This window comes from Kitasatospora sp. NPDC096204 (genome assembly GCF_044763205.1).
Taxonomy (GTDB): Bacteria; Actinomycetota; Actinomycetes; order Streptomycetales; family Streptomycetaceae; genus Kitasatospora.
The window spans coordinates 1-56,926 of record NZ_JBIWFT010000013.1 but is presented as its reverse complement, the minus strand read 5'-3'; the positions used below and the strand labels follow the sequence as shown (position 1 = coordinate 56,926).

General features: G+C 72.6%; 52 protein-coding genes, 1 pseudogene and 1 riboswitch (1 of these 54 cut by a window edge). Of the genes and pseudogenes, 8 read left to right on the top strand and 45 right to left on the bottom strand.

Annotation, left to right across the window (positions count from 1 at the left end; all coding sequences use genetic code 11):
• The 3 genes from ACIQ87_RS16420 to def form a co-directional block, all read right to left on the bottom strand.
• Positions 1–35, bottom strand: the 5' end (the start) of a protein-coding gene (locus ACIQ87_RS16420; protein WP_402406614.1) for an RsmB/NOP family class I SAM-dependent RNA methyltransferase. Its footprint begins 1,399 nt before the window's first position; 35 of the gene's 1,434 nt are visible here — the first part of the coding sequence; it begins with the start codon at positions 33–35; its stop codon lies off the left edge, out of view.
• Positions 36–149: 114 nt separating this feature from the next.
• A complete protein-coding gene (gene fmt, locus ACIQ87_RS16415) occupies positions 150–1,088 on the bottom strand; it encodes a methionyl-tRNA formyltransferase (protein ID WP_402406612.1) in 939 nt (312 codons plus the stop codon).
• An 88-nt stretch (positions 1,089–1,176) separates the two neighbouring features.
• Positions 1,177–1,722, bottom strand: a complete 546-nt coding sequence (def, locus tag ACIQ87_RS16410; protein ID WP_402406609.1) for a peptide deformylase — start codon at positions 1,720–1,722, stop codon at positions 1,177–1,179.
• A 252-nt stretch (positions 1,723–1,974) separates the two neighbouring features.
• Here def and ACIQ87_RS16405 point away from each other — a divergent pair.
• Positions 1,975–2,326: pseudogene (locus ACIQ87_RS16405) on the top strand (hypothetical protein); the annotation flags it as partial.
• A gap of 647 nt (positions 2,327–2,973) precedes the next feature.
• Here the strand turns inward: ACIQ87_RS16405 and ACIQ87_RS16400 are convergent.
• The 14 genes from ACIQ87_RS16400 to pyrR all read right to left on the bottom strand — a co-directional run bounded on the left by ACIQ87_RS16400 (position 2,974) and on the right by pyrR (position 19,543).
• Positions 2,974–5,043, bottom strand: coding sequence for a primosomal protein N' (locus tag ACIQ87_RS16400; protein ID WP_402406606.1), 2,070 nt, complete (start codon positions 5,041–5,043; stop codon positions 2,974–2,976).
• A gap of 91 nt (positions 5,044–5,134) precedes the next feature.
• On the bottom strand, positions 5,135–6,358 hold the full coding sequence (gene metK, locus ACIQ87_RS16395) for a methionine adenosyltransferase (RefSeq protein ID WP_392874811.1): 1,224 nt from the start codon (positions 6,356–6,358) through the stop codon (positions 5,135–5,137).
• 152 nt (positions 6,359–6,510) lie between these two features.
• Positions 6,511–7,728 carry a bifunctional phosphopantothenoylcysteine decarboxylase/phosphopantothenate--cysteine ligase CoaBC gene (gene coaBC, locus ACIQ87_RS16390; protein WP_402406603.1) on the bottom strand — a complete coding sequence of 406 codons (1,218 nt, stop codon included), beginning with the start codon at positions 7,726–7,728 and terminating at the stop codon, positions 6,511–6,513.
• Positions 7,729–7,873: 145 nt separating this feature from the next.
• On the bottom strand, positions 7,874–8,140 hold the full coding sequence (gene rpoZ / locus ACIQ87_RS16385) for a DNA-directed RNA polymerase subunit omega (protein ID WP_030056185.1): 267 nt from the start codon (positions 8,138–8,140) through the stop codon (positions 7,874–7,876).
• A 37-nt stretch (positions 8,141–8,177) separates the two neighbouring features.
• Positions 8,178–8,735 carry a guanylate kinase gene (gene gmk, locus ACIQ87_RS16380; protein ID WP_402406600.1) on the bottom strand — a complete coding sequence of 186 codons (558 nt, stop codon included), beginning with the start codon at positions 8,733–8,735 and terminating at the stop codon, positions 8,178–8,180.
• A 49-nt stretch (positions 8,736–8,784) separates the two neighbouring features.
• Positions 8,785–9,111 (bottom strand): integration host factor, actinobacterial type, encoded by a 327-nt coding sequence (gene mihF, locus ACIQ87_RS16375; protein WP_030056187.1) that lies wholly within the window; start codon positions 9,109–9,111, stop codon positions 8,785–8,787.
• A 409-nt stretch (positions 9,112–9,520) separates the two neighbouring features.
• The gene (gene pyrF / locus ACIQ87_RS16370) at positions 9,521–10,354 is read right to left on the bottom strand and encodes an orotidine-5'-phosphate decarboxylase (RefSeq protein ID WP_402406597.1); all 834 of its coding nucleotides are present in this window, start codon (positions 10,352–10,354) and stop codon (positions 9,521–9,523) included.
• Positions 10,355–10,383: 29 nt separating this feature from the next.
• The gene (locus tag ACIQ87_RS16365) at positions 10,384–11,487 is read right to left on the bottom strand and encodes a quinone-dependent dihydroorotate dehydrogenase (protein WP_402406594.1); all 1,104 of its coding nucleotides are present in this window, start codon (positions 11,485–11,487) and stop codon (positions 10,384–10,386) included.
• 88 nt (positions 11,488–11,575) lie between these two features.
• Positions 11,576–14,884 carry a carbamoyl-phosphate synthase large subunit gene (carB, locus tag ACIQ87_RS16360; protein ID WP_402406592.1) on the bottom strand — a complete coding sequence of 1,103 codons (3,309 nt, stop codon included), beginning with the start codon at positions 14,882–14,884 and terminating at the stop codon, positions 11,576–11,578.
• Positions 14,877–16,034, bottom strand: coding sequence for a glutamine-hydrolyzing carbamoyl-phosphate synthase small subunit (gene carA, locus ACIQ87_RS16355; RefSeq protein ID WP_402406589.1), 1,158 nt, complete (start codon positions 16,032–16,034; stop codon positions 14,877–14,879). The genes carB and carA overlap by 8 nt, the downstream gene beginning before the upstream one ends.
• Positions 16,031–16,594 (bottom strand): hypothetical protein, encoded by a 564-nt coding sequence (locus tag ACIQ87_RS16350; protein ID WP_402406943.1) that lies wholly within the window; start codon positions 16,592–16,594, stop codon positions 16,031–16,033. Before ACIQ87_RS16350 ends, carA begins: the two co-directional genes overlap by 4 nt.
• On the bottom strand, positions 16,594–17,898 hold the full coding sequence (locus ACIQ87_RS16345; RefSeq protein WP_402406586.1) for a dihydroorotase: 1,305 nt from the start codon (positions 17,896–17,898) through the stop codon (positions 16,594–16,596). Before ACIQ87_RS16345 ends, ACIQ87_RS16350 begins: the two co-directional genes overlap by 1 nt.
• Positions 17,895–18,890, bottom strand: coding sequence for an aspartate carbamoyltransferase catalytic subunit (locus ACIQ87_RS16340; RefSeq protein ID WP_402406584.1), 996 nt, complete (start codon positions 18,888–18,890; stop codon positions 17,895–17,897). Before ACIQ87_RS16340 ends, ACIQ87_RS16345 begins: the two co-directional genes overlap by 4 nt.
• 5 nt (positions 18,891–18,895) lie before the next feature.
• Entirely contained in the window at positions 18,896–19,543 is a 648-nt protein-coding gene (gene pyrR / locus ACIQ87_RS16335; protein ID WP_402406581.1) for a bifunctional pyr operon transcriptional regulator/uracil phosphoribosyltransferase PyrR, read from the bottom strand.
• A gap of 329 nt (positions 19,544–19,872) precedes the next feature.
• Between pyrR and ACIQ87_RS16330 the strand changes: the two genes are divergently transcribed.
• Positions 19,873–20,376 (top strand): transcriptional regulator, encoded by a 504-nt coding sequence (locus tag ACIQ87_RS16330; RefSeq protein WP_030056198.1) that lies wholly within the window; start codon positions 19,873–19,875, stop codon positions 20,374–20,376.
• Positions 20,377–20,524: 148 nt separating this feature from the next.
• Here the strand turns inward: ACIQ87_RS16330 and ACIQ87_RS16325 are convergent, their stop codons facing one another.
• The 5 genes from ACIQ87_RS16325 to ACIQ87_RS16305 all read right to left on the bottom strand — a co-directional run bounded on the left by ACIQ87_RS16325 (position 20,525) and on the right by ACIQ87_RS16305 (position 24,750).
• Positions 20,525–21,442 (bottom strand): hypothetical protein, encoded by a 918-nt coding sequence (locus tag ACIQ87_RS16325; protein WP_402406578.1) that lies wholly within the window; start codon positions 21,440–21,442, stop codon positions 20,525–20,527.
• Positions 21,443–21,593: 151 nt separating this feature from the next.
• Complete coding sequence (locus tag ACIQ87_RS16320; protein WP_402406576.1) at positions 21,594–22,421, bottom strand: thioesterase family protein; 828 nt, start codon at positions 22,419–22,421, stop codon at positions 21,594–21,596.
• A 139-nt stretch (positions 22,422–22,560) separates the two neighbouring features.
• Complete coding sequence (gene nusB, locus ACIQ87_RS16315; RefSeq protein WP_402406573.1) at positions 22,561–22,998, bottom strand: transcription antitermination factor NusB; 438 nt, start codon at positions 22,996–22,998, stop codon at positions 22,561–22,563.
• 4 nt (positions 22,999–23,002) lie between these two features.
• Positions 23,003–23,566, bottom strand: a complete 564-nt coding sequence (efp, locus tag ACIQ87_RS16310) for an elongation factor P (RefSeq protein WP_402406571.1) — start codon at positions 23,564–23,566, stop codon at positions 23,003–23,005.
• Between the two features lie 77 nt (positions 23,567–23,643).
• Complete coding sequence (locus tag ACIQ87_RS16305) at positions 23,644–24,750, bottom strand: M24 family metallopeptidase (protein ID WP_402406568.1); 1,107 nt, start codon at positions 24,748–24,750, stop codon at positions 23,644–23,646.
• A gap of 264 nt (positions 24,751–25,014) precedes the next feature.
• Here ACIQ87_RS16305 and rpmG point away from each other — a divergent pair, with 264 nt between their 5' ends.
• Entirely contained in the window at positions 25,015–25,179 is a 165-nt protein-coding gene (gene rpmG, locus ACIQ87_RS16300) for a 50S ribosomal protein L33 (protein WP_030056206.1), read from the top strand.
• A 79-nt stretch (positions 25,180–25,258) separates the two neighbouring features.
• Here rpmG and ACIQ87_RS16295 read toward each other — a convergent pair whose 3' ends face one another.
• Positions 25,259–26,374, bottom strand: a complete 1,116-nt coding sequence (locus tag ACIQ87_RS16295) for a HoxN/HupN/NixA family nickel/cobalt transporter (RefSeq protein ID WP_402406565.1) — start codon at positions 26,372–26,374, stop codon at positions 25,259–25,261.
• Positions 26,375–26,402: 28 nt separating this feature from the next.
• Positions 26,403–26,617, bottom strand: a riboswitch (cobalamin riboswitch).
• Between the two features lie 81 nt (positions 26,618–26,698).
• Between ACIQ87_RS16295 and ACIQ87_RS16290 the strand changes: the two genes are divergently transcribed.
• Together ACIQ87_RS16290 and ACIQ87_RS16285 are read left to right on the top strand one after the other, a co-directional pair.
• Positions 26,699–27,082 carry an ArsR/SmtB family transcription factor gene (locus ACIQ87_RS16290; RefSeq protein WP_402406563.1) on the top strand — a complete coding sequence of 128 codons (384 nt, stop codon included), beginning with the start codon at positions 26,699–26,701 and terminating at the stop codon, positions 27,080–27,082.
• 50 nt (positions 27,083–27,132) lie between these two features.
• Positions 27,133–28,179 (top strand): hypothetical protein, encoded by a 1,047-nt coding sequence (locus ACIQ87_RS16285; protein ID WP_402406560.1) that lies wholly within the window; start codon positions 27,133–27,135, stop codon positions 28,177–28,179.
• A gap of 636 nt (positions 28,180–28,815) precedes the next feature.
• On the opposite strand, the gene ACIQ87_RS16280 is transcribed toward ACIQ87_RS16285, so the two are convergent.
• The 15 genes from ACIQ87_RS16280 to ACIQ87_RS16210 form a co-directional block, all read right to left on the bottom strand.
• Positions 28,816–30,825, bottom strand: a complete 2,010-nt coding sequence (locus ACIQ87_RS16280; protein ID WP_402406558.1) for an AAA family ATPase — start codon at positions 30,823–30,825, stop codon at positions 28,816–28,818.
• A 69-nt stretch (positions 30,826–30,894) separates the two neighbouring features.
• Entirely contained in the window at positions 30,895–31,221 is a 327-nt protein-coding gene (locus ACIQ87_RS16275; protein ID WP_392874757.1) for a putative quinol monooxygenase, read from the bottom strand.
• Positions 31,222–31,389: 168 nt separating this feature from the next.
• Positions 31,390–32,199, bottom strand: coding sequence for an Fpg/Nei family DNA glycosylase (locus ACIQ87_RS16270; RefSeq protein WP_402406555.1), 810 nt, complete (start codon positions 32,197–32,199; stop codon positions 31,390–31,392).
• An 80-nt stretch (positions 32,200–32,279) separates the two neighbouring features.
• Positions 32,280–33,149: an AAA family ATPase gene (locus ACIQ87_RS16265; RefSeq protein ID WP_402406552.1), complete on the bottom strand. Its 870-nt coding sequence runs from the start codon at positions 33,147–33,149 to the stop codon at positions 32,280–32,282.
• 85 nt (positions 33,150–33,234) lie between these two features.
• On the bottom strand, positions 33,235–33,663 hold the full coding sequence (gene aroQ, locus ACIQ87_RS16260) for a type II 3-dehydroquinate dehydratase (protein WP_402406940.1): 429 nt from the start codon (positions 33,661–33,663) through the stop codon (positions 33,235–33,237).
• Between the two features lie 8 nt (positions 33,664–33,671).
• The gene (gene aroB / locus ACIQ87_RS16255; RefSeq protein ID WP_402406550.1) at positions 33,672–34,763 is read right to left on the bottom strand and encodes a 3-dehydroquinate synthase; all 1,092 of its coding nucleotides are present in this window, start codon (positions 34,761–34,763) and stop codon (positions 33,672–33,674) included.
• Positions 34,756–35,277, bottom strand: coding sequence for a shikimate kinase (locus ACIQ87_RS16250; RefSeq protein ID WP_402406547.1), 522 nt, complete (start codon positions 35,275–35,277; stop codon positions 34,756–34,758). The genes aroB and ACIQ87_RS16250 overlap by 8 nt, the downstream gene beginning before the upstream one ends.
• Positions 35,274–36,458 (bottom strand): chorismate synthase, encoded by a 1,185-nt coding sequence (aroC, locus tag ACIQ87_RS16245; RefSeq protein ID WP_402406545.1) that lies wholly within the window; start codon positions 36,456–36,458, stop codon positions 35,274–35,276. Before aroC ends, ACIQ87_RS16250 begins: the two co-directional genes overlap by 4 nt.
• A gap of 200 nt (positions 36,459–36,658) precedes the next feature.
• Positions 36,659–37,489 (bottom strand): shikimate dehydrogenase, encoded by an 831-nt coding sequence (locus ACIQ87_RS16240; RefSeq protein ID WP_402406543.1) that lies wholly within the window; start codon positions 37,487–37,489, stop codon positions 36,659–36,661.
• A gap of 34 nt (positions 37,490–37,523) precedes the next feature.
• The gene (mltG, locus tag ACIQ87_RS16235) at positions 37,524–39,440 is read right to left on the bottom strand and encodes an endolytic transglycosylase MltG (protein ID WP_402406540.1); all 1,917 of its coding nucleotides are present in this window, start codon (positions 39,438–39,440) and stop codon (positions 37,524–37,526) included.
• Positions 39,441–39,628: 188 nt separating this feature from the next.
• Positions 39,629–40,909: an endolytic transglycosylase MltG gene (mltG, locus tag ACIQ87_RS16230; RefSeq protein WP_402406538.1), complete on the bottom strand. Its 1,281-nt coding sequence runs from the start codon at positions 40,907–40,909 to the stop codon at positions 39,629–39,631.
• Positions 40,910–41,047: 138 nt separating this feature from the next.
• The gene (ruvX, locus tag ACIQ87_RS16225; RefSeq protein ID WP_350521250.1) at positions 41,048–41,527 is read right to left on the bottom strand and encodes a Holliday junction resolvase RuvX; all 480 of its coding nucleotides are present in this window, start codon (positions 41,525–41,527) and stop codon (positions 41,048–41,050) included.
• The gene (alaS, locus tag ACIQ87_RS16220) at positions 41,527–44,196 is read right to left on the bottom strand and encodes an alanine--tRNA ligase (RefSeq protein ID WP_402406535.1); all 2,670 of its coding nucleotides are present in this window, start codon (positions 44,194–44,196) and stop codon (positions 41,527–41,529) included. The genes ruvX and alaS overlap by 1 nt, the downstream gene beginning before the upstream one ends.
• Entirely contained in the window at positions 44,196–44,636 is a 441-nt protein-coding gene (locus tag ACIQ87_RS16215; RefSeq protein WP_402406532.1) for a DUF6167 family protein, read from the bottom strand. Before ACIQ87_RS16215 ends, alaS begins: the two co-directional genes overlap by 1 nt.
• 4 nt (positions 44,637–44,640) lie before the next feature.
• Positions 44,641–45,120 (bottom strand): DUF948 domain-containing protein, encoded by a 480-nt coding sequence (locus ACIQ87_RS16210; protein ID WP_402406529.1) that lies wholly within the window; start codon positions 45,118–45,120, stop codon positions 44,641–44,643.
• 219 nt (positions 45,121–45,339) lie between these two features.
• Here ACIQ87_RS16210 and ACIQ87_RS16205 point away from each other — a divergent pair, with 219 nt between their 5' ends.
• Positions 45,340–47,568 carry an ATP-binding protein gene (locus ACIQ87_RS16205; protein ID WP_402406527.1) on the top strand — a complete coding sequence of 743 codons (2,229 nt, stop codon included), beginning with the start codon at positions 45,340–45,342 and terminating at the stop codon, positions 47,566–47,568.
• Positions 47,569–47,616: 48 nt separating this feature from the next.
• On the top strand, positions 47,617–47,943 hold the full coding sequence (locus ACIQ87_RS16200) for a tetratricopeptide repeat protein (RefSeq protein WP_402406524.1): 327 nt from the start codon (positions 47,617–47,619) through the stop codon (positions 47,941–47,943).
• Between the two features lie 81 nt (positions 47,944–48,024).
• Here ACIQ87_RS16200 and rpsD read toward each other — a convergent pair whose 3' ends face one another.
• The 7 genes from rpsD to ACIQ87_RS16165 all read right to left on the bottom strand — a co-directional run bounded on the left by rpsD (position 48,025) and on the right by ACIQ87_RS16165 (position 55,731).
• A complete protein-coding gene (rpsD, locus tag ACIQ87_RS16195; protein ID WP_030056230.1) occupies positions 48,025–48,639 on the bottom strand; it encodes a 30S ribosomal protein S4 in 615 nt (204 codons plus the stop codon).
• A gap of 312 nt (positions 48,640–48,951) precedes the next feature.
• Complete coding sequence (locus ACIQ87_RS16190; protein WP_402406522.1) at positions 48,952–50,361, bottom strand: replication-associated recombination protein A; 1,410 nt, start codon at positions 50,359–50,361, stop codon at positions 48,952–48,954.
• Positions 50,362–50,399: 38 nt separating this feature from the next.
• Positions 50,400–51,218 (bottom strand): polyphosphate kinase 2, encoded by an 819-nt coding sequence (gene ppk2 / locus ACIQ87_RS16185; RefSeq protein WP_402406519.1) that lies wholly within the window; start codon positions 51,216–51,218, stop codon positions 50,400–50,402.
• Between the two features lie 141 nt (positions 51,219–51,359).
• Positions 51,360–51,806: a GNAT family N-acetyltransferase gene (locus ACIQ87_RS16180; protein ID WP_402406516.1), complete on the bottom strand. Its 447-nt coding sequence runs from the start codon at positions 51,804–51,806 to the stop codon at positions 51,360–51,362.
• Positions 51,807–51,962: 156 nt separating this feature from the next.
• Positions 51,963–53,753, bottom strand: coding sequence for an aspartate--tRNA ligase (aspS, locus tag ACIQ87_RS16175; RefSeq protein ID WP_402406515.1), 1,791 nt, complete (start codon positions 53,751–53,753; stop codon positions 51,963–51,965).
• Positions 53,750–55,012: a histidine--tRNA ligase gene (hisS, locus tag ACIQ87_RS16170; protein WP_402406513.1), complete on the bottom strand. Its 1,263-nt coding sequence runs from the start codon at positions 55,010–55,012 to the stop codon at positions 53,750–53,752. Before hisS ends, aspS begins: the two co-directional genes overlap by 4 nt.
• 11 nt (positions 55,013–55,023) lie before the next feature.
• Positions 55,024–55,731: an MBL fold metallo-hydrolase gene (locus ACIQ87_RS16165; RefSeq protein WP_402406512.1), complete on the bottom strand. Its 708-nt coding sequence runs from the start codon at positions 55,729–55,731 to the stop codon at positions 55,024–55,026.
• 235 nt (positions 55,732–55,966) lie between these two features.
• Between ACIQ87_RS16165 and ACIQ87_RS16160 the strand changes: the two genes are divergently transcribed.
• Entirely contained in the window at positions 55,967–56,809 is an 843-nt protein-coding gene (locus ACIQ87_RS16160; RefSeq protein WP_402406510.1) for a peptidylprolyl isomerase, read from the top strand.
• The last annotated feature ends 117 nt before the right edge of the window (positions 56,810–56,926 follow it).

Genomic DNA, 56,926 nt, shown 5'->3' with positions numbered 1-56,926 from the left:
GGGCGGGGGGCGCGCTTGGCGCTGGGGGTGGTCACAGGTGCCTCAAGGTGCTGCGGTACTCAAACGAATCAGGTACACGAACGGATCAGGTACACGAACGATCGAACGAACAGTACGGATCAAACGAACAGTAACGCCAAACCGGAGCGTCAGCCCCCGAAGCGCTCCCCCGCCTCCAGCCGCGCGCCCCGGGCCCAGTCGGCGGCCCGCATCTCCTTCTTCCCCTGCGGCCGCACCTCCCCGAGCTCGACGTCGTGGCTGCCGGTGCCGACCCGGACGCTGTTCTTGCCCACCATCGCGACCTCGCCCGGCGCCAGCCCGGTGGAGTCCGGCAGCAGCCTGACCGGGCCGGTGACCTTCAGCCGCTCGCCCCGGAACTCCGTCCAGGCCCCCGGCGCCGGCGCGCAGCCGCGCACCACCCGGTCGACCCGCAGCGCGGGGTGGTTCCAGTCGATCCGCGCGTCCTCGACGGTGATCTTCGGCGCGAGCGTGACGCCCTCGGCCGGCTGCGGCACGGCGTGCAGGGAGCCGTCCTCGATGCCGTCCATGGTGGCCGCGAGCAGCCGCGCGCCGGAGAGCGAGAGCCGGGTGAGCAGCTCACCGCTGGTGTCGGCGGGGCGGATCTCCTCGGTGATCACGCCGTAGACCGGGCCGGAGTCCAGGCCCTGCTCGATCAGGAAGGTGGACGCGCCGGTGACCTCGTCGCCGGCCAGCACGGCGTGCTGGACCGGGGCCGCGCCGCGCCAGGCGGGCAGCAGCGAGAAGTGCAGGTTGACCCAGCCGTGCTTGGGGATCTCCAGGGTGCCGGGGCGCAGCAGCGCGCCGTAGGCGACCACCGGGCAGCAGTCGGGGGCGAGCTCGGTGAGCCGGGCGACGAAGTCGGGGTCGCTGGGCTTCGCCGGCTTGAGGACCTCGATCCCGGCCTCCTCGGCGCGCTGGGCGACGGGGCTGGCGACCAGCTTGCGCCCACGCCCGGCCGGGGCGTCGGGGCGGGTGACCACCGCGACGACCTCGTGCCGGTCCGAGGCGAGCAGGGCGTCCAGGGCGGGAACGGCGACCTCGGGGGTGCCGGCGAAAACGAGACGCATCAAGTGCCTTTCTGCGAACGGAAGTCGAAACGGAGGAACCGAGGAGCGGAGGAACCGAGGAGCGGACGATCAGCGGATCGGAACAGCCTCAGCGGGCGGAGCCGAAGGTGCTGTGCGGCGAGACCTTGACCACCGGGGCCGGCCCGCCACCCCAGTCCGTCTCCCGGATCGCCTTCAGCGCGGCCTTGCGCTGTTCGCGGTCGAGCCGGTCGATGAAGATGATGCCGTCCAGGTGGTCGGTCTCGTGCTGTATGCACCGGGCGAGCAGCTGGGTGCCCTCCACCGTCACCGGATCGCCGTACATGTTGAAGCCCTTGGCCACCACGCCGTAGGCGCGCTTGGTGTCGTAGCGCAGCCCGGGCAGCGACAGGCAGCCCTCGGGGCCGTCCTGCTCCTCCTCGCTCAGCGACAGGTCCGGGTTGATCAGGTGCCCGGTGACGCCGTCCACGTGGTAGGTGAACACCCGCAGGGAGACGCCGAGTTGGGGCGCGGCGAGACCGGCGCCGGGGGCGTCCAGCATGGTGTCGGTGAGGTCGTGGACCAGCTTGCGCAGTTCCTTGTCGAAGGTGGTCACCGGCTGGGCGGTGGACCGCAGGACGGGGTCTCCGAAGAGACGGATCGGCTGGATCGCCACGGGGTACGGGCTCCTGTCCGTAGGGGCGCGGGCTGCGGTCGGCCGCTGGTTCACCCGCCAGTCTATGCAACCCGCGCGGCCGCCCGCCGGGGGCTTCCCCGGGCCCGGATCGGCGGTCGGCACGGCCGACTGTGCCGAGCCGCGTTACCCCGGCCCCCGCTTCGGCGTTGGTCAAGAGAGATTGACCGTGGCCGGGCACACGGGACACCGCGTCCCGGCCGAGCGAACCGTACGGAAGGTGGCACGTAGGCCATGGCCGAGCAGATCAACCACGACGCCCGGGCGCGGGCGAGCCTGCACCTGCTGGTGCGGGACATCGAGCGGGTGAGGCGGCAGGTCGACGCGCTGCGGACGCTCACCGCCCAGTTGGGCAACGTCTACCGTCCGCGCCGACCGAGCACCTCGGCCGGCTTCGTGGTGTACGGGCGGGCGCCGGCGCCGACCGTGCGCCTGGCGCAGGAGCTGCGGGAGAGCGTGGAGACCCTGGTGGCGGCGGCGGTCGAGTTCGACCGGGCGCTGGGCTTCTCCTGGGACTCGGTGGGCTCCGCCCTCGGGGTCACCAAGCAGGCGGTGCACCGGCGCTACGGGATGCGCCGCCCGACCAGCGAACTCCTCGCCGCGAGCGGCGCCGTCCCGGGCCAGAGCCGCCCGGACCGCTCCGAGGAACTGCCCGCCGTGCCCGCCGGCCCCGAGCGCACCGGTCTGGCCGCGACCGTCCCGGCGGCCCGCCAGGGCGGCCTGGACCGCAGCAGCCTGGAGCGCGGCAGTCTCGACCGCGGAGCCCTGGAGCGCACGGCGATCGACCGCACGGCGATCGACCGCACGCCGATCGACCGCACGCCGATCGACCGCACCGCGATGGACCGCAGCCCCCTGGACCGCACCCCCGTCGACCGCGGCACGACCGTCGACCGCCCCCAGCCGGACCTCCCCGGCATCCCGCTGCGCGGCTGACCGAACAGACCGGACCGAACGAACCGACCGACCAACCCGACGGAGCCGACCGAACCGCCACACCGGGGCCGGGGCCGCACCAGGGCCGGGGCCGAACCGGGGCGGGGTGGCCCACTCACCCCGCCCCACCCGGCACTAGCCCCGGACTTCGCACATGGGCTTGAAGATCGATAGCCGACTGGCGATGGCATCGGAATCTCACGATGCGGACGTCGGGGCGAGGTCCGATTCTACGTCGAACCCTGCCAATTCAGGCTTTCGATCTTCACTCTCTCGAGTGACGTGCGAAGTCCGGGACTAGCCGATCTCGGTCGGATCGATCCGCACGTCCAGACTCGCGGGCCCCCGCACGGCGGTCCGGGTGATCTGCGCGGCCTTGAGGGCCGCGGCCAACGCGGCACCCTGCCCGGGCGAGACCCGCAGCAGCGCTCTCTCCCGGTCCTCCCCCCGCACCTGCGGCAGCGGCACCGGGCCGAGCACATCGGCGCCCTCCGGCAGCTTGACGATGTCCAGCAGGTCCGCCACGACCTTCGGGCTCCCGACCACCGAGGCCATCCGTGACACCGGCGGGAAGTGCAGCTGGGCACGTTCGTCCAGTTCCATGCCCGCGTGCCCGAACGGGTCCCAGCGCACCAGTGCCTGTACCGGACGGACGGTCGGTTCGGCGACCACCACCACCGTGCCGCCCTCCGCACCGGACCGCACCAGCGCGGCCGCCGTCAGCCAGCGGTGCAGCGCGTACTCCCCCGCCCGCAGATCGGGGAACGTGAGGAGCGACCACCCGTCCAGCAGCAGGGCCGCCGCGTACCCGGGACCGTCCTCCACCACGGGCTCGGCCCCCGGCGTCGAGATGACCAGGGACGGTTCGTTCGGCACGGTGGCGAGCAGCGTGTCCCGTCCGGAGACCCGTACTGGCACCCCGGGGAAGGCCCTGCCCAGTTCCTCGGCCGTCCGGCGCGCGCCCACCACCTGCGCCCGGAGCCGGAACGAGCCGCACTCGGGGCAGTGCCAGTCCGTCTCGTCCCTGCCGCACCAGCCGCAGTGCAGCGGAGCGTCCGCCGAGACCGCTTCCAGCGGGCCCTCGCACTGTCGGCAGCGGGCGGGTTCACGGCAGCGGTTGCAGGCCAGCCGGGGCACGTAGCCCCGCCGGGGCACCTGGATCAGGACGGGCCCGCCGGCGGCGAGCCCGTCCCGCGCGGCCTGCCACGCCACGGACGGCAGTCGCGCGGCCTGCGCCGCCGCGTCCCTGGCCTCGTCGCGGTCGGTGACCGTGCGCACCGCGGGTGCCGTCTCCCGCACCGTCTCGCGATCCGCCACGATCGACCTGGCCCAGCCGCTGCTGACCAGCTGGGCGCCCTCCACCGTCACCGAGTGGCCGCCCAGGAGCACGGCCGCGCCCGCCTCCGTCGCCCGGAGCAGCGCGACGTCCCGGGCGTGCGGATAGGGCGCGTGCCCGTCGCTGTGGCTGCTGTCGCCGTCCGACCAGACCACCACGAGGCCGAGGTCGCGGACCGGCGCGAACATCGTCGCCCGCGTCCCGATCGCGGCGTGTACGGCCCCGCGGCTCACGGCCAGCCATCGGGTGTACCGCTCGCGGGGGCCGAGATCGGCGGCGAGAACGGCGTGCCGGCCCTCACCCAGCAGTTCGGTGAGCGCCCCGTCCACCCGGGCGGTGGCCCGCCCGTCCGGCAGCACGACCAGTGCGCCCCGGCCGCTCGCCAGGGTGGCCGCCACGGCCCGGGCGATCTCGTAGGGCCATCCGCGCCCGGGCAGCGCCGCCCAGACGGCCCGCGGCGAGCCCCCGTTCGCGAGTGCGGCCAGGAAGTCCGGCCCCGCGGGGTACCGGGACCAGCCGCCCGGGGCCGGCGGGTCAGGCCTGGGCCGGGACGGCGGCGAGGGCTCCGCCTCCGCCTCGCCGTGCCGGGGCGGTACGGCGAGCTGGAGGACGTCGGCCAGGGTGCCCGCGTACCGGTCGGCGACCGTGCGGCACAGGGTCAGCAGTTCGGGTGAGAGCACCGGCTCGGGCGAGATGACCTGCGCGATCGGCGCCAGGGCGTACGGGTAGTCGGTCTTCGCGAGCCGCTCGACGATGAACCCGTCGTGGAGCGTCCCGCCCTGCCGTTCCCCGTTGACCAGTCGGGCCCCGAACCGGACCCGGACCCGGACTCCGGGCTGCGCGGCCTCGTCCATGATCGCCGGAACCTCGTAGTCGAAGAACTGGTCGATGCTCAGGACGCCCTTGTCGACCACGACCCGGGCGATCGGATTGTGTTCCGCCCGCTTGGCACCGCGCCACGTCCTGGGCTTGGCCCGCTTGACCGTCTCGCGGATGAACGCCAGCTGCTCTGGCTCCCCTGTGCTGCTCATCACTTCCCAGTACTACCAGGTCACACCGACAACGCACGAGGCGGCGCCCACCCCCGGACGGGGGCGGGCGCCGCCTCACTCAGGCTGTGCGTCAGTCCTGCACGGCCGCCTTCAGCTGCTCCACCCGGTCGGTGCGCTCCCAGGTGAAGTCCGGCAGCTCACGGCCGAAGTGGCCGTACGCCGCGGTCTGGGCGTAGATCGGGCGCAGCAGGTCCAGGTCGCGGATGATCGCGGCCGGACGCAGGTCGAAGACCTCGGAGACGGCCTTCTGGATGGCGAGGACCGGGACGGTCTCGGTGCCGAAGGTCTCCACGAACAGGCCGACCGGCTCGGCCTTGCCGATCGCGTACGCGACCTGCACCTCGGCGCGGCGGGCGAGGCCGGCGGCGACGATGTTCTTCGCCACCCAGCGCATCGCGTACGCGGCCGAGCGGTCCACCTTGGACGGGTCCTTGCCGGAGAAGGCACCGCCGCCGTGGCGGGCCATGCCGCCGTAGGTGTCGATGATGATCTTGCGGCCGGTGAGGCCGGCGTCGCCCATCGGGCCGCCGATCTCGAAGCGGCCGGTCGGGTTGACCAGCAGGCGGTAGCCCTCGGTGGTCAGCTTGATGCCCTGCTCGGCCAGCGCCTTCAGCTCCGGCTCGACCACGAACTCGCGGATGTCCGGGGTGAGCAGCGACTCCAGGTCGATGTCGCTGGCGTGCTGGGTGGAGACGACCACGGTGTCGAGGCGGACGGCCTTGTCGCCGTCGTACTCGATGGTGACCTGGGTCTTGCCGTCGGGGCGCAGGTAGGGGATGGTCCCGTTCTTGCGCACCTCGGTCAGGCGGCGGGAGAGGCGGTGCGCCAGGGTGATCGGCAGCGGCATGAGCTCGGGCGTCTCGTCGGACGCGTAGCCGAACATCAGGCCCTGGTCGCCGGCGCCCTGCTTGTCCAGGTCGTCAGTGTCGTCCCCCTGGGAGGCGCCCTCGACCCGAGCCTCGTACGCGGTGTCGACGCCCTGCGCGATGTCGGGCGACTGGGCACCGATGGACACCGAGACACCGCAGGAGGCGCCGTCGAAGCCCTTCTTGGAGCTGTCGTAGCCGATCTCCAGGATCTTGTCCCGGACGAGCTGGGCGATCGGCGCGTACGCCTTGGTGGTCACCTCGCCGGCCACGTGCACCTGGCCGGTGGTGATGAGCGTCTCCACGGCGACCCGGGACGTCGGGTCCTCCCGCAGGAGAGCGTCAAGGATGGTGTCGCTGATCTGGTCAGCGATCTTGTCGGGGTGTCCCTCGGTCACGGACTCCGAGGTGAACAGGCGGCGAGACACAGCGCTCCCTGGGGTTGCAGCGGCTGCTGACTGAAGTTCCCCGGGGCGACCCGGGGAACTCCGGAAAGACTTGATTCCTGGAGTCTAACCGTCTGCTTCCGTCGAACGTCACCCGCTTCAGAATTTCTCGAGCGGCGCGCGAGCGGTTCCGATCAGTTGCCGCCCGTTTCCAGCCGCTTTGCCACCAGGTCCCAGACCACGTCCGCGAGGGCCTCCTTCGGACCCACCGGAACGGCCGTCTCGCTGCCGTCCGAACCCAGGACCACGGCCTCGTTGACGTCCGTACCGAAGGCCTTGCCGTTGCCCACCTCGTTCACGACGAGCAGGTCACAGCCCTTGCGGGCGAGCTTGGCGCGGCCGTTGGCGAGCACGTCGTCGGTCTCCGCCGCGAAACCCACGACGAGTTGACCCGAACGGGCCCGGTGGGCCGACAGCTCGGCCAGGATGTCGGGATTGCGGACCAGGACGACGGGCGGCTGCTCGACCCCCTCGACCTTCTTGATCTTGCCGGTCGCGTACTCGGCGGGCCGGAAGTCCGCCACCGCCGCGGCCATGACCACGGCGTCCGCGTCCCGGACCGCCTCCAGCGCCGCCTCCCGCAGCTCCAGCGCGGTCGAGACGTGCACCACGTCCACCCCGGCCGGGTCCGGCAGCTCGGCATTGGCCGAGAGCAACGTCACCCTGGCGCCACGCGCGGCGGCCGTCGCGGCGAGCGCGTAGCCCTGCTTGCCGGAGGAGCGGTTGCCCAGGTAGCGCACCGGGTCCAGCGGTTCCCGGGTGCCGCCGGCCGAGACCACCACGTGCCGCCCCGCCAGGTCGGTCGGCACCGGTCCGCCGCGGCGCAGCACGGCCCGGCAGGCGTCGAAGATCGCGGACGGCTCGGGCAGCCGGCCCTTGCCGGTGTCCTTGCCGGTCAGCCGTCCGACGGCCGGCTCCAGCACGATCACGCCGCGGCGGCGCAGCGTGGCCACGTTCTCCCGGGTGGCCGGGTGCTCCCACATCTCGGTGTGCATGGCGGGCGCCACCACCACCGGGCAGCGGGCGGTGAGCAGGGTGTTGGTCAGCAGGTCGTCGGCGAGGCCGTGGGCGGCCTTGGCGATCAGGTCGGCGGTGGCCGGGGCGACCACCACCAGGTCGGCCTGCTGCCCGATCCGCACGTGCGGCACCTCGTGCACGCGCTCCCAGGTCTCGGTGGCGGCCGGGCGCCCGGACAGCGCCGCCCAGGTCGCCTCGCCGACGAAGTGCAGCGCGGCCGCGGTCGGCACCACGGTGACCTGGTGGCCGGACTCGGTGAAGCGGCGCAGCAGTTCGCACGCCTTGTAGGCGGCGATCCCGCCGCTCACGCCGAGGACCACACGGGGGGCGTCCACAGTCACCTTCCAACCCTTCGTCCGAACGGGAACGCGCCCACCCTACGGCCCCTCGGCGATCACCCGCACCGTGGTGCCGCCCACAACGCCGAAGGGCCCGGCGGAAACGATTCCGCCGGGCCCTTCCGGAAATTCAGCGACCGCCTCAGGCAGCCTCGACCGCCTCGGCGGTCAGCATGCCCGCGTTGATCTCGCGCAGCGCGATCGACAGCGGCTTCTCGTGCACGTGGGTGTCGACCAGCGGGCCGACGTACTCCAGCAGGCCCTCGCCGAGCTGGGAGTAGTACGCGTTGATCTGGCGCGCGCGCTTGGCGGCGTAGATCACGAGGCTGTACTTGGAGTCGGTGGCCTCGAGCAGCTCGTCGATCGGCGGGTTGATGATGCCCTCGGGCGCGGTCATGGAAGAGGACACGCTAAAACCTTCCGAAAAGGTGGAAAAGACAGACAGGTCAGGCTACACCGAGCAAGGCTAGCAGTTCGGCCGCTACCTGCTCGACGGAGGTGTTGACAAGGGTCGTGTCGAACTCGGCCTCGGCCGCGAGCTCGACCTTGGCCGCCTCCAGCCGCCGCCCGATCACGTCCTGCGACTCGGTGCCCCGGCCGGTCAGCCGGCGGACCAGCTCGTCCCAGCTCGGCGGGGCCAGGAAGACCAGCTGCGCCTCGGGCATCGACTCGCGCACCTGGCGGGCGCCCTGGAGATCGATCTCCAGCAGCACCGGCTCGCCGCGCTCCAGCTTCTCCAGCACGGCCGCGCGCGGGGTCCCGTAACGGTTCCCGGCGAACTCGGCCCACTCCAGCAACTCGCCGTTGGCGACCAGCTTGTCGAACTCGTCGTTGTCGACGAAGTGGTACTGGACCCCGTTCTTCTCGCCGGGCCTCGGGTGGCGGGTCGTCGCCGACACCGAGAGCCAGACCTCGGGGTACATCTTCCTCATATGAGCGACGACCGTGCTCTTGCCGACCCCCGAAGGGCCGGAGAGCACGGTCAGCCGCGGACGCTCACTCATGCACCGATTATCCCGGATCGCGGGGGATCCTGGGACCACGGGGGCACGGTCAGGCGGCGCCACCGCCGAACTCCCGCTCCAGGGAAGCGATCTGGTTCGTACCGAGGCCGCGGACGCGGCGGCTCTCGCTGATGCCGAGGCGCTCCATGATCTGCTTGGCGCGGACCTTGCCGACGCCCGGAAGGGACTCCAGCAGGGCCGAGACCTTCATCTTGCCGATGACGTCGTTGTCGGCCTTGCCGGCCTTGATGACCTCGTGCAGGGAGGCGCCGGAGTGCTTGAGCCGGTTCTTGACCTCGGCGCGCTCCCGGCGAGCCTCGGCGGCCTTGGCGAGCGCGGCGGTGCGCTGTTCAGGGGTAAGGGGCGGAAGGGCCACGCCGTTCACCTCAGGGTGTGGATGGATGGATAGAGCTAGGACTGGTTCGGTACCGAGGACACCGTCCGCAAGGGGAACCACAAGGCCCTGACCTGCGGGAGCCACGGAAATCGCGGCTCGCCGATGACCTATCGCCGGACACTACCCGGATTGCGGCGCCACGTCAGGAAAAGAACACGAAAAGTCCTGGTCAGCCAAGGCCGACCAGGACTTTCCAGGGCAAAATGACCGCGATTGCCAGGCTTTGGCGGTGCCGATGTGACGGCGCTCACGTCGGCTCCGCGGCCACCGCGCGGTCCTGCGGACACTCCGCAGGGTCACCGCGCGGCTACCTGAACGACGGGTTCCGCTACTTGACGGCCGACTTGGCGGCCGACTTGGCGCTCTGCCCGGCGCTCTGCCCGGCGCTCTACTTGACGGCGTCCGCGAACTCCCCGACGAAGCGCTCCGCCGCCTCCCGCAGCGCCGGCACCGAGGGCCCGTGCTTGAGCACGTCCCGGCTGACGCTCGGCACCACGTTGATCACCGAAGCGCCGAACACCCGCGGCAGGTCCGCCATGGTCGCCCCCTGGGCGCCGATCCCGGGCGCCAGCAGCGGGCCGTTGATGGCCAGTTCCACACCCGCGTCGGCCAGCGTCGCGCCGACCACCGCGCCGAAGGAGCCGAGCGGCGCGGCACCCTCGTTCTCGGCCGCCAGCTGGCGCAGCACCGAGGCCGCGACCTGCTCGCCGTCCGCGCCCACCGCGCGCTGCACCTCGGCGCCCTCGGGGTTGGAGGTGAGCGCCAGCGCGAACACGCCGCAGCCCTGCTCCCGGGCCAGGTCCAGGGCCGGGCGCAGCGAGCCGAAGCCCAGGTACGGGCTGACCGTCACCGCGTCCGAGAACAGCGGGCCGGCCGGCGACAGGAAGGCCTCGGCGTACGCGGCCATGGTGGAGCCGATGTCGCCGCGCTTGGCGTCCATCAGGACCAGCGCGCCGGCCGCCCTGGCCTCCTCGACGGTCTTCTCCAGCACCGCGACGCCCTTGCTGCCGAAGCGCTCGAAGAAGGCGGCCTGCGGCTTGAGCACGGCCACCCGGTCCGCCAGCGCCTCGACCACGGTGCGGCTGAAGGTCTCCAGCCCGGCGAGGTCGTCGCCGAGCCCCCACGCGGCGAGCAGGGAGGCGTGCGGGTCGATGCCGACGCAGAGCTGGCCGCGGGTGTCGAGGGCCTGGCGCAGCCGGGCGCCGAACGGGGCGAGGGTCATGTCGTCCTTTCCAGAACCGATGGGGGTGTTCACGCGCCGCGGACGGCGCTGCCGACGGCCTCGGCCAGGTCGCGGAAGCCGCCCGCGCGGACCTTGGCGGACAGGCCCTTGTGGATCTTCCGGCACCAGAACGGGCCCTCGTAGATGAAGGCGCTGTAGCCCTGGACCAGGTCGGCGCCGTGGACGATCCGCTGCCAGGCGTCCTCGGCGGTCTCGATGCCGCCGACCGAGACCAGGGTCAGCCGGCCCTCGGTGCGGGCGCGCAGCCGCTGGAGCACCTCCAGGGCACGGGCCTTGAGCGGGGCGCCGGACAGGCCGCCCATGCCGATCTCCTCGACCCGCCGGGCGTCGGTGCGCAGGCCCTCGCGGCCGATCGTGGTGTTGGTGGCGATGATGCCGTCCAGGCCCAGCTCCAGGGCGAGGTCGGCGACCGCGTCGACGTCCTCGTCGGCCAGGTCGGGGGCGATCTTGACCAGCAGCGGCACGTGGTGCGGGGTGGTGCGGTCGGCGGCCTCGCGGACGGCGGCGAGCAGCGGCCGAAGGTGGTCCACGGCCTGGAGGTTGCGCAGCCCGGGGGTGTTCGGCGAGCTGACGTTGACCACCAGGTAGTCGGCGTACTTGGCGAGCCGCTCGGTGGACTTCACGTAGTCGGCGACGGCGTCGGCCTCCTCGACCACCTTGGTCTTGCCGATGTTGACGCCGATCACCGGGGTGGAGCTGGTGTGCGGGCGGGCGGCCAGCCGGGCGGCGACCCGGGCCGAGCCCTGGTTGTTGAAGCCCATCCGGTTGATCAGCGCGCGGTCCTCGACCAGGCGGAACAGCCGGGGCGCCGGGTTGCCCGGCTGGGGCTCGCCGGTGATGGTGCCGATCTCGACGTAGTCGAAGCCGAGCATCGACAGGCCGTCGATGCCGACGCCGTTCTTGTCGAAGCCGGCCGCCAGACCGAACGGGCCGGGCAGGTCCAGGCCGAGGGCGCGGGTGCGCAGGGCGCGGTCCCGCGGGGCGAGCACCAGCCGCACCACGGTGCGCAGACCGGGCACCGAGGAGGCCAGGCGGATCCAGAAGAAGGCCAGGTGGTGGGCCTTCTCGGGGTCCATCTTCTTGAAGAGCAGATCGAACAGAAGCTTGTACAAGGGTGGTTCAACTCCCGGACCAGAAGCCGTACTCGGGCATGGAAGTGGGGGGCACCCAAAGGCTCCGGTGCCCCCCACTGCGGTGGTGCTACTTGCGGCCGGCGTTGATCAGCTCGGCGTGCTCCTGGAGCGACATCACCCCGACCTCGTCGCGCAGCAGCCGGTCGATGCCCTGGACGGCCGCGCCCATCGCCTGGACGGTGGTCAGGCAGGGCACCGCGCGGGCCACGGCCGCGGTGCGGATCTCGTAGCCGTCGAGGCGCCCGCCGGTGCCGTACGGCGTGTTGATGATGAGGTCGACCTCGCCGTCGTGGATCAGCTGGACGATGGTCCGCTCGCCGTTCGGGCCCTCGCCCTCGCTGTGCTTGCGCACCACGGTGGCGGGGATGCCGCCGCGCTGGAGCACCTCGGCGGTGCCGGCGGTGGCGAGCAGCTCGAAGCCGAGGCCGACCAGCGCGCGGGCCGGGAAGACCAGGTTGCGCTTGTCCCGGTTGGCGACGGAGACGAAGACCTTGCCCTTGGTCGGCAGCGCGCCGTAGGCGCCGGTCTGCGACTTGGCGTAGGCCGTGCCGAAGACCTTGTCGATGCCCATGACCTCACCGGTCGAGCGCATCTCCGGGCCGAGCACGGTGTCCACGCCGCGGCCGTGGACGTCGCGGAAGCGGCTCCACGGCATCACGGCCTCCTTGACCGCGATCGGCGCGTCGGCGGGCAGGGTGCCGCCGTCGCCCTCGGCCGGGAGCAGGCCCTCGGCGCGCAGCTCGGCGATGGTGGCGCCGAGCGAGATCCGGGCGGCGGCCTTGGCCAGCGGCACCGCGGTCGCCTTGGAGGTGAACGGGACGGTCCGGGAGGCGCGCGGGTTGGCCTCCAGGACGTAGAGGATGTCCCCGGCCATGGCGAACTGGATGTTGATCAGGCCGCGGACGCCGACACCGCGCGCGATGGCCTCGGTGGAGGTGCGCAGGCGCTTGATGTCGAAGCCGCCGAGGGTGATCGGGGGCAGCGCGCAGGCGGAGTCGCCGGAGTGGATGCCGGCCTCCTCGATGTGCTCCATGACGCCGCCGAGGTAGAGCTCGGTGCCGTCGTAGAGCGCGTCGACGTCGATCTCCACCGCGTCGTCCAGGAAGCGGTCGATGAGCACCGGGTGCTCGGAGATCAGACCGGCGTGCCGCTCCAGGTACGAGGCCAGCGAGGCCTCGTCGTAGACGATCTCCATGCCGCGGCCGCCGAGCACGTAGGACGGGCGGGCGAGCACGGGGTAGCCGATCTCGTCGGCGATCGCCTTGGCCTCCTGGAAGGAGAAGGCGGTGCCGTGCTTGGGGGCCGGCAGGCCGGCCTCGCTCAGGACGCGGCCGAAGGCGCCGCGCTCCTCGGCGAGGTCGATCGCCTCGGGCTGGGTGCCGACGATCGGCACGCCGTTGTCCTTGAGCGCCTGGGCCAGGCCCAGCGGGGTCTGGCCGCCGAGCTGGACGATCACACCGGCGAGCGGGCCGGCCTGCTGCTCGGCGTGGACGATCTCCAGCACGTCCTCCAGGGTGAGCGGCTCGAAGTAGAGCCGGTCGGAGGTGTCGTAGTCGGTGGAGACGGTCTCCGGGTTGCAGTTGACCATGACGGTCTCGTACCCGGCGTCGGCGAGCGCGAAGGAGGCGTGCACGCAGGAGTAGTCGAACTCGATGCCCTGGCCGATGCGGTTCGGGCCGGAGCCCAGGATGATCACGGCGGGCTTGGTGCGCGGGGCGACCTCGTTCTCCTCGTCGTAGGACGAGTAGAAGTACGGGGTCTTGGCGGCGAACTCGGCGGCGCAGGTGTCGACGGTCTTGAACACCGGGCGGATGCCGAGGGCGTGGCGCACCTCGCGGACGACGTCCGGCTTCAGGCCGCGGATCTCGCCGATCTGCTGGTCGGAGAAGCCGTGCCGCTTGGCGTGGCGCAGCAGCTCGGGGGTGAGCTCGGTGGCCTCGGCCAGCTCGCCGGCGATCTCGTCGAGCAGGAAGAGCTGGTCGACGAACCACGGGTCGATCTTGGTGGCCTCGAACACCTCCTCCGGGGTGGCGCCGGCCCGGATGGCCTCCATCACGGTGTTGATCCGGCCGTCGGTCGGCACGACCGCCTTGGCCAGCAGCTCCGCCTTGTCGCCGAGCGGGCCGGTCCAGGAGAACTGGGAGCCCTTCTTCTCCAGCGAGCGCAGCGCCTTCTGGAGCGCCTCGGGGAAGTTGCGGCCGAGGGCCATGGCCTCGCCGACGGACTTCATGGTGGTGGTCAGCGTGGCGTCGGCGCTCGGGAACTTCTCGAACGCGAACCGCGGCACCTTGACGACGACGTAGTCGAGGCTCGGCTCGAAGGAGGCCGGGGTCTCCTCGGTGATGTCGTTCGGGATCTCGTCCAGGGTGTAGCCGACGGCCAGCTTGGCGGCGATCTTGGCGATCGGGAAGCCGGTGGCCTTGGAGGCGAGCGCCGAGGAGCGGGAGACGCGCGGGTTCATCTCGATGACGATGACCCGGCCGTCCTCGGGGTTGACCGCGAACTGGATGTTGCAGCCGCCGGTGTCGACGCCGACCTCGCGGATGACGGCGATGCCGATGTCGCGCAGGATCTGGTACTCGCGGTCGGTGAGGGTCATCGCCGGGGCGACGGTGATCGAGTCACCGGTGTGCACGCCCATCGGGTCGAAGTTCTCGATGGAGCAGACGACCACGACGTTGTCGCTCTTGTCGCGCATCAGCTCCAGCTCGTACTCCTTCCAGCCGAGGATGGACTCCTCCAGGAGCACCTCGGTGGTCGGCGAGAGGGTCAGGCCCTGGCCGGCGATGCGGCGCAGGTCCTCCTCGTTGTGGGCGAAGCCGGAGCCGGCGCCGCCCATGGTGAAGGAGGGGCGCACGACGACCGGGTAGCCGCCGAGCGTGTCGACGCCGGCCAGCACCTCGTCCATGGTGTGGCAGATGACCGAGCGGGCGGACTCGCCGTGGCCGATCTTGGCGTTGACGGCCTCGACGACGCCCTTGAAGAGGTCGCGGTCCTCGCCCTTGTTGATCGCCTCGACGTCGGCGCCGATCAGCTCGACGCCGTACTTCTCCAGCGTGCCGGCGCCGTGCAGCGAGATCGCGGTGTTGAGCGCGGTCTGGCCGCCCAGGGTCGGCAGCAGCGCGTCGGGGCGCTCCTTGGCGATGATCTTCTCGACGAACTCCGGGGTGATCGGCTCGACGTAGGTGGCGTCGGCGATCTCCGGGTCGGTCATGATCGTGGCCGGGTTGGAGTTGACCAGGATGACCCGCAGGCCCTCGGCCTTGAGGACCCGGCAGGCCTGCGTGCCCGAGTAGTCGAACTCGGCGGCCTGGCCGATCACGATCGGGCCGGAGCCGATCACCAGGACGGACTTGATGTCGGTGCGCTTAGGCACGCTGGGCCTCCATGAGCTTCACGAAACGGTCGAAGAGGTAGGCCGCGTCGTGCGGGCCGGCAGCAGCTTCGGGGTGGTACTGCACGCTGAAGGCGGGGACGTCGAGCGCCTGGAGGCCCTCGACCACGTCGTCGTTGAGGCAGACGTGGGAGACCTCGACCCGCCCGTAGGGGGTGTCGCTCACCTTGTCCAGCGGGGCGTCCACGGCGAAGCCGTGGTTGTGGGCGGTCACCTCGACCTTGCCGGTGGTGCGGTCCTGCACCGGCTGGTTGATGCCGCGGTGGCCGTACTTGAGCTTGTAGGTGCCGAAGCCCAGGGCGCGGCCGAGGATCTGGTTGCCGAAGCAGATGCCGAAGAACGGCGTCCCGCGCTCCAGCACGCCCTGCGCGACGGCGACCTGGTGGTCGGCGGTGGCCGGGTCGCCCGGGCCGTTGGAGAAGAACACGCCGTCCGGCTGGACCGCGTAGAGGTCCTCCAGGGTGGAGTCGGCCGGCAGCACGTGCACCTCGATGCCGCGCTCGGCCATCCGGTGCGGGGTCATCCCCTTGATGCCGAGGTCCAGCGCGGCGACGGTGAAGCGCTTCTCGCCGATCGCGGGGACGACGTACGCCTCGGTGGTGGCCACCTCGGCGCACAGGTCGGCGCCCTTCATCTCGGGCGACTCCTGCACCCGGGTGAGCAGGACGGCCGGGTCGGCCAGCGCCTCGCCGGAGAAGATGCCGCAGCGCATCGCGCCGCGCTCGCGCAGGTGGCGGGTCAGCGCGCGGGTGTCGATGCCGCTGATGCCGACGACGCCCTGGGCGACCAGCTCCTCGTCGAGCGAGCGGCGGGAGCGCCAGTTGGAGGCGACCCGGGCGGGGTCGCGCACCACGTAGCCGGCGACCCAGATCTGCTTGGACTCGTCGTCCTCGTCGTTCCAGCCGGTGTTGCCGATCTGCGGGGCGGTCATCGCGACCACCTGGCGGTGGTACGACGGGTCGGTGAGGGTCTCCTGGTAGCCGGACATGCCGGTGTTGAAGACCGCCTCGCCGAAGGTCTCGCCGATGGCGCCGTAGGCCTGGCCGCGGAAGGTCCGGCCGTCCTCCAGGACGAGCACGGCAGGCACTCGTTCCCGCCGTTGGCGCTGCGTGGTGGGGGCAGGTGCGGTCATTGCGCGGCCTCTTCCGTCTTCGTCTTCGTACGTGTTGCGAGCTGAGCGATCGCCTCGACCCAGGCGGCGTGCTCATCGGGGTGGTCGGCCCGGAAGCCGGAGTCCAGCTCGGTGCCCTCGTGCGCCCAGGTGACGACGAGCAGCCCGGAGGGGACGACCTTGCCGGCGATGCCGGAGTCCGTGCGGGCACCGGTCAGGTGCTCGGCCGGGATCCAGAAGTCGACGTCACCGGGGCGCCGCACCAGCAGGCCGTCCTCGCCGAGGGTGAGGTCGGCGCGGCTGCGGGTGCCCAGGCCGTGGGCGACGACCCGGTCGAGCCAGTTCCCGGCGGTGGTCGTGCCGTGGTACCGGCCGCTGGTCTCCAGGATGGTGCGCCCGGCGCGGGTCGGCACGGCCGGCAGCGGCGGCATGCCGGACTGCAGGGTGCGCCGCCAGTTCCAGCCCTGGCGCATCAGCCAGTAGACGAGGCCGATCACGATCAGCAGTCCGACGGACCAGCCGATGTAGCCGGGCCAGTCGGTGACCTTCGCCTGCTCCTGGGCGAGCGCGGCGTGGTCCATCACCGGGTGCCGTCCTGCCCGGCGAGCTCCCCGGCCAGCACCGTGGCACGGCCCCGCAGGAAGGTGGCGTGCACCCGTCCGGGCAGGTCAAGGCCCTTGTAGGGGGTGTTGCGGCTACGGGTGGCGAAGCTGTCCGGGTTCACGGCTCCACGGTACGCGGGATCGAACAGGACCAGGTTGGCAGGCTCACCCACCGAGACCGGCCGGCCCTGGCCGGTGAGACGGCCGATCCGGGCCGGGCGGTGCGACATCCGGTCCGCGACGCCCTCCCAGTTCAGCAGGCCGGTGTCGACCATGGTCTGCTGCACGACCGACAGCGCGGTCTCCAGGCCGACCATGCCCATCGCGGCCACGGCCCACTCGCAGTCCTTGTCCTCGTCCGGGTGCGGCGCGTGGTCGGTGGCGACGGCGTCGATGGTGCCGTCGGCCAGCGCCTCGCGCAGCGCCCGGACGTCCTCGGCGGTGCGCAGCGGCGGGTTCACCTTGTACACCGGGTCGTAGGTGCGGACCATCTCGTCGGTGAGCAGCAGGTGGTGCGGGGTCACCTCGGCGGTGACGTCCCAGCCCTTGGACTTGGCCCAGCGGACGATCTCGACCGAGCCGGCCGTGGAGAGGTGGCAGACGTGCAGCCGGGAGCCGACGTGCGCGGCGAGCAGCACGTCGCGGGCGATGATCGACTCCTCGGCGACGGCCGGCCAGCCGCCGAGCCCGAGCTCGCCGGAGACCTGGCCCTCGTTCATCTGGGCGCCCTCGGTGAGCCGGGGCTCCTGGGCGTGCTGGGCGACGACGCCGTCGAAGGCCTTGACGTACTCCAGGGCGCGGCGCATCAGCACCGCGTCGTCCACGCACTTGCCGTCGTCGGAGAAGACCCGGACGTTCGCGGCGGACTCGTGCATCGCGCCGAGCTCGGCGAGCTTCTTGCCCTCCAGGCCGACGGTGACGGCGCCGACCGGCTGCACGTCGCAGTAGCCGGCTTCCTGGCCGAGCCGCCAGACCTGCTCGACCACGCCGGCGGTGTCGGCCACCGGGGTGGTGTTGGCCATCGCGTGGACGGCGGTGAAGCCGCCCATCGCGGCGGCCTGGGTGCCGGTGAGGACGGTCTCGGCGTCCTCGCGGCCGGGCTCGCGCAGGTGGGTGTGCAGGTCGACCAGGCCGGGCAGGGCGATCAGGCCGGTGGCGTCGACCTCGATGTCGGCCTCGACCGTCAGGCCGGTGCCGATCGCCTTGATCACGCCGTCGGCGAGGTGGAGGTCCTGCGGGTCGCCGCCCAGGATCTTGGCGTTGCGGATCAGGTAGCTCGTCACTGGGAGGTCTCCACGGAGTCGGTGCGGGAGGAGTCGGTGTGGGTGGGGGTGTCGGCGAAGACGGCGCCGCCGAGGAGCAGGTAGAGGACGGCCATCCGGACGGAGACGCCGTTGGCGACCTGCTCGATGGCGGTGCAGCGCGGCGAGTCGGCGACCTCGGCGGTGATCTCCATGCCGCGGACCATCGGGCCGGGGTGCATCACGATCGCCCGGTCCGGCAGCTGGGCCATCCGGCGGCCGTTCATGCCGTAGCGGCGGCTGTACTCGCGCTCGGTCGGGAAGAACGCGGCGTTCATCCGCTCGCGCTGCACCCGCAGCATCATCAGCGCGTCCGTCTTGGGCAGCACGGCGTCCAGGTCGTAGCTGATCTCGCAGGGCCAGTTCTCGACCCCGATCGGCAGCAGCGTCGGCGGGGCGACGAAGGTGACCTGCGCGCCGAGGGTGTTCAGCAGGTGGACGTTGGAGCGGGCGACCCGGCTGTGCAGGACGTCGCCGACGATGGTCACCCGGCGCCCGGCGAGGTCGTTGCCGCTGCCCGGGTTGAGGTGGCGGCGCATGGTGAAGGCGTCGAGCAGCGCCTGGGTGGGGTGCTCGTGGGTGCCGTCACCGGCGTTGATCACGCTGCCGTGCAGCCAGTCGGACTGGGCCAGCCGGGCCGGCGCGCCGGAGGCGTGGTGGCGGATGACCACCGCGTCGGCGCCCATCGCCTGGAGGGTCAGCGCGGTGTCCTTGAGGCTCTCGCCCTTGGAGACCGAGGAGCCCTTGGCGGAGAAGTTGATGACGTCGGCCGAGAGGCGCTTCTCGGCGACCTCGAAGGAGGTCTTCGTCCGGGTGGAGTCCTCGAAGAAGAGGTTGACGACCGTGCGGCCGCGGAGCGTGGGCAGCTTCTTGACGGCCCGGCCGGAGAGCTGGGCCAGCTCCTCGGCGGTGTCCAGGATCAGCAGCGCGTCGTCGTGGCTGAGATCGGCGGCGGAGACGAGGTGGCGCTTCACGCGGGTCACTCCGGGAGGTGCGGTTCGGAAGGCTGGGGGGCCGGGGCCTGCGTGCCGTGTTCGTCGCGCGCGGGGCGCGACGCGGCGGCGGAGTCGCGGTCGCCGACCAGGACGGCGTCCACGCCGTCGCTGTCGGACAGGCGCACCTGCACGGCCTCGCGCAGCGAGGTGGGGAGGTTCTTGCCCACGTAGTCGGCGCGGATCGGCAGCTCGCGGTGGCCCCGGTCGACCAGGACGGCGAGCTGGACGGCGCGCGGGCGGCCGATGTCGTTCAGCGCGTCGAGCGCGGCGCGGATGGTGCGGCCGGAGAAGAGCACGTCGTCGACGAGGATGACGAGCTTGCCGTCGATGCCGCCGGGCGGGATCTCGGTGTGCTCCAGGGCGCGGGCGGGCTTCAGCCGCAGGTCGTCCCGGTACATGGTGATGTCCAGGGAGCCCAGCGGGATCTCTCGCCCGGTGATCTGGGCCAGCCGGCCGTGCAGGCGGCGGGCGAGGTGGACGCCCCTGGTGTGGATGCCGAGCAGCACGACGTCCTCCGCGCCCTTGGCGCGCTCGACGATCTCGTGCGCTATCCGGGTGACGACCCGGGCGATGTCCGCGCCGTCCAGCACCTGGTGCGGTGGCCGGGGCGTCGGTTCATGGTGTGTGGTCATGCCGAAGCGGACCTCCTTCCCCGCCTCACGGGACGGGTCTTAAAGGATGTCTGGGATGGCCCCCGCCGGCCGGGCGTGGGCTTCGGTCATCCTACCAGCGCGCCGGATCGCAAACAGAAGTCCATCATTCCGCTTCCCGGGGTTAACACTCCGGACGCGCCGACGATGCGGGCCATTCGCACGACTGCCCCATTCGGCTTGACGCATCTACCTTACTCTACGTAACCTCACAGTGAGTTACGAGACGGACGTCGGACCCACCGGTAACGACGTCGGCAATCGCCCGTGACCCACCACTGAACGCGAAGCAATCTCGTCCGGGGAGATCAATGTCCAGCGACTACGCGAAGCAACTCGGAGGCAAGCTCCGAGCGATCCGCACCCAGCAGGGGCTCTCCCTGCACGGTGTCGAGGAGAAGTCCCAGGGGCGATGGAAGGCAGTCGTCGTCGGCTCGTACGAGCGTGGTGACCGTGCGGTCACCGTGCAGCGACTGGCCGAACTGGCGGAGTTCTACGGCGTCCCGGTGCAGGAGCTGCTGCCCGGCGGCACCCCCGGCGGCGCGGCCGAGCCGCCGCCGCGCCTGGTCCTGGACCTGGAGAGACTGACCCAGGTCCCCTCCGAGAAGGCCGGCCCGCTGCAGCGCTACGCGGCGACCATCCAGAGCCAGCGCGGCGACTACAACGGCAAGGTGCTGTCGATCCGCCAGGACGACCTGCGCACCCTGGCCGTCATCTACGACCAGTCCCCGTCGATCCTCACCGAGCAGCTGATCTCCTGGGGCGTGCTGAACCCCGACGCGCGCCGTGCGGTGCGCGAGGAAGACGCGAGCTGAGGCTCACCGCACCGGCTCCCGCCAGCGGATCCAGGGCTGAACCAGCACTCGCTTCCGTAGTGCTGGCAAGCAGAAACGTCACGGCGCGGCTCCCCGGTTCGGGGGCCGCGCCGCGGTGTTGTCACACCGCGGCGGCGCGGCGCGGGCGTCAGCAGACCGTGCCCAGGCTGTAACCGGGCTGCGCGGCCACGCCGTCCAGCCGGACCGGCCGGTCGGCCGGCGCCCACTCCTGGCCACCGCTCGACCAGGCCCAGGAGGCCGGCAGGTACTCCCCGCAGGTGGCCGCCGAGCCCTGCGAACCGTGCAGCACCGCGACGCCCGGCAGCTCCAGGGCCAGCCCGGTGCAGAGCACCGCGCAGACCAGCTCCAGGTCCTCGTCGTTGATCCGGACCACGCCGTCCTCCCACTGGAGCACCCGCGCCGCGGCGGTCAGCGTCCCGCCGGGCGCGTCCACCCGCAGGCGCAGCTCGTACACGCCGGCGCCCGCGCCGACCAGCATCCGCCGGAACACCTCGCCCCCGCGCTGGTAGGCGGCGCGCACCCAGGCGGCGTGCTCCTCGTCGGGCGCGCCCGCGCCCCCGTACAGGCCCCCGTCGAGCAGCAGGTCGGCGTGGCAGAGCGTCAGGCCGTTCTCCCGGGCGCGCACCAGGCGCGGCACGAAGTCCCCGGCCAGCTCCTCGCCCTGATAGGACAGCAGCTGGGCCTGCAGGGCCGGGTTGACCAGGTAGCGGTCACGGGTGGCGGGCTCGGCCGGGTCCAGCCCGTGCAGCACGCAGAACTCCTCGAAGTCCTGCGGGTGGAACATCCGGGCCCGGACGGTGTCGAACCGCTCCAGCGCCTCGGCCAGCAGGTCGGCGGTGTCGGCCAGGTAGCGCTCGTGGTCGGGGGCGTCCGAGATCCCCCAGGCGCGGGCCCGGGCGAAGTCCGCCGCGTTGGTGAGCACCCCGATGACGAACGCCTGCTCGGCCCCCTCGGCCGGCCGCGGCCGGTGCGGAGCCCGCACCACGGGCCGCGAGCCGCCGGAGGTGCAGTCGGAGTTACGGCGGGCGCGCCCCTTTTGGCTCATCGATGGCTCCTGGCTTCGGCGGTCGGGTGAAGTTGACGATCGGCGACGAGTTCGCCGCTGACCGTCTTCCTCCCCATCCGCGCGCGCCGCACACGTACGGCGTGTCACAGGAATGTAACCACCGGTAATACGGGCCCCTCCGGGCCACGGGTCAGGCCGGCCGGGGTGCCCTGGCCAGCTGGCGGGACTGGGCGACCAGCCGGCCGGACTCGTCCCAGACCTCCGCGTCCTCCTCGAAGTAGCCGCCGGCCAGGTTGCGGGTCGCGTGGGTGACCCGCAGCCAGCCGGGCACGGGCCTGGCGCGCAGGTGGACGGTCAGCTCGACGGTGGGGGCCCAGCCCGGCAGGCCGAGGTCGAAGGTGACCGGCGGCAGCGCGTCGGCAACCATCAGGAGCAGCAGCGGGTCGGGCTCGCGGCCGTCGGCGAGCCGGAACCAGCCCTGGATCCGCCCCTTGCCGGAGGGCTGCCCGAGCGCCCAGCCGGCGGTGGCCGGGTCCAGCCGCAGGTCGAACCGCTCCAGCAGGGCGGCCTGGGCGATCAGCTCCTTGGGCGCGTGTTCGACGCCGATGCACTGGTCCGGCGGCGGCAGCTGCGGCGGCTGCGCGCTGGTGCGCACTTCGCCGTCGGCGGCGGCGAGGTCGCCGTGGCTGGCCACCACGCGCAGCCGCTCGACGCCGTCCTGGCTGAGCGAGGCGGTGCCGGTGGACAGGCCGCGGCCGGTGCGCAGCACCTCGGTGCGGACGGTGGCCGGGCCGGGGGTGGAGGCGGACAGGTAGTAACCGCTGATCGACACCGGGTCCGGGTGGGCCTCGTGCTCCAGCGACAGCGCGTGTCCGGCCACGGCGAGCAGCAGTCCGCCGTTCACCCCGCCGCCGATCTGCCAGCCGGCGCCGAGCTCGGCCTCGTAGCGGCCGGCCTCCTCGGGGTGCCTGGTCAGGGCGATGCCCTGGTCGAACTCGCTGCGGGTCGCCGTGGTCATGTGGCGGGACCTGCCCTTCACGCGTGGTTCCGGACGTCAAGTTACTGACAAGTAGGTCCACAGCCTACGCCGACCGGGTGAAACGCGGAACGGCCGCCGGACACCTGTTCGGGTCCGGCGGCCGTTCACGGGGCGCCTGCTACCGGCGGATGCCCGGCTTCAGCTCCAGGAAGCGGGCGAGCATGCCGTTGACGAAGGCCGGGGAGTCGTCCGTGGAGAACTCCTTGGCGATCTCGACGGACTCGTCCAGGACGACCGCGTCCGGGACGCCGTCCTCCCAGATCAGCTCGTACGCACCGAGCCGCAGGACGTTGCGGTCCACGATCGGCATCCGGTCGAGGGTCCAGCCCACGGCGTACTGCTCGATCAGGTCGTCGATGCGGCGGGCGTGCTGGACGTACCCCTCGATGAGCTCCATGGTGTACTCACCCACCTGCGGGGTGCCCTCGTCGGGCTTGGGCTCGCGGGCGCGGGCCACCCAGTCGGCGAGGACCTGCTGCGGGTCGACCCCGCGGTGGTCGGCCTCGAAGAGGATCTGGAAGGCCCTGGTGCGGGCCTTGCTGCGTGCGGCCGACACGGACTTACTTCACCCGGCCGAGGTAGCTGCCGTCGCGGGTGTCGACCTTGATCTTCTCACCGGTGGTGACGAAGAGCGGCACCTGGATCTGGGCACCGGTCTCCAGGGTGGCGGGCTTGGTGCCACCGGTGGAGCGGTCGCCCTGGACGCCCGGCTCGGTCTCGGCGATGGTCAGCTCGACGGCGGCCGGGAGCTCGATGTACAGGACCGAGCCCTCGTTCTGCGCGACGAGGGCCTCGAAGCCCTCCAGCAGGTACTTGGCGGCGTCGCCGACGACGGCCGGCTCGATGGTCAGCTGGTCGTAGGTGTCCATGTCCATGAACACGAAGTTCTCGCCGTCCTTGTACGAGAACTGCATGCCGCGCTTGTCGACGTTGGCGGTCTCGACCTTGGTGCCCGCGTTGAAGGTCTTGTCGACGACCTTGCCCGTCAGGACCTCCTTGAGCTTGGTACGCACGAAGGCCGGGCCCTTACCGGGCTTGACGTGCTGGAACTCGACGACGGACCAGAGCTTGCCGCCCTCCAGCTTGAGGACCATGCCGTTCTTGAGATCGTTCGTGGAAGCCACGGGCGCACTTACTCCTGGATATAGCTGTCAAGGAACCAAGGGGGTGCGTCCTGCCGCCCACGGCCCGGGGGCCGCGGTCACAGGGCGAGGAGCTCCTTGGTGGTGATGGTGAGCAGCTCGGGCCCGCCCTCTTCGAGGGGGCGCACGACGAGCGTGTCCTCGATCCGGACCCCGCCCCTGCCCGGGAGGTGGACCCCTGGGCCGACGGTGACCGGTACGCGGCTGTCCAGTTTACCCATGTCCGCCGGACCGAGTCGCGGGGCCTCCCGGATCTCCAGCCCGATGCCGTGGCCCACCGGGTGCGGGGAGGCCTCGGTGTGGCCGGCCGCCTCCAGGACCTGCCGGGCGGCCCGGTCGGGTACGCACTGCTCCACCCCTGGTCCGAGCGCCTCCCGCCCGGCCCGCTGGGCCCGGAAGACCAGCCGGTGCAGCTCCACCTGCCAGGGCGCGGGAGCGGCGCCGATCACGAAGGTGCGGGCGGTGGAGACGCCGTAGCCGCGGTACTGGGCGCCCATCACCACGGTCAGGAAGTCGCCCTCCTCCACCCGGCGGTCGGTCGGCTGGTGGGCGGCCTGGCCGGAGTGGCTGCCGGTACCGACCGAGACCGGGAAGGCCGCCCGGTCGGCGCCGTGGTCGATCATCCGGCGCTCCAGCTCCATCGCCAGGTGCCGCTCGGTGCGGCCGACCAGGATCGACTCCAGCAGCTCGCCGAGCGCCTGGTCGGCGATCTCGGCGGCGATCCGCAGGTCGGCGATCTCGTGCTCGTCCTTGACCACCCGCAGCCGCTCCACGGTCTGGCCGAGGTCCACCAGTCGGGCCCCCTCGGTCAGGCCGCCGACCGCCCGGTGCCGGCTGACGGTCAGGTCGTGCTCCTCCACCGCGAGGCCCGCCACCCCCGAGCGCGCGGCGGCCGACGCGGCGGCCAGCGCGGTGTCCGTCCCGGCCGCCACCGGCAGCCGGGTGACGTCCGGAGCGATCAGGTGCTCACCGGTGTCGTCCGGCGGCAGGTCGTCCGGCAGCGCGAGCAGGGCCCGCTCTCTGGTCAGCAGCAGGCTCGCCCCGCAGGGCGCGCAGCCCGTCAGGTACCGCACGTTCGCCGCACGGGTGATCAGCGCCGCATCGGCCCCGGCCGCACCGCAGTGCTCCCTCACCCGCTCCCGCCGCCCCGCGTACGCATCCGCCATGCGTCGAGCCTACGAACCCCCGGCCCGAACCGCCCGCCGAGCGCCCCCGACAGAACCCCCGGTGCCCCTTGCACGCCCCCGCGCGACCGCGCCGTGCCCCGCTCCCCGACCCGCCGCGCCCTCTTCGGCGGCGCCCCGGGGCCCCGGCGTCCGGGAATGGGCAGGGCCAGGCCCGCGTTCTCCTCCAGTGAAAACGACTTCCATTTCGGCACCCGGTCCCGGTCCGACACCCGGGGCCGGACACCCAGGCCCCAGGAGGACCCGATGGCCCGCAGCGAACTGCGCCCGGTGATCAAGCTCCGCTCCACCGCCGGCACCGGCTTCACGTACGTGACCCGCAAGAACCGCCGCAACGACCCGGACCGGATGGTCCTGCGCAAGTACGACCCCGCCGCCGGCCGGCACGTCGACTTCCGCGAGGAGCGCTGACCCCGCACGCGCCGAACGGCGCCGCCCCGGGTTCGGGGTGGCGCCGTTCCGCCTGCTCGGAGGCCGGCAGCCGGCCCGGTCACGGGTTCCGTGGCGTCCAGCGCTTCTCGACCCGGGCGAGCTTCCAGTACCCGATCGCGATCGCCCAGACGACCACGAACAGCCCGGCGATGGCGTAGCCGACGTTGTCCAGCGAGATGTCCGCGATGAACCCGGTGACCGGGTCGGTCAGATCGAGCTTCTCGTGCAGCACCCCGACCAGCTCGATGGTGCCGATGACGAAGGCCACCGCGATCGACAGACCGGTGATGGTCAGGTTGTAGTACACCTTCCGCACCGGGTTGGCGAAGGCCCACTGGTACGCGAAGTTCATGAACGTCCCGTCCAGGGTGTCGAACAGGCTCATCCCGGCCGCGAACAGCAGCGGCAGGCAGACGATCGCGTACCACGGCAGCCCGGAGGCCGCACCCGAGCCGGCCATCACCATCAGGGTGACCTCGGTCGCGGTGTCGAAGCCCAGGCCCAGCACCATGCCGACCGGAAACATCTGCCCCGGCCGGGTGATCGAACGGGTCGCCCGGTTCAGCACCCTGGCCATGAAGCCGCGCGAGTCGAGGTGCGCCTCCAGCTCCTTCTCGTCGAACTGCCCGGCCCGCATCGAGCGGAACACCTTGAGGATGCCGAGCAGCGCCGCCAGGTTGAGCGCGCCGATCAGGTAGAGGAAGGCGCCGGAGGCCGTCGTGCCGACCATGCCCAGCCACTTGTGGGTGGCCGACTCGTCGTCCATCAGCGTGTTCGCCAGCTGCGCGCCGCCCGCCACCAGGGCGGCCATCAGCACCACCATCGAGGAGTGCCCGAGGGCGAACCAGAAGCCCACCGAGACCGGCCGCTTGCCGTCCGCCATCAGCTTGCGGGTGGTGTTGTCGATCACCGCGATGTGGTCGGCGTCGAAGGCGTGCCGCATGCCGAGGGTGTACGCGGTGATACCCAGGCCCACCCCGAAGACCTGGGTACCGACCGCGTACCGCTCGGGTGCGACCAGGAAGATCAGCGTGCCGAAGGCCACCACGTGCATGGCCACGATCACCGCCATCAGCCCGGCCGTACGGACGGTGTCCTCGCGCCGCCATCTGAAGGCGGGCAGCACGGAGGGGCCCGGTTCGGGCCCGGCGGAAACGGTTTCGGGCAGGGTCATGCGGATCACGCTCCAGCACCTCGTGGAAAACCTCGTGAGATGCCGTGGCCGGTCTCCTGGCTGACGGGAACACCCGTACCCGCCTTCCCAGGCGCGCGAGGCGCCCAGTGGCTTCATGGGTACGGACGACGCTCCTCCGTAGGCGGAGGAGCGACCCGATCACAGTGGCGAGGGCCGCTCCGGGCTGGGACCCCTGAGGGTCCGTCACCGGTCTTCCCGAGCACCACGGCGGGGAACACCGTAGGGCCCCGCCCCGACCCATGCAAGGCTGCGCACCTACGCAGGTGTCCAGGATCACAGGCCCCCGCCTGCGAGAATGTCCGCATGCATCTCGTACCGGAGGACCGCGCGGGCCACCGCACCATCGACGGGCACCGGGTCTGCGAGGCCATCGCCGCGATCGGCGACCGCACCCACGTCCGGTCCTGGTCCGAGCGGTTCTCCCTGCTCGCGGACCCGGGCCGGCTCTCCCTGTTGCTCGCCCTCCACCGGGCCGGGCCGCTCGCCGTCACCGATCTCGCGGTCGCCACCGGCATGCGCGACCCGGCCGTCTCCCAGGCCCTGCGGCTGCTCCGCACGGCCGGCGTGGTCACCGGCGACCGGGACGGACGAGTGGTGCGCTACCGGCTCGTGGACGAGGCCATGCGCCCCCTGCTCGACGAGTGCGCCGCCGCCGAGCACCACGAGCCCAGCGCGGCGGCGGGCTGACCGGCGCTCGGAACCGCGCCGCGGCCCGGCCGGATGAGTACGATCATGGTGTGCCGTCCCACCCCCACGCCTGGCCCGCCGACCGCTGGAACACCCGACCGGTCAGGGCACGCGTGCTGGCGGTCGCCCGCACCCTCACCTCGGCCACCCGGGTCCTGGACGTCCTCACCCTGCTGAGCCCGGACGGCATCGAGCGCTACTTCACCGTCAACCCCGGCTCCGCCTTCGCCGACCGCGCCCTGGACGAGTACCTGCACGGCCTGTCCGGCTTCACCGTGCTGGACTGGGAGGACGCCGTCCGCCGCCGCTTCGACCTGGCCGTCGCCTGCGCCGTCCACTCCTCCATGCACCGCCTGGACGCCCGCCTCGTCGTCCTCCCGCACGGCGCCGGCTACAACCGCCTGGTCACCGAGTCCACCGGCGACACGGTCAGCGCCGCCGGCCTGTCCCGCAACGAACTCACCCACCATGGAAGGGTGTTCGTCGACGTCCTCGGCCTCTCCCACCCCGAGCAGCTGGACCGGCTGCGGGACTCCTGCCCCGAGGCGCTGGACGTCGCCCGGGTCGTCGGCGACCCGTGCTTCGACCGGATGCTCGGCAGCCGGCGCTCCCGCGACGGCTACCGCGCGGCGCTCGGCGCCGTCGGCGGCCGACGGCTCGTCGTCGTCAGCTCCACCTGGAGCGAGCACTCGTTATTCGGCCGCCACCCCGACCTGCCCCAGCGGCTGGTCCGCCAACTGCCCGCCGACGAGTACACGGTGGCCGTCGTCCTGCACCCCAACGTGTGGAGCCGGCACGACCCCGAGGCGCTGCTCGCCGCCGCCCGCCGGATGGGCCTGCGCCTGATCCCGCCCCACCAGGGCTGGCAGGCCGCACTGGTCGCCGCCGACTGCGTGATCGGCGACCACGGCTCGGTCACCGTCTACGGCGCCGCCCTGGACCACCGAACCGCACCCTGCTCGTCGCCACCGGCGCCGCCGAACTCGACCCGCGCTCCCCCAGCTACGCCTTCGGCCAGGCCGCACCCGTCCTCGACCCCGACGGGGACCTCACCGCCCAGCTCGAACTGGCCCTGGCCCGGGAGCCGGCCGACCTGAGCGGCATCACCGACCGGTCGCTCGCCCACCGCGGCGAGTCCGCCCGCCTGCTGCGCCCCCTGCTCTACTCCTTCCTGAAGGAGCTGGACGAACCCCGGGACGAACCGGCCCTGCCGCCCTACCCCAGGCCCGTCCCGCACCCAGCCGCCGAGGGGCCCACCGCGTACGACGTCGAGGGGCGGAGCGAGGGCACCGACGTCAGCCTCCGGCGCTACCCCTTCGACCCGGACGACCACGCCCCGCGCGGCTTCCACGCCCTCACCGACGACCACCCCGGCGACGCCCTGCGCTACACCGCCGAGGTCCTCGCCCGCACCGAGGTGCACGCCGAACTCCCCGCCGCCCGCTGGCTCGCCGACACCGCCGCCGAACTCCCCGGCCTCGCCGTCGCGGTGGCCGCCCTCGGCCCGGCCCGCCACCTGCTCCGGCTGCGCACCGGCCTGCTGCTGGAGGCCCGCGCCGAACCGGACTGGAACCACCCCGACCCGGCGATCGACCCGCTGCTGCTCGGCTCCGCCGTGGCCTGCTGGCTCGCCGAAGGCGGCGCCCCGGCCGCCCTCCCCGACCACGGGCTCACCGTCCGCACCGGCGAGCACCGCACCCGGGTGTCGTTCCGTACCGGGCCCTGAGGCGCGTCTAGCCCCGCAGCTCCCGCAGCCGCGCACGGCTGCGCTCGGCCAGTTCCTCGTCGCCCCGCTCCTCGGCGAGGGAGGCGAGCAGGGTGTGCGCCTGCGCCTCCTTCGCGTACTGGCTCCGGTGCTTGGCCCGCCGGGCACAGTCCTGGGCCTGGGCGAGGGCGAGGTCCAGCTGCCCCAGCGCCCGGTGGGCCCGGGCCCGGACCAGCGGCAGCTTCATCAGCATGTCGACGTCCCGCGTCCGCTCGGCCTGGCCAGTGGCCCCGGCCAGCACGGTCAGCGCCTCCTGCGCACGCCCGTCCGCGATCAGCGCCTGCGCCAGGTTGTAGCCCTGGACGATCTCGCCGTGGTCGTCACCCCGGTTCTCCGCGAGGGCCAGGGTGAACCGCTCCACCGCGTCGCCGGGACGGCCGTCGGCCAGGCAGAGCAGACCGTCCGTCTCGTAGAGCACCCCCAGCACCTGCCGGTCGGCCACCAGCGGCACCTGCTCGGTGGCGAGCGCCAACTGCTCGGCGGCGAGCCGGAATTCCTTCCGCTCGTAGTAGGCGCGGGCCAACTGGTTGCGCATCCGGACCACGGCGGCGGGCTGGTTGTCCCACTGCGCCGACTCGATGCCGATCCGGTGGGTGGCGATCCAGTCCTGGTAGAGCTTGCGGTCGTGGTACAGCAGCCAGAGCGACTCGCAGAGCCGCCACACCTCGCCGTGCCACCCCTGCTCGGCCGCCGACTCCAGCACCGCGCGGAAGTTGGCGCGCTCGGCGTACAGCCACTCCAGCGCGGCGGTGTCGGAGGGGAAGCGGGGCAGCTCGTCACCGCTCGGGTCCTGGAGGCGGAGCCGTTTCGCGGCCATCGCACGGTCGGCGACCGACGCCCGGCCCCGGTAGTACGCCACGACGGCGGCGAGGAGGGCCCCGCGGTCGGGCAGCTCCTGGGTCCGGCCGTAGGCGTGCAGCCGCACCACGTCGTGGGCCCGGTAGCGGTTCTCACCCTCGTCGTCGTCCACCACCTCGTCCAACAGGTGGACGTCACGCAGTTCCGCGATCGCCCGCTCGGCCCGCTCGACGCCGACCGCGCGCGCCAGTTCGGCGGACACGAAGGGGCCGGGGTGTACGCCGATCAGGTGATAGAGCGCCCGGCCCCGCGCCGACAGCCGCTCGTAGACCAGGTCGTAGGTCGCGCCGAGATCGCTCTCCTCGTCCTCCAGCATCGCCAACCCGCCTTCCCGGTCCCGCAGTTCGGCCACCACCCGGCCGACCGGCAGGCTGTCCCGGTCCAGCAGTTGGCTCCCGACCGCGTTCAGCGCGAGCGGCAGCCCGCCGCACAGCCCGACCAGCTCCGCCAGTTCCCCGTCGGTGCCCCGCGCGGCGCCCACCCAGCCGCGCACCAGTTCGGCGCCCGCCGTCGCGCTCAGCGGCCCGAGCCGGCACACCTCGGCACCGTCCGTCCGCAGCGCGGGCAACCGCCGCCGGCTCGCGACCACCACCAGTCCACCGGACGGGATCAGCGCGCGGACCTCCGCGGCGTGCTCGACGTTGTCCAGGAAGAACAGGCACCGGCGCTCGGCGGTGGCGGTGCGGAACGCCGTGAACCGCTCGGCCTCCACGACCGGGGGCTCGGTGCCGAGGGCACGCAGGAAGCCGGCCAGCAACTCGGGCAGGTCCACCCCGCCGTGGTGCCGGTAGGCCTTCAGGTCGGCGTAGAGGTCCCCGCCCGGGAAGTGCTCCCGGTGGTCCCTGGCGAACTTGGCGATCAGCTCGGTCTTGCCGACCCCACCGAGGCCGGTGAACACCACGACCCCGAGCCCGTCCTCCTCGACCCGCCCCAGAGCCCGGGTCAGCGCGGCGAGTTCCGGCTCCCGGTTGACGAAGGGACCGCGTGGCGGGCGGATCTGACGCGGCCTCGGCAGCGGCTCCCGATCGTGGAAGTGCACCGACCCGATGGTCCCGGCCTGCACCACGTGGCCGCCCACCGTGGCACCCGACACGGTGTTGGACACCTCGCGCCGCTCCATCCGCCTGCTCCCTCCGACCGGCCGGGCCCCAGCCTACGGGCTGGGCACCCGACCGGAGGGAGCTTCAGGTCACCGGGGGGTGATCTCGCCCATCTCCGCCCAGCCGTCCATGCCGGGGATCTCGGTCGAGACGATCCGCGGCTTGGCGGCCACCGCGTACGACAGCTCCTCCATGGCCTTGGTGAAGTGCGCCGACTCCACGTGCGCCTTGCCCGCGTCGCCGTCGCGGAACGCCTCGACCAGGACGAACTCGTTGGGGTCGTCGACGCTGCGGGACCACTCGAAGAAGAGGTTGCCGGGCTCCTGACGGGTGGCCTGGGTGAACTCGTCGACCAGGCTCAGCCAGTCGTCGGCGCGCTCCGGGCGGACCGGGAACTTGACCGTAATGAAGATCATGGGGCTTCCTTTCGTTCCACGTTCACACGTGGCCGTGCGGACAGAACACGCGGCTCGGCGCGCGCGACACCCATCGTCGCAGGTCAGCGGGGCCGCCCACGACACGGGGCGGCACGCGTCACGAGGTAGCGCGCATCACGGTGCGGCACGCGTCCCGGCCGGATCCGCTCACGCCGCCTGGCAGGTCGGGCACCAGAACAGGTTGCGGGCGGCGTGCTCCTCCGTCCGCACGTCGGTGCCGCAGACCAGGCAGGGCATGGCGGCCCGCCGGTACACGTACACCTCGCCACCGTGGTCGTCCACCCGGGGCGGTCGGCCCATCGCCTCGGGGGTGTGCTCGGGACGGACGGTGTCGATCCGCCCGGCGGTGGCGCCCTCCCGCATCAGGGCGACCAGGTCGGCCCAGACGGCGTCCCACTCCCGGCGGGCGAGGTCGCGCCCGGCCCGGTGCGGGGCGATGCCGTGGCGGAACAGCACCTCGGCCCGGTAGACGTTGCCCACCCCGGCCAGCACCTTCTGGTCCATCAGCAGCGCGGCGACGGTCGTGCGGCTGCCCGATATCCGGCGCCAGGCGGCCTCCGGGTCGGCGTCGGCGCGCAGCGGGTCGGGGCCCAGCCGGGCGGCGACGGCGGCCTTCTGCTCCTCGGTGACGAGCGCGCAGGTGTTGGGACCGCGCAGGTCGGCGTAGCCGTCCTCGTTCTCCAGCCGCAGCCGGACCAGCCCGACCGGCTCGGGTGCCGGGCCGGTACCGAAGGTGAAGCCGCCGTAGAGGCCGAGGTGGACGTGCACCCAGGCGCCCTCCTCGAAGCCGAGGAAGAGGTGCTTGCCGGTGGCCTCCGTGGCGGTGAGCAGCTGCCCGTCGATCACCTTGGCCTCGTCGGCGAACCGGCCCTGGGGGCTGGAGACCCGTACCGGGCGGCCGCCGAAGGCCTTCCGGTTCTCGGTGGCCAGGCGGTGGATGATGTGGCCTTCGGGCACGGGCGTCAGCTCCTCCGGGTGCTGCGACTGGACCCGTCCATCATCGCAGCCGGCTCCGACAGGCCCGGCCGCGCCGCAGGTCAGCGGACGGGGACGCCCATCAGCCGGGCCAGGATGACGCGGTCGAGCTCGGCGGCCGTCCCGGCGACGTCCAGGTAGGAGTTGTCGATGATCGGCAGCCCGGAGTTGTACCAGCCGGCCATCCGCCCGTGGATGCGGGCCACCTCCTCGTCCCCGAGGCGGCGGTTGCCGCTGCGCCGGGCGTTGCGGTGCAGCACCGAGTCCAGGCTGGGCAGCAGCACGACCGGGATCATGCCGGGGCCGATGTGCCGCTTCCAGCCGCCGAGGCCGATCGCCGGGCGGTCCGGGAAGACGGCGTCGTCGATGATGCAGGAGATGCCGTTGGCCAGGTAGTTGCGGCAGGCGAAGCCGCAGGTGCGGCGGGCCAGCCGGTACTGCGCCTCGGAGGCGTTGTTCCAGCCGGACTGCGGGTTGGCGAAGCCGGACTGCACCCACTCGCGGACGTCGTCCAGGCTGATGTGCGCGGTCGGGCCGGGCCGCCGCTCGGCCCAGTGGCGGGCGACGGTGGTCTTGCCGGCTCCGGCCGGTCCGATCAGCAGGACGGCGATCGGGCCGGTGGGCGCGTGCTGCCGCGGCGGGTGGGCGGGCAGTTGGACGGGCGCGCCGGACGGCAGCACGAAGTGCCCGGTGCCGCCGGCGGGCACCGGCGCGGTCGGTGCCGGTGCGGCCGCGGGGGCAGGAGCCGGGTGGGCGGCGGGCCCGGGAGCGGCGGGGGCGGTGGGCGCCGGGTGGACCGGCGGCGCGGACGGCGGGGAGAGCGGCGCTCCCGACGGCGCCCCCGACGACGTCCCCCGCGCACCGCCCCCCGGCGGCACCGGCGGAGCGACGGGACGCGGCGGGACCTGCCCGCCTCCGGTGTACTGCGTCACGGCACCTCCCCGCACCTGTCAGCGTGGACACTACACGGCGGCCCGGCGGCGGGCACAGTCCGCCGCCGGGCCACCGCCCTTGCCCTCAACGGGTGGTGAGCCCTTCGGCCAGTGCGCGCAGCGCGAGCTCGTACGAGCCGAGGCCGAATCCGGCGATGGTGCCGGAGGCCACCGCGGCGATCACCGAGGTGTGCCGGAAGGTCTCCCGGGCGTACGGGTTGGAGATGTGCACCTCGATCAGCGGCGCGGTGCGCTGGGCCGCGGCGTCCCGCATCGCGTACGAGTAGTGGGTGAACGCGCCGGGGTTGATCACCACCGGCACCTGCCCGTCGGCGGCCTCGTGCAGCCACTCCACCATCTGCTGCTCGGAGTTGGTCTCGTGGACCTCGACCTCGAAGCCGAACTCCTTGCCCAGCTCGGTGCAGCGCTCGACCAGTCCGGCGTACGAGGTGGCGCCGTAGACGTCCGGCTCGCGGCTGCCCAGCCGGCCCAGGTTGGGGCCGTTGAGGACCATCACCCTGGTCACGCCGAGACCTCCGCGTACGCGGCGACCAGCAGCGACGGGTCGGGGCCCTCCAGCACGGAGGTCTTGCCCAGGCCGTCCAGCACGATGAAGCGGATCAGGTCGCCGCGCGACTTCTTGTCGATCTTCATCGCGTCCAGCAGCTTCGGCCAGGCGTCCGCCCGGTAGCTCAGCGGCAGGCCGACCGAGGCCAGCACGGTGCGGTGCCGGTCCGCCGTCTCGTCGTCCAACCGCCCGGCCAGACGGCCGAGTTCGGCGGCGAAGACCATGCCGATGGAGATCGCCGCGCCGTGCCGCCACTTGTAGCGCTCGTTGCGCTCGATGGCGTGGCCCAGGGTGTGGCCGTAGTTGAGGATCTCCCGGCGCCCGGACTCCTTGAGGTCCCCGGAGACCACGTCGGCCTTGACCTGGACGGCCCGGCGGATCAGCTCGACGGTGTGCGGCCCGGCCGGCGTCCTCGCGCCCTCCGGGTCGGCCTCGATCAGGTCGAGGATCACCGGGTCGGCGATGAAGCCGCACTTGATGACCTCGGCCAGGCCGGAGACGTAGTCGTGCCGGGGCACCGTCTCCAGCGTGGCGAGGTCGGCCAGCACGCCCACCGGCGGGTGGAACGCGCCGACCATGTTCTTGCCCTCGGCGATGTTGATGCCGGTCTTGCCGCCGACCGCCGCGTCGACCATGCCGAGCAGCGTGGTGGGCATCGAGATCCAGCGCACCCCGCGCAGCCAGGTCGCCGCGACGAACCCGGCCAGGTCGGTGGTCGCGCCACCACCCAGTCCGACGATCACATCGCTGCGGGTGAACCCGGTCTGCCCCAGCACCGACCAGCAGTACGCGGCGACCTCGGCGCTCTTCGCCTCCTCGGCGTTCGGCACCTGCAGCACGATGGCCTCGTAGCCCTCGCCGGCCAGGTCGTCACGGATCGCGTCCGCGGTGGCGGCCAGCGCCTCCGGGTGGATCACCGCCACCCGCTTCGCCCGGGTACCGACCAGCGGCGCCAGCTCACCCAGCAGCTGGTGCCCGATCAGCACCTCGTACGCGTCATGGCCGGCACCGGCGCCGACGTTGATCCTGGCGGTCGTGTCACTCATGGGGGGTCTTCAGCTCCAGTGCTTCCAGTACGGCGTCCGCGACCTGCTCCGGGCTGCGCCCGGCGGTGTCGACGACGGCGGTGGCCACCTCCAGGTAGAGGGGGCGGCGGGCCTCCATCAGCTCGCGCCAGCGGGCCCGCGGGTTGACGGCCAGCAGCGGGCGCGGGGCGTCCAGGCCGACCCGCTTGACCGCGTCGGCGAGCGGGACCTCCAGGAAGGCCACCGGCAGCCCGTGCAGCAGCGCGCGGGTGGCCTCGGCCATCACCGCGCCGCCGCCCAGCGCCAGCACCCCGTCGTGTCCCTCGGCGGCCGCGCGCACGGCCTGCGCCTCCAGCGCGCGGAAGTGCGGCTCGCCCTCGTCGACGAAGATCTCCGGGATCGGCTTGCCGGCCGTCGCCTCGATGTCGGCGTCGGTGTCCCGGAAGCCCACGCCCAGGCGCTCGGCCAGCACCCGCCCGACAGTGGACTTGCCGCTGCCGGGCGGGCCGACCAGCACCACCAGGGGTGTGGTCATCGGACGATCAGGTGGTCGAGGTAGCCCTGCACGTTGCGGCGGGTCTCGCTGACGTTGTCGCCGCCGAACTTCTCGTTGACCGCGTCCGCCAGCACCAGCGCGACCATCGCCTCGGCGACGATGCCCGCGGCCGGCACCGCGCAGACGTCCGAGCGCTGGTGGTGCGCCTTGGCCGGCTCACCGGTGCGCACGTCCAGGGTCTGCAGCGCCCGCGGCACGGTCGCGATCGGCTTCATCGCGGCGCGCACCCGCAGCACCTCGCCGGTGCTCAGGCCGCCCTCGGTGCCGCCGGAGCGGCCGGAGGTGCGCTTGACGCCCTCGGCGGTCGGGACGATCTCGTCGTGCGCCTTGGAACCCGGCACCCGGGCCAGCTCGAAGCCGTCGCCGACCTCGACGCCCTTGATCGCCTGGATGCCCATCAGCGCGGCGGCCAGCCGCGCGTCCAGCCGGCGGTCCCAGTGCACGTGCGAGCCGAGGCCCACCGGCACGCCGTACGCCAGCACCTCCACCACGCCGCCCAGGGTGTCGCCGTCCTTGTGGGCCTGGTCGATCTCCGCGACCATCGCCTTCGAGGCGTCCTCGTCCAGGCAGCGCACCGGGTCGGCGTCCAGCCGGGCCTCGTCCGAGGGCAGCGGCAGCACGCCGGCCGGCGCCTTGGCGGCGGCCAGCTCGACCACGTGGCTGACGATCTCGATCCCGGCCACCTCGCGCAGGTAGGCGCGGGCGACGGCGCCCAGCGCGACCCGGGCGGCCGTCTCACGGGCGCTGGCGCGCTCCAGGATCGGCCGGGCCTCGTCGATCGAGTACTTCTGCATGCCGGCCAGGTCGGCGTGGCCGGGCCGGGGGCGGGTGAGCGCCTCGTTGCGGGCCAGGCCCGCCAGCACCTCGGGGTCGACCGGGTCGGCCGACATGACCTGCTCCCACTTCGGCCACTCGGTGTTGCCGACCATGATCGCGACCGGGCTGCCCATGGTCAGACCGTGCCGGACGCCGCCGAGGAAGGTCACCTCGTCCTGCTCGAACTTCATCCGCGCCCCGCGGCCGTAACCGAGCCGGCGGCGCGCCAGCGCGTCGGCCACCACGTCGGTGGTGACCGGTACACCGGCGGGCAGGCCTTCCAGCGTCGCGACGAGTGCGGGGCCGTGCGACTCCCCCGCCGTCAGCCAGCGCAACGTACCCAACGGAGCTCCTTCATCAGCGGACCGGACCTCGGCACCGCCGGGGCCCGCCCCGGGCGTGCCTTGTCCCTGAATCCTTTCATGCCCCAGCAGCACCCGGCGGCACAGTCCGCGTGACGGACAGCAACCGGCCACCATCCGGCCGGGATGCCCTCCCGGAACCCTCCGACGGTCCGGACGATCCGCGGGGCCGGCCGCCGGGCTCAGTGACCGGCGAGCGCCTTCTCCCCCGCCTCGCGCATCGCCGCCAGCGGCCCGGGCGTCCGCCCGGTGAAGGCCTCGCTCTGCAGCACGGCCTGGTGCACCAGGAGGTCCAGCCCGCCCAGGACGGTCGCCCCGCGCGCGGCGCAGGCCGCGGCCAGGGCCGTCGGCCACGGGTGGTACAGCACGTCGAAGAGCGCGCCCGGCTCGGCGGGCAGCGCCCCGGCGAACGCGTCGGTCGCGCCGACCGGCGTGGTGGAGACGGTCAGCGGCCGGGCCAGCGCCTCGGCGCCGCGCTCCCAGTCGGCGGTGCGGACGGCCATGCCGAGCCGGTCGCCCAGCACGGCCATCTCCCTGGCCCGCTCGGCGCCGCGCACGTAGACCGTCACCTCGCCGGTGCAGATCTGGGCGAGCGCGGCCAGCGCCGAGGAGGCGGTGGCCCCGGCCCCCAGGACGGCCGCCTCGGGCACCTCGGTGATCCCGCGCTCACGCAGCGCGTTGACCAGCCCCGGAACGTCGGTGTTGTCCCCGGTGCGCCGGCCGTCGGCGGTGAACACCACGGTGTTCACCGCGTCCACCGAGCGGGCCGTCGCGCTGACCTCGTCGAGCAGCGGGATGATCGCCCGCTTCAGCGGCATGGTCAGCGACAGCCCGGCCCACTCGGCCTCGTCCAGCGCCGCGACGAACCCGGGCAGCCCGGCCTCGTCGACCTCGAAACGGTCGTAGCGCCAGCCGTCCAGCCCGAGCGCCGCGAAGGCCGCCCGGTGCAGGTCCGGCGAGAGCGAGTGGGCGATCGGCGAGCCGAGTACGGCCGCCCGGTGCTTGCTGGTCAACGCTGCCTCTCCGCGAACTGTCGTACGGCCGTGGCTACTTCTTGGTGGTGCAGTGGCCGCGCGCCTCGTCGAAGCTCTGCCCGGCCGCCTGGCAGTACTCCTTGACGTTGGCGTAGTGCTCCTTGCTCGTCTCGGCGAACCGGGTGTCGCTCGGGGACATCGCGATGAAGTACAGCCACTTCCCGTCCGCCGGGTGCAGCACCGCGCTGAGCGCGTCGTCGCCGGGGTTGGAGATCGGCCCGGGCGGCAGGCCCGGGTTGATGTAGGTGTTGTACTTGTTGGACGCGTCGTCCATGTCCTTCTTGTCGAGGTCCTTGCGGTTCAGCGAGTACTGGAGCGTGGTGTCCATGCCGAGCCGGTGGTTGATCTCGCCGCCGGCGGCCAGCCGGTTCTGGATGGTCTTGGCCATCTTGGCGAAGTCCCCCGGGTTGTTGCCCTCGCGCTGGAGGATGCTCGCCTCGATGAGCACCTCGTAGCCGGTCTTCAGCCCCACCGAGGCGGCCTGGGCGTCCAGGCCCGCGTACTTCTCGGTGGCGTTCTTCACCATCTGCTTGAGCAGCTCCTCGGGCTTCGTGCCCTCGGAGACGTTGTAGCGGGTCGGCCAGAGGAAGCCCTCGATGTTGCCGTTCGCGTACGGCGGCAGGCCGAGGTCGTTGACCTGCGCCTTGGCGACGCCCGCCGTGGTGCCCGGCTGCAGCTTCAGCTTGGTGTCGATGAGGGTGTAGATCTCGGTGGAGTTCTTGCCCTCGGGGACGACGATCGCCGCGCCGCCCGCCTGGGCGAGCAGCTCCTTGAGCGCGGCGGCGGCCGGCATCTCCTTCTTCAGCTGGTAGTAGCCGTACTGGACGGTGTTGCACTTGGGCTCGGCCTTGCACGCCTCGCTGTACGCGTCGACGCTCTTGACCACGCCGGCGTTCTTCAGCGCCAGGCCGATCTGCCCGGCGACCGCGCCCTTCTTGACCTCGATCTGGACGGAGCCGGTGCCCTCGCCGGTGAAGTCCGGCGCCGGGCCGAAGTGGTCCTGGTAGAAGCCGTAGCCCCACCAGCCGGCCCCGCCCATGGCGCCGAGCAGCACCAGGGCGACCAGCAGGCAGGCACCGCCGTTGCGGCGGCCCGACTTCTTGCCCTTCTCCTTGCGCTTCTTCTGGGCCTCGCGGGAGTCGTCCTGCTCCCCGAGGAACCCGGCCTCCGCTGCCTCGGCGTGCTCGTCGAGGTGGCCGGCGTCCTCGTGGCGGCCGTCCTCGTGGCCGTCCCACTCGTCCCGTCCGCCCTCGCGCGCGGCGCCGACCGGATCGGCGCCGGCCTCCAGCGCGGCGGCCTCGGCCTCCCAGTCGATCCCGTCCGGGCCGGGGCCGGAGGCCGGCGCGGGCTCCGGGGCCGGCTGCTGCCGGGCCCGGCGGCGCGGCGTCTGCGGCTGCTGGGGCGCCGACTCCTGCGGGACCTGCTGCGGGGGCGCCGGCTGCTGCTGCTGCTGGGGGACCTGCTGCTGGGGCGCCTGCTGACCACCGGGGAAGCCCTGCTGCGGGTAGCCCTGCTGCGGCATCTGCTGCTGGGACTGGGGCGCCTGCTGCTGCGGGTAGCCCTGCTGCATCGGCTGCTGCGGCTGCTGCTGCGCGTACCCCTGCTGGGGGTAGCCCTGCTGGGGCATCTGCTGCTGGTAGCCCTGCTGGCCGCCCGGGTATCCCTGCTGCGGCATCTGCTGCTGGGGCACCTGCTGCTGGTAGCCCTGCTGCGCCATCAACTGCTGCTGCATCTGCGGCGTCATCTGCTGCTGCGCGTACCCCTGCTGCACGTCCCCGTACGGCTGCTGGACCGGCTGGCCCTGCTGCGGGTACTGCTGCTGCCACTGGCCGTCCTGCTGGCCGGGGACCGGCTGCCGGCCGTCGTACCCGGGATCACCGGGGTGCCACGGCTCGCCCTGGGGGTTGTAGCCCCCACCCAGATCGGTCATCGATCCCCTTAACCGACGGTGACGACCGGAGGATCGAACCGGCCGTCCGGGACGACGCCGTCCCGGCTGAATCTCGAACCGGCGTGCTAGCGCAGCGCCTGGAGGGAGACGTTACCGTACCGCAGCCTTACCCCCGGCCGGGTGCCCGCGCCGTCGGTGGACGATCTCACCGACGGCGCACAACTCCGTTACGGCGTCCCCCCACCGGCGCCGGAGGGCGCCTCGGCCCCGCCCGCGGCCCCCGGCCCGGAGGCCGCCGGGGAGTCCGGACCGGCGGCCGCGCCCGAGGGCGGGGCGCTCGACTTGGCCGTCGCCCGGTTGGCGTTGAACTCGGCCACGTTGCGTTGCTGCACGTCGAAGCTGTCGGTGAAGCGGGTGTCCCCCGGCTTCACGGTGACGAAGTACAGCCAGTCCCCCGGCGTCGGGTCCAGCGCCGCCATGATCGCCTGCCGCCCGGGGTTGGAGATCGGGCTCGGCGGCAGCCCGGGGTGCAGGTAGGTGTTGTACGGGGAGTCCAGCCTGGTGTCGGTCACCGAGGTGTTCAGGGTCGAACGGCCGAGCGCGTAGTTGATGGTGGAGTCCAGCTGCAGGGGCATGCCCCTGGCCAGCCGGTTGTAGATCACCCGGGCCACCTTGCCCATGTCCTCGGTGTTGTCGGCCTCGCCCTGGACCATGCTGGCCACGGTGACCAGCCCGTACACGCTCTGCCCCAGGTTCTGGGCGACCACGGTGGCGTCGTCCCGGCTGAACTCCTTGCCGGCCCGGTCCACCATCTGCTTCAACAGGTCGATGGCGGTGGTGCCCTCGGTGACGCTGTACGTCGCCGGGAACAGGTAGCCCTCCGGGCTGCCGTTGGTGAAGTCCGGCAGGCCGAGTTCGGCGCCCTGCTCCTGGGCGGTCCGCTGGGCGGTGCCCGGGGGCAGGTTCAGCTTCTTGTCGATGGCCGCGTAGATCTGGTATCCGCGCCAACCCTCGGGAATGGTCAGGCCGTTGGCGTTGGCCGGGTCGATCAGGACCGCCAGCGCCGCCGCGGCCGACATCTTCAGCTTCAGCGTGTACGTCCCCGGCTGGATCCGCCCGGCCGCGGCCGCGCTGCCCTTCGCGGCCCGGGTGAAGGCGAGCGAGCTGGCCACCACCCCGTTGCGGACCAGCGCGGACGCGATCTGGGACAGGCCCGCGCCCTCCGGCACCGAGACCTGCACGCTGCCGGTGCCCTGCCCGGCGAAGTCGGCGGCGGCCGGGGGTCTGCGCTGCGCCTGGACCCAGGTGTACGCGGTCAGCCCGATCCCGCCGAACACCGCGATCAGCGCGAACGCGGTGAGCCCGCAGGCCAGTCCGTTGCGCCGTCGGTGCGGATCCGGCGCATCGAAGCGCGGACGGGGCGCACCCGGCGGGCGTCCCTCCGGCTCCAGCACCGGCGCACCCAGGTGTCCGGGGGTGAGCCCGGGGTGGAAGTCCTGGTCGGTCATGACTCGCGCCCCTTCGGCGGTCCCCAACCGGTCAGGATCGATGCGGACCGATCCGGACCGGACAGGGAAACGAACGAGGAAGGGGTCCGTGCGGACGCGTCCGCACGGACCCCTCGACGGGACGTTAGAGCAGGCCGGTCAGCCGACCGCCTCGACGCTCTCACCGGGCGGGCGTCCGCTCACCCGTTCGGACTCAAGGGCGGTCTGGAGGATCACCACCGCGGCGGCCTGGTCGACCACCGAGCGGCCCTTCTTCGCCTTGACCCCGGACGCGCGCAGCCCGTGGGTCGCGGTGACGGTCGACATCCGCTCGTCCACCAGCCGCACCGGCACCGGGTAGAGCCGGTTCGCCAGCCGGGCCGCGTACGCCCGGACCTTCTCCGCCGCCGGGCCCTCCTTGCCGCTGAGCGAGCGCGGCAGCCCGACGATCACCTCCATCGCGCCGTACTCGTCGACGATGGCGGCGATCCTGGCCTGCGACTTCACCCCGGCCGGGACGGTCTCGACGGGCGTGGCGAGCACCCCGTCGGGGTCGCAGGACGCGACCCCGATCCGGGCGTCCCCGACGTCGACGGCGATCCGCCGCCCACGCCGGAAGGGCCTCTCCTCCTGCTCCATCAGCTGGCGCGCTCCGCGACCAGACCGCGCACCGCGGCGATGGCCTCGCCGACCGCGGCCGGGTTGGAGCCGCCGCCCTGGGCGACGTCGTCCTTGCCGCCACCGCCGCCGCCGAGGGTCTTGGCGGCGGTCCGGACCAGCTCGCCGGCCTTGATACCGCGGCCGCGGGCGTCCTCGTTGGTGGCGATCACGGTCAGCGGGCGGTCGTTCGCCACGGTGAAGGCGGCGACCACGGCCGGGCGCGAGCCCAGGCGGCCGCGCACGTCCAGGACCAGCTTGCGCAGCTCGTCCGCGCCCACGCCGTCGGCGACCTGGGCGGCGACCACGGCGATGCCGTGCACGTCCTCGGCCGAGTCGGCCAGGCCCGCCGCGGCGGCCAGCACCTTCTCGGCGCGGAAGCGCTCGATCTCCTTCTCGGCGTCCTTGAGCTTGGCGAGCATGCCCGAGATCTTCTCCGGCAGCTCCTCCGGGCGGCCCTTGACCAGCTCGGTGAGCTGGGAGACCACCGTGTGCTCACGGGCCAGGAAGCGGTACGCGTCGGAGCCGACCAGCGCCTCGACGCGGCGCACGCCGGAGCCGATCGAGGACTCGCCGAGCAGCTTCACCAGGCCCAGCTGGGCGGTGTTGCCGACGTGGGTGCCACCGCACAGCTCCTTGGAGAAGTCGCCGATGGTGACGACCCGGACCTCGTCGCCGTACTTCTCGCCGAACATGGCGATGGCGCCGGCCTTGCGGGCCTGGTCCATCGTCATGACCTCGGCGGTGACCTCCAGCTCACGGGTCAGCACGTCGTTGATCTTCTGCTCGACGTCGACCAGCACGCTGCCGGGCACGGCGGCGGGCGAGCCGAAGTCGAAGCGGAAGCGGCCGGGGGCGTTCTCGGAGCCGGCCTGGGCGGCCGTCGGGCCGAGCGCGTCACGCAGCGCCTGGTGGGTCAGGTGGGTGGCCGAGTGGGCGCGGGCGATCGCCCGGCGGCGCTCGGTGTCGATCGTGGCGTACGCCGAGGCGCCCAGCACGACCTCGCCGAACAGCACCCCGCCGGAGTGCACGATGACACCCGGGACGGGCTGCTGCACGTCGCGGATCTCCACCACCGCGCCGGACTCCAGCCGGATCCGGCCCTGGTCGGCGAGCTGGCCGCCGCCCTCGGCGTAGAACGGGGTGCGGTCGAGGATGATCTCGACCTCGTCGCCCTCGGAGGCGGCCGGCGAGGGAACGCCGTCCACCAGCAGGCCAACCACGGTGGCCTCGCCCTCGGTGAGGGCGTAGCCGGTGAAGACGCTGGCGCCGGACTTGTCGGCGACCTCGCGGTACGCGGCGACGTCGGCGTGGCCCATCTTCTTGGCCTTGGCGTCCGCCTTGGCGCGGTCCCGCTGCTCCTGCATCAGGCGGCGGAAGCCGGCCTCGTCCACCTGGAGGCCCTGCTCCTCGGCCATCTCCAGGGTGAGGTCGATCGGGAAGCCGTAGGTGTCGTGCAGCTTGAACGCCTGCTCGCCGGAGAGCACCACGCCGCCGGACTGCTTGGTCTCGGTGACCGCGACGTCCAGCAGGTTGGTGCCGGCCTTCAGGGTCTGCAGGAAGGCGGCCTCCTCGCCGATGACGACCGTCTCGATGCGCTTGCGGTCGGCCTCCAGCTCGGGGTACTGCGGGGCCATCGCCTTGATCGCGACGTCGATGAGCTCCTTGGCCACCGGCTCGGTGGCGCCCAGCAGGCGCATGTTGCGGATGGCGCGGCGCAGGATGCGGCGCAGCACGTAGCCGCGGCCCTCGTTGCCCGGGGTGACGCCGTCGCCGACCAGCATCAGCGCGGTGCGGATGTGGTCGGTGACCACGCGCAGCGAGACGTCCGACTTGTGGTCGGCGCCGTAGCTGTGGCCGGTGAGCTCGGCGGCGCGGTCGAGGATCATCCGGCTGGTGTCGATCTCGAAGAGGTTGTCGACGCCCTGCAGGACGGCGGCGAGGCGCTCCAGGCCGAGGCCGGTGTCGATGTTCCTGCTCGGCAGGTCGCCGAGGATCTCGAAGCCGTCCTTCCCGTCGCCGTGGCCGCGCTCGTACTGCATGAAGACCAGGTTCCAGATCTCCAGGTAGCGCTCGCCGTTGACGGCAGGGCCGCCCTCCTCGCCGTACGCGGGGCCGCGGTCGTAGTTGATCTCCGAGCACGGGCCGCACGGGCCGGGGACGCCCATCGACCAGAAGTTGTCCTTCATGCCCAGGCGCTGGATGCGCTCGGAGGGCACGCCGATGACGTCACGCCAGATCAGCTCGGCCTCGTCGTCGTCCTTGTAGACGGTGATCCAGAGCTTCTCCTTCTCCAGGCCGTAGCCACCCTCCGCGACGGGGCTGGTGAGCAGCTCCCACGCGAACTTGATGGCTCCTTCCTTGAAGTAGTCGCCGAAGGAGAAGTTGCCGCACATCTGGAAGAAGGAGCCGTGCCGGGTGGTCTTCCCGACCTCCTCGATGTCCAGGGTGCGCACGCACTTCTGGACGCTGGTGGCGCGCGAGAACTGCGGCTTGACCTCGCCCAGGAAGTAGGGCTTGAACGGCACCATGCCGGCGTTGACGAGCAGCAGGGTGGGGTCGTCGGCGACCAGGGACGCCGACGGAACGACGGTGTGGCCGCGCTCCTCGAAGAAGCGCAGCCAGCGGCGGCGGATCTCAGCCGACTCCATTATTGGTCCTTCCGGTTCGGGGTGCCGCCCCGCGGCGGCAGGGCACGGCGGGGCGTTTCTTCAGTGGTCTGGGGGGTGGTACGGGCGCCGTCGGGTACCGAACGGGCGCGGGACGGAGGCAGGGCGGCGGCCGGGCTACCGGGCGCCGCCGAGATAGCTCGGTACTGCGGCTCGCCGCGCAGGACCCGGCGGGCCCCGCGGGGCTCCGCCACGGCGGTGCCGTGCAGCCCGAGGTCGTCCTTCAGCTGCTCCTCGCGCTCGGCCATTCCGGCCCTCACGTCCTGGGCGAACTGCTTGGCCAGGTCCCCCAGGTGCAGCGCACCGCGCGCGGCGGTGCCGGAGAGGCTGTCCGGGGTGAGCCGCTGCGCGGCCTCGTTGGCCTTCTTCATGGCCCAGACGGTGGCGCCGGCGCCGACCGCCATCCAGAAGACGCGTCCCATGCCGTCAGCCCCTCACCGCGCGCCGGACCCGGGAGAACAGGCCGGTCCTGGGCGCGGTCGCGGCGCGCACCTCGGCCCGGATCAGCCGGGCCAGCTCCTCGCGCTCGCCGGCCTGCGACGGCACCGGCGGCAGACCGCCCTGCTGCCGCGCGACGGCCTTGCGCACGCCGTAGCTGAACGCCGCGACCTTGACCAGCGGTCCGCCCAGGGTGGCGGCCACGGTGGAGGAGAGCGCGTTGGCGTTGGCGGCGGCGTCCTGCACGTTGGCGGTGATCTCGTCCACCCGCTCCAGCTGCTGGTTGGCGCTGCGCACGGCGGCGCCCGCGTCGGTCAGCAGCGGGACGGCCTGCTCGGTCACCGCGGAGACCAGGACGGCGGCCTCCTTGAGCACCCGGGAGAGGCGGACCAGCACCACGGCGAGCAGGGTGACCAGGACCGCCCAGAACACGGCGACGAGCAATCCGGCCAGCTCTCCCACGGACACCTTGCGCGCTCCCTCGCCTTGCAGTTCTTCAGACGGAACCCTATCGCGCCCACGCCCGATTCCCGGACCGGGTTCTTTCCCCGGCGATCCGGTCGGATGTGCGATCGGGGCGCGTAACCTACCGGCCGGTCACCTCGTTCTGCCTGGCAGGCCGTCGCCCGTACGGCCCGACGCACGTCCGGACCGCGGCGGTCCGGCCTGGAGCACGGGGAGCAGCCTTTGGCCGGGGACCGGAGAGCACAGCCCTGGGAGCCCGCGGCGGGGCCGCACGGTCCCGGGCCCGGCCGGCTGCCGGCCGAGGTGACGGCCTTCGTCGGGCGGCAGGAGGAACTGGCCGAGCTGGCCGGTCTGCTGGTCTCGGCCCGGCTGCTGACGGTCACCGGTCCCGGTGGCGTGGGCAAGAGCCGGCTGGCGCTGCGCGCGGCGGCCCGGGCGGCCGGCGCGTTCCCGGACGGCACCTGGCTGGTGGACGTGGCCCCGGTGCAGGACGGGCTGCTGCTCGGCGACGCCGTCCTGGAGGCGCTGCGGTTCGCCGACGGCACCGCCCGTCCGCCGCTGGACGTCCTGACCGAGCGGCTGGCCGGCCGGCGCCTGCTGCTGGTGCTGGACGGCTGCGAGCACCTGGTGGAGGCCTGCGCCGACCTGGCCGACGCGCTGCTGCGGGCCCTGCCCGGCCTGCGGCTGCTGACCACCAGCCGCACCGCCCTGCGGGCCTCGGGCGAGCACCTGCTCGCCCTCGCGCCGCTGCCGGTCGACCTCGCGCCGCCCGGGCCGGTGCGGCCGGGCGCGCTGCCGGACGCGGTCCGGCTGTTCGCCGACCGGGCCCGGGCCGTGCTGCCGTCCTTCGAGGTGACGGACGCCAACGCGGAGGCGGTCGCGCTGCTCTGCCGCCGGCTGGACGGCCTGCCGCTGGCCGTGGAGCTGGCCGCCGGGCGGCTGCGCGCGCTGTCGGTGGAGCAGGTCACCGCCCGGCTGGACGACCGCTTCCGGCTGCTCACCGGCGGCTCCCGGACGGCCCTGCCCCGGCACCGGACGCTGCGCACGACGATCGGCTGGAGCCATGAACTGTGCACCGTGCAGGAACGTTTACTCTGGGCCCGCCTGTCGGTCTTCGCCGGCGGCTTCGACCTGGAGGCCGCCGAGTACGTCTGCGCCGGCGAGGGCATCGAGGCCGAGGAGGTGCTCGACCTCCTCGACGAGCTGGTCGCCAAGTCCGTCGTCCTGAGCGAGGACAGCGCCTTCGGCGTGCGCTTCCGACTGCTGGACACCCTGCGCGAGTACGGCGGCCAGTGGCTGCGCGCCACCGGCGAGGAGCAGCGGCTGCTGCGCCGCCACCGCGACTGGTACCTGGGCGTCGCCACCTGGGGCGAGGTCGAGTGGTTCGGCCCCCGGCAGGCGGAGACCGCCGAGCGCACCGGGCTCGCCCACGGCAACCTCCGCGCGGCGCTGGAGTACTGCCTCGGCGAGCCCGGCGAGGAGCAGATCGCCCTGCTGCTGGCCGCCACGCTCTGGTTCTACTGGGTCGGCTGCGGCCACCTCGGCGAGGGCCGGCACTGGCTGGACCGCGCCCTCGCCCTGGACCGCGAGCCCACCGAGGCCCGGGCGAAGGCGCTCTGGGTCACCGGCCACCTGGCCGTCCTCCAGGGCGACCTCGGCTTCGCCCGCCCGGCGCTGGAGGACTGCCGCCGCCAGGCGCTGAACACCGGCGACGACCGGGCCCTGGCCTACGCCGTCCACCGCCAGGGCTGCGTCGCGCTGGTCGGCGACGACCCCGACCGGGCCGCCGAGCTGTTCGAGGAGGCGCTCTGGCACTACCGGACCATCGGCGAGCTCAACAGCAACGTGGTGATGGCCATGCTGGAGCTGGGCCTGGCCTACGTGTTCCAGGGCGACCTGGACAGCGGAGAGCTCTGGTTCCGCCAGGCCCGCGAACTGTGCGAGGAGCACGGCGAGCAGTGGGCCTACGGGTACGTGCACTACGCGATGGCGTACTCGCACTGGCTGGACGGCGCCGTCCAGCCCGCCCGGACGCTGGCCCGGGAGTGCGTACGGCTGAACCACCTCTTCCAGGACCTGCTCGGCCTCGCGCTGGGCATCGACCTGCTGGCACTGCTGGAGACGGAGCCGCACAGACCGGGCGAGCCGGGCGACCTGCGCGAGGCCCGGGTGCTGCAGGGGGCCGCGCACCGGCTCTGGCGCACGGTCGGCAACCCGTTCCTGGGCTCGCGGAACTTCTTCGGCCCGCACCAGGAGTGCGCGGAGCGGGCCCTGGCCGGGCTGACCGCCCAGGAGTACGAGGACTGCTACGAGGCCGGCACCCTGCTGGACCAGGACGCGGCGGTCGTCCGGGCGCTCGGCGGCGGGGGCTCGGCGGCGGCCCCCGGACCGGCCCCGGGGCCCCGCCCGGCGCCGCCCGCGCCGGCGCCCTCACCGGCGCGGAATACTTGAAACTTGCCGATTGCTTGAGGAGGCAAGTAACCGCCCGGAAGGAACACCATGGCCGTCAACAACGCCGCCGACGAGTACCGCATGGCGAAGTTCTACTTCGACTCCAAGGCGTACACCGACGCGGCCCGCACGCTCGAAGGCGTCCTGGCCGAGGAGCCGACCAACCTCTCCGTCCGGATGCTGCTGGCCCGCAGCTACTTCCACTCGGCCCAGCTGCGCCGCGCCGAGGCCGAGCTGCTGCGGATCCTGGAGGCCGACCCGGCCGAGGACTACGCCCGGCTGATGCTCGGCCGCACCCTGGAGCGCCAGGGCCGCGCCGAGGAGGCCCGTCCGCACCTGCGGCTGGCCGCCGCGATGACCGGCGAGAGCATCTGACGCCGGTGGGAAAAGGGGCGAGCCCCCGTCGCCTCGGAAGGCGACGGGGGCTCGCTGGTGTTCGCGAAGAGCGAAGCCGGGTCAGCGCGAGTAGTACTCGACGACCAGCTGCTCGTCACAGATCACCGGGACCTCCTTGCGCTGCGGCGCACGGTCCAGGCGGAAGGCCAGGGCCTTCAGGTTGACCTCGAGGTACTTCGGGGTCTGGCCCTCACCCGCGTAGCCACCCTCACGGGCGACCTGGAAGGGGACCTTCTCCTTGCTGCGCTCGCGGACGGTCACCACGTAGCCCGGCTTCATCTGGAACGACGGCTTGTTGACCTTGCCACCGTTGACCTCGATGTGGCCGTGGACGACCATCTGGCGGGCCTGGTAGATGGTGCGGGCGATGCCCGAACGCAGGACCAGGGAGTCCAGACGGGTCTCCAGGTCGGCGACGAGCGCCTCACCGGTCTTGCCCTCGGCCTTCTTCGCGCGGTCGAACGCGCGCGCCATCTGCTTCTCGCTCAGGTCGTACTGAGCGCGCAGACGCTGCTTCTCGAGCAGACGGACCTTGTAGTCCGAGTTCTGCTTGCGGCCACGGCCGTGCTGGCCGGGCGGGTACGGGCGGGCCTCGAAGTACTTGACGGACTTCGGGGTCAGCGGCACACCGAGCGCGCGCGCGATCTTGACCTTGGGACGCTTCTGGTTCGCCATGAACCAAACCTTCCTTGCTTACGAATACGGCTTCACCAGGTGTTGACGGAGGTCGCATGTCGCGACCCGGAGAAAACCCCGCCGCCTGCGCGATGGGATCAGCCGCTCTCCGGAGCCGGGCACGGAAGTGCTGGTCACACGGACCGACCCGGGAACCCGGGCCGCCCGCGACACCGGTGACGGTGCGCGACGCTCCTGGTGCGGGCCTCCCGGAGGAGGCCTACCGCCGATGCCCCGCTGGTGCGGCCGGTCGGTGGGGTCTCCCCCGCCGCCGTCCCGGGACATGGCACTCCGACGAAGTATACCGGTGGATCACTCGCCCTTTTCCCCGGGCTGCTCCTCGGGCTTCTTCCCGTCCTTCTTCTCCGCCCTGCGCTCCCCCCGCAGCCGCCCGCGCGTCCACTCCACCACGTCCGCGTAGCGGGCCTCACCGCCGCGCCTGGTCGGCTGGTAGTACTCCTTGCCGTGCACCGCGTCCGGCGCGTACTGCTGGGCGGCGATGCCCTCCGGCAGGTCGTGCGGGTACCGGTAGCCCTTGCCGTGGCCGAGCTTGCCCGCGCCGCCGTAGTGAGCGTCCCGCAGGTGGGACGGCACGGCGCCGGCCAGGCCCTGCCGGACGTCCGCCAGCGCCGCGTCGATCGCCAGGTAGGCGGCGTTGGACTTGGGCGCGAGGGCCAGCGCGATGGCCGCCTGGGAGAGGATGATCCGGGCCTCCGGGAAACCGATCAGGGCCACCGCCTGGGCCGCCGCCACCGCCGTCTGCAGGGCCGTCGGGTCCGCCAGACCGACGTCCTCGCTGGCCGAGATCATCAGCCGGCGGGCGATGAACCGCGGGTCCTCCCCCGCCTCGATCATCCGGGCCAGATAGTGCAGGGTGGCGTCCACGTCGCTGCCGCGGATCGACTTGATCAGCGCGCTGGCCACGTCGTAGTGCTGGTCGCCGTCCTTGTCGTAGCGCACCGCCGCGTGGTTGACCGCCGTCTCGGTGAGGGCCAGCGTGATGCTCGGCTCGCCCTCCTCCAGCGCCGCCCCGGCCGCCGCCTCCAGGGTGGTGAGCGCCTTGCGGGCGTCCCCGCCGGCCAGCCGCACCAGGTGGTCCTCGGCCTCCGCGGACAGTTCCAGCGCGCCCTCCAGGCCGCGCTCGTCGGCCACCGCGCGGCGCAGCAGCGCCCGGATGTCCTCGTCGGTCAGCGACTCCAGGGTGAGCAGCAGCGAGCGGGACAGCAGCGGGGAGATCACCGAGAAGTACGGGTTCTCCGTCGTCGCCGCGATCAGGGTGACCCACCGGTTCTCCACGGCCGGCAGCAGCGAGTCCTGCTGGGCCTTGGAGAAGCGGTGGATCTCGTCCAGGAAGAGCACCGTCTCCCGGCCGGACATCCCGACCGCCCGCCGGGCGCCGTCGATCACCGCCCGGACCTCCTTGACCCCGGCGGTGATCGCGGACAGTTCCACGAAGCGGCCCTCGACCGCCTGGCTGATCACGTGCGCCAGGGTGGTCTTGCCGGTGCCGGGCGGCCCCCAGAGGATCACCGAGCTGGTCGCCGCCGGGCCGCGCGAGCCCGCGACCAGCCGGCGCAGCGGCGAGCCGGGCTTCAGCAGCTGCCGCTGCCCGGCCACCTCGTCCAGGGTGCGCGGACGCATCCGTACGGCCAGGGGCGCCCGGCCGGGCTCCCTGGTCTGGCGTTCCTCGGCTGCGGCGGTGAAGAGGTCCGGTTCGTCCACACCGGAAGCCTATGCGAGGCCCCGGACAGCCCGGGCCGCTACTCCAGCGCGGCGGCGTGGTCCGGGACGTACTTCTGCAGGTCGCGCGGGGGCCGCTGGTAGCCGCGCGACGCGGGGCGGGCCGGCAGCCTGATCTGCGGGACCTTCGTCTCCTGGTACGGCACGGTGGACAGCAGGTGGGCGATCATGTTGATCCTCGCCCGGCGCTTGTCGTCGCTCTCCACCACGTGCCAGGGCGAGTCCGGGATGTCGGTGTGGAGGAACATCTCGTCCTTGGCCCGCGAGTAGTCCTCCCAGCGGGTGATCGACTCGACGTCCATCGGGGAGAGCTTCCAGCGCTTCATCGGGTCCTCCAGCCGGTCCCGGAACCGCCGTTCCTGCTCGGTGTCGCTCACCGAGAACCAGTACTTGCGCAGCAGGATGCCCGACTCGATCAGCATCCGTTCGAAGGTCGGGCACTGGTGCAGGAACTGCCAGTACTCGTCGTCGTCGCAGAAGCCCATCACGCGCTCGACGCCCGCGCGGTTGTACCAGCTGCGGTCGAACAGCACGATCTCCCCGGCGGCCGGCAGGTGCTCGACGTAGCGCTGGAAGTACCACTGGGTCTTCTGCCGCTCGGTCGGCGTGGGCAGCGCCGCGACCCGGGCGATGCGCGGGTTCAGGTACTCCGTCACCCGCTGGATCGCTCCGCCCTTGCCCGCCGCGTCACGCCCCTCGAAGACCACCACCAGCCGGGCGCCCTCGACCCGCACCCACTCCTGGAGCTTCACCAACTCCTGCTGGAGCCGCAGCAGTTCCCTCTCGTACAGCCTCCTGGCCAGCTTCTCCGGCTTGCCGCTGCGCTGCTGCTCGGCCACCCTCGGGTCCTCCGTTCGGTCGAATGCTGATGAGCACTCACCGTAGGCGCCGGCGGCCGGATCCGCAGGTCGGCGAGGCCGTGGCGACCGGGCCGGGTCTCGTGGACCGGCCCTGGGAGAGGCACCCGAGGGAGAGGGTCCTCAGAGAGCGAGGAAAGGTTCGGGGTAGCGGCAGAGCCCGCGCGGGCCGCCGTCGTACCCCGTCAGCGGCAGCACCTGGAAGTACGCCTCCGGCACCTCGAACGGGCCGGTGACCTCGTGCCGCCCGGCCGGCGCGAAGCCGAACCGCTTGTAGTACTCCGGATCTCCGAGGACGACCACGAGCTTCTCGCCCGCGTCCTCGGCCGCCGCCAGCGCGGCCCGGACGACCAACTCGCCGACGCCCCGGCGCTGCCACTCGGGCGCCACCGCGACCGGCGCGAGCGCCAGCCCGCTGCCGTCGCCGACCCGCAGCCGGCTCAGCAGCGCGTGCCCGATCACCAGACCGGTCCCGTCGACCGCCACCACGGACAGGCCGGGCAGCCAGGCGGGATCGCGGCGCAGCGCGTCCACCAGGTCCGCCTCGTCCGGGCCGGGGAACGCGGCCATGTGGACGCGCCTGGTCGCCGGGGCGTCATCCGGACATTCGACTCTCGTTGTGACCTGCATTGAGTCAACCCTCCCTGTGTCACACACCGTTGTGGACCGGCCCCGGACGGTTGGTGGACCGTCCGGGGCCGTTGCAGGTTAGCGGATGACGCGATGTCAGGACTTGGGCTGAGCCTCGCCCTTGGCGTCCTCGCGGACCTTCGGCTGGGCGTCCACGCCGGCCTCGCGGCGCTGCGCCGGGGTGATCGGGGTCGGGGCGCCGGTCAGCGGGTCGCCGCCGGTGGACGTCTTCGGGAAGGCGATGACGTCCCGGATGGTGTCGTACCCGCCCAGCAGCGTGACGATGCGGTCCAGGCCGAAGGCGACACCACCGTGCGGCGGCGGGCCGTAGTTGAAGGCGTCCAGCAGGAAGCCGAACTGCGAGGCCGCCTCCTCCTCGGAGAGGCCGATCGCGTCGAACGCCCGCTTCTGCACGTCGCGCTGGTGGATACGGATCGAACCGCCGCCCAGCTCCGAGCCGTTGAGGACCAGGTCGTAGGCGTTGGACAGCGCCGAGCCCGGGTCGGTGTCGAAGGTGGCCAGCGACTCCGCGGTCGGGGCGGTGAACGGGTGGTGCACCGCGTGCCAGCCCTGGAACTGGCCCTTGTCGTCCTCGATCGGCTCGAACATCGGGAAGTCGACGACCCAGAGGAAGGCCCACTTGGACTCGTCGATCAGCTCGCAGCGGCGGCCGATCTCCAGACGGGCGGCGCCGAGCAGCTCCTGCGAGGCGCGCTCCTTGCCGGCCGCGAAGAAGATCGCGTCGCCGTTCTTGGCGCCCGCGGCGGCGGCGAGGCCGGCCAGGTGCTCCTCGGAGAGGTTCTTGGCGACCGGGCCGCGCAGCTCGCCGGTCTCGGCGTCGATGAGGACGTACGCCAGGCCCTTGGCGCCGCGCGCCTTGGCCCAGTCCTGCCAGGCGTCCAGCTGCTTGCGCGGCTGCGAGGCACCGCCGGGCATGACCACGGCGCCGACGTACGGGGCCTGGAAGACGCGGAAGTCGGTGCCCTTGAAGTACTCGGTCAGGTCGGTGAGCTCCTGGCCGAAGCGGACGTCCGGCTTGTCCGAGCCGTAGCGGCCCATGGCGTCCGCGTAGGTCATCCGCGGCAGCGGGTTCGGGACCTCGTAGCCGTGGACCTCGCGCCAGATGGCACCGATGATCTTCTCGCCGAGGGCCAGGACGTCCTCCTGGTCGACGAAGGAGGCCTCGATGTCCAGCTGGGTGAACTCCGGCTGCCGGTCGGCGCGGAAGTCCTCGTCGCGGAAGCAGCGGGCGATCTGGTAGTAGCGCTCCATGCCGGCCACCATCAGCAGCTGCTTGAACAGCTGGGGCGACTGCGGCAGGGCGTACCAGTGGCCGGGCTGGAGGCGGACCGGGACGAGGAAGTCGCGGGCGCCCTCGGGGGTGGAGCGGGTGAGGTACGGCGTCTCGATGTCGAGGTAGTCGTTCTCCTCCATCACCCGGCGGATGATGTTGTTGACCTTGGAGCGCAGGCGCAGGCCCTTGGCCGGGCCCTCACGGCGCAGGTCCAGGTAGCGGTAGCGCAGCCGGACCTCCTCGTTGACCGTGCCCGGCTCGTACTCGGCGACGGGGAAGGGCAGCGGGGCGGCCTCGGAGAGCACCTCGATCTCGCTGACGACGACCTCGACGGCGCCGGTCGGGATGTCCGGGTTCTCGTTGCCCTCGGGGCGGACCCGGACGTCGCCGACGACCTTGACGCAGTACTCGGCGCGCAGGCCGTGCACCGAGTCGAGGTCGCGAACCACGATCTGCACGGTGCCGGAGGCGTCGCGCAGGTCGATGAAGGCGACGCCGCCGTGGTCGCGGCGGCGGGCGACCCAGCCGGCCAGGGTGACGGTGGTGCCTGCGTGCTCCGGGCGGAGCGTGCCCGCGTCGTGCGTGCGGATCACAGCTGCTTCTCCTTCAGGGTGGTGACGAGTGCGTCGAGGGCGACGGGGGTCTGCTCGCCGGTGCTCAGGTCCTTGAGCTGGACGACGCCCTCGGCGAGGTCCCGGTCCCCGGCGATCAGGGCGAAGCGGGCGCCGGACCGGTCGGCGGACTTCATGGCGTTCTTGATGCTCTTGACGCCGAAGGCGAGGTCGGTGGCCACGCCGGCCCGGCGCAGCTCGGTCACCTTGGCGAACAGGACGTCCTTGGCCTCCTCGCCGAGCGCGACGGCGTACACCGCGGTGGCGGACGGCAGCTCGAGGGTGATGCCCTCGGCCTCCATCGCGAGGAAGGTGCGGTCCACGCCGAGCGCCCAGCCGACGGACGGCAGCGCCGGGCCGCCGATCATCTCGGACAGGCCGTCGTAACGGCCGCCGCCGCCGATCGCGGACTGGGCGCCGAGGCCGTTGTGCACGAACTCGAAGGTGGTGCGGGTGTAGTAGTCCAGGCCGCGCACCAGCTTGGGGTCGTCCACGTAGGCCACGCCCGCCGCGGTGAGCAGCTCGCGCACCTTCTCGTGGTACGCCTTGCACTCCTCGCACAGGTAGTCGCGCAGCATCGGCGCGTCGACCAGCTGGGCCTGCACGGACTCGCGCTTGTCGTCGAGGACGCGCAGCGGGTTGATCTCGGCGCGGCGGCGGGTCTCCTCGTCCAGGTCCAGGCCGGAGAGGAACTCGATCAGCGCGGCGCGGTAGACCGGGCGGCACTGCTTGTCGCCGAGGCTGTTGAGCAGCAGCGAGTAGTTCCGCACGCCGAGCGAGCTGAAGGCGTCGTCGGCCAGGATGACCAGCTCGGCGTCGAGCGCCGGGTCCTCCGCGCCGATCGCCTCGGCGCCGACCTGGGAGAACTGGCGGTAGCGGCCCTTCTGGGCGCGCTCGTAGCGGTAGTACGAGGCGGAGTACCAGAGCTTGACCGGCAGGTTGCCCTGCTTGTGCAGGTTGGCCTGGAGGGCGGCGCGCAGCACCGGGGCGGTGCCCTCGGGGCGCAGCGCGAGCTCGTCGCCGCCCTTGGTGGTGAGGGTGTACATCTCCTTGGAGACGATGTCGGTGGACTCGCCGACACCGCGGGAGAACAGCTTCACGTCCTCGAAGACCGGGGTCTCGACGTAGCCGTAGCCGGCCCGGCGGGAGGGCCCGGAGAGCCGGTCACGGATCGCCAGGAACGTCGCGGAGCTGGGGGGCAGCAGGTCGTAGGTGCCCTTGGGGGCGGTGAAGGTGCTCAACTTCTCTTCCGTCACATTCCTCGTCGCGGGAAAGCCGGGGCGCCCGCCGCCCCTGCTGCCTGTCGGAGGTAGGGGTTGGTGGCGCGCTCGCGGCCGATGGTGGTCTGACCGCCGTGGCCGGAGAGGACCACGGTGGAATCGTCGAGGGGCAGGCACACCCGGGCCAGCGAGTCCATGATCGCCTCGCTGTCCCCGCCCGGGAGGTCGGTACGCCCTATGGAGCCGGCGAACAGCAGGTCGCCCGAGAACAGCACCGGGGGGAGGTCCTCGGCACCGGGCGTCCGGAAGGTCACCGACCCCCCGGTATGGCCCGGGGCGTGGTCCACGGTGAGCTTCAGGCCGGCCAGCTCCAGCACGCTGCCGTCGGTGAGCTCGCGCACGTCGTCAGGCTCGCCGACGGTGAGCTCGCCCATCAGCTGGGTGCCCAGGGAGCGGCCGAGCGCCTTCTCCGGGTCGGACATCATGTAGCGGTCCTCGGGGTGGATCCAGGCCGGGACGCCGCGGGCGCCGCAGACCGGGACCACCGAGGCCACGTGGTCGATGTGGCCGTGGGTGAGCAGCACGGCGACGGGCTTCAGCCGGTGCTCGCGGACCATCTCCTCGACGCCCCGGGCCGCCTGGTGGCCGGGATCGACGATGACGCACTCCTCGCCCGCCGCCGGAGCGACCAGGTAGCAGTTGGTGCCCCAGGCTCCAGCGGGGAATCCGGCGATGAACACGCTCGTCCTTCGTGATGTGGTCGGCGACGGCTAAGGGATGCAAGTCAAGTGGTGTAAGCGCAGCCTACCGGCGGTCCGGGTCCGGTTGCGAACCAGATGGCGGTCACGGGGCGCGCGGCCTGACAGGTTCACCGCGTTCTTACGGGCCGGGTCCCTACACTTGGCCGCCGAGGGATGCGATGATCCGCTCCGGAATCCATCCACTTTTCCCGCACATCCGTAGGAGACACGGCCGGTGGTCAGCAGCGAACAGCGGCGGCGGCAGCTCGCCCGAGAGAAGTACGAGCGCCAGTTGGAGCGCCGGGTCGCGGCCGAGGCCGCGCGCAGGCGGCGCAACACGATCCTGGGCGCCTCGCTCGCGGTCGTGGTGCTGGCCGGCGGTGGCACCCTGATCGCCACCGGCGCGTTCAGCTCGGACGACAAGGGCGACAAGAAGGCCTCGGCCGCGAACAGCGCCCAGGCCGCGCCGACCGAGGAGCCCACCACCCCGACCCGCAAGCCGGTCGAGGGCTGCGCCGCCCCGGCGCCGGGCGCGCCCAACGGCAAGCAGTGGCAGGCCGAGCCGCCGATGACGATCGACCCCAGCGGCTCGTACGCCATGACGCTGGACAGCAACTGCGGCAAGGTGACGATCGCGCTGGACGCGGCCAAGGCCCCGCACACCGTGAACTCCTTCGCCTTCCTGGCCGGCGAGAAGTTCTTCGACCACACCAAGTGCCACCGCCTCACCACCGACGGCATCTTCGTGCTCCAGTGCGGTGACCCGACCGCCAGCGCGACCGTCCCGGGCGGCACCGGCGGCCCCGGCTACAAGTTCGCGGACGAGAACCTGGCCGGCGCGACCTACCCGGCCGGCACCGTGGCGATGGCCAACTCGGGCCCGGGAACCAACGGCAGCCAGTTCTTCCTGGTCTACAAGGACACCAAGCTGCCGCCGAACTACACCCCCTTCGGCAAGATCACCGGCGGTCTGGACGCGGTGCAGAAGATCGCCGCCGCGGGCACCCTGGAGGGCTCGCCGGACGGCCACCCGATGGCCGACGTCACCTTCAACTCCGTTACGGTGGCGAAGGGTTGACCGACTCCGGGGCCGTGGGGGGGGGGGGGGGGGGCCCCCCCCCCCCCCCCCCCCCCCCCCCCCCCCCCCCCCCCCCCCCGCCCCCCCCCCCCCCCCCCGGGCCCCCCAAAAAAAAAA

Excerpts from the sequence above, each read along its gene's own strand:
- ACIQ87_RS16305 (WP_402406568.1), bottom strand. The coding sequence starts at position 24,750 with ATGGCGGATGCGTACGCGGGGCGGCGGGAGCGGGTGAGGGAGCACTGC.
- pyrF (WP_402406597.1), bottom strand. The coding sequence starts at position 10,354 with ATGACCCTCGCCCCGTTCGGCGCCCGGCTGCGCCAGGCCCTCGACACC.
- ACIQ87_RS16250 (WP_402406547.1), bottom strand. The coding sequence starts at position 35,277 with ATGACCACACCCCTGGTGGTGCTGGTCGGCCCGCCCGGCAGCGGCAAG.
- ACIQ87_RS16295 (WP_402406565.1), bottom strand. The coding sequence starts at position 26,374 with ATGACCCTGCCCGAAACCGTTTCCGCCGGGCCCGAACCGGGCCCCTCC.
- ACIQ87_RS16320 (WP_402406576.1), bottom strand. The coding sequence starts at position 22,421 with ATGACCACGGCGACCCGCAGCGAGTTCGACCAGGGCATCGCCCTGACC.
- mltG (WP_402406538.1), bottom strand. The coding sequence starts at position 40,909 with ATGACCGACCAGGACTTCCACCCCGGGCTCACCCCCGGACACCTGGGT.
- fmt (WP_402406612.1), bottom strand. The coding sequence starts at position 1,088 with ATGCGTCTCGTTTTCGCCGGCACCCCCGAGGTCGCCGTTCCCGCCCTG.
- gmk (WP_402406600.1), bottom strand. The coding sequence starts at position 8,735 with ATGAGTGAGCGTCCGCGGCTGACCGTGCTCTCCGGCCCTTCGGGGGTC.
- ACIQ87_RS16200 (WP_402406524.1), top strand. The coding sequence starts at position 47,617 with ATGGCCGTCAACAACGCCGCCGACGAGTACCGCATGGCGAAGTTCTAC.
- ACIQ87_RS16280 (WP_402406558.1), bottom strand. The coding sequence starts at position 30,825 with ATGGAGCGGCGCGAGGTGTCCAACACCGTGTCGGGTGCCACGGTGGGC.
- aroQ (WP_402406940.1), bottom strand. The coding sequence starts at position 33,663 with ATGGTCCTCAACGGCCCCAACCTGGGCCGGCTGGGCAGCCGCGAGCCG.
- ACIQ87_RS16275 (WP_392874757.1), bottom strand. The coding sequence starts at position 31,221 with ATGATCTTCATTACGGTCAAGTTCCCGGTCCGCCCGGAGCGCGCCGAC.
- aroB (WP_402406550.1), bottom strand. The coding sequence starts at position 34,763 with ATGAGTGACACGACCGCCAGGATCAACGTCGGCGCCGGTGCCGGCCAT.
- rpsD (WP_030056230.1), bottom strand. The coding sequence starts at position 48,639 with ATGGCGAACCAGAAGCGTCCCAAGGTCAAGATCGCGCGCGCGCTCGGT.
- ACIQ87_RS16215 (WP_402406532.1), bottom strand. The coding sequence starts at position 44,636 with ATGGGACGCGTCTTCTGGATGGCGGTCGGCGCCGGCGCCACCGTCTGG.
- ruvX (WP_350521250.1), bottom strand. The coding sequence starts at position 41,527 with ATGGAGCAGGAGGAGAGGCCCTTCCGGCGTGGGCGGCGGATCGCCGTC.
- pyrR (WP_402406581.1), bottom strand. The coding sequence starts at position 19,543 with ATGACCACACACCATGAACCGACGCCCCGGCCACCGCACCAGGTGCTG.
- ACIQ87_RS16330 (WP_030056198.1), top strand. The coding sequence starts at position 19,873 with ATGTCCAGCGACTACGCGAAGCAACTCGGAGGCAAGCTCCGAGCGATC.
- ACIQ87_RS16325 (WP_402406578.1), bottom strand. The coding sequence starts at position 21,442 with ATGAGCCAAAAGGGGCGCGCCCGCCGTAACTCCGACTGCACCTCCGGC.
- mltG (WP_402406540.1), bottom strand. The coding sequence starts at position 39,440 with ATGACCGATCTGGGTGGGGGCTACAACCCCCAGGGCGAGCCGTGGCAC.
- ACIQ87_RS16290 (WP_402406563.1), top strand. The coding sequence starts at position 26,699 with ATGCATCTCGTACCGGAGGACCGCGCGGGCCACCGCACCATCGACGGG.
- ACIQ87_RS16350 (WP_402406943.1), bottom strand. The coding sequence starts at position 16,594 with ATGGACCACGCCGCGCTCGCCCAGGAGCAGGCGAAGGTCACCGACTGG.
- ACIQ87_RS16180 (WP_402406516.1), bottom strand. The coding sequence starts at position 51,806 with ATGGCCGCGTTCCCCGGCCCGGACGAGGCGGACCTGGTGGACGCGCTG.
- ACIQ87_RS16400 (WP_402406606.1), bottom strand. The coding sequence starts at position 5,043 with ATGAGCAGCACAGGGGAGCCAGAGCAGCTGGCGTTCATCCGCGAGACG.
- carA (WP_402406589.1), bottom strand. The coding sequence starts at position 16,034 with ATGACCGCACCTGCCCCCACCACGCAGCGCCAACGGCGGGAACGAGTG.
- rpmG (WP_030056206.1), top strand. The coding sequence starts at position 25,015 with ATGGCCCGCAGCGAACTGCGCCCGGTGATCAAGCTCCGCTCCACCGCC.
- alaS (WP_402406535.1), bottom strand. The coding sequence starts at position 44,196 with ATGGAGTCGGCTGAGATCCGCCGCCGCTGGCTGCGCTTCTTCGAGGAG.